Source organism: Roseococcus sp. SDR, from assembly GCF_019083995.1.
Taxonomy (GTDB): Bacteria; Pseudomonadota; Alphaproteobacteria; order Acetobacterales; family Acetobacteraceae; genus Roseococcus.
Genome location: NZ_JAHRCU010000008.1, coordinates 163,675 through 214,637 on the forward strand (window position 1 = coordinate 163,675; position 50,963 = coordinate 214,637).

Consider the following 50,963-nt stretch of genomic DNA (forward strand, 5'->3'; position numbering starts at 1 on the left):
CCAATCCGGAGCTGATCGCCGAGCGTGTGGCCACGCTGGCCGAACTCACCACCCAGGCCACGCGTCCGCGCATCGTGCTGACGACGGTGAACGCGCTGGTCCAGCGCGTGCCGCCCCGCAGCGCCTTCGCCGATTCCGCGCTGCTGCTGCGCAAGGGCGGCCGCGCCAGCATCGGGCAGATCACCGCCTTCCTCGAGACCAATGGCTACAACCGCACGGGCACCGTCATGGAGCCCGGCGAATATGCGGTGCGCGGCGGCATCCTGGACCTCTTCCCCTCGGGCGAGGCGGACCCGCTGCGCCTCGATCTGTTTGGTGACGAGATCGAGAGCATCCGGCGCCTCGACACGGGCACGCAGCGCAGCGGCGCGGCGGTTGATCGGCTGACGCTGCGCCCGGTGGGCGAGGTGTTTCTCGACCCCGCCTCGATCGAGCGCTTCCGCACCGCCTATCGCGAGCTCTTCGGCAATGCGGCGGCCGAGGACCCGCTCTATGTCTCGGTCAGCGCCGGGCGGCGGCACCCGGGCATGGAGCATTGGGCGGGGCTGTTTCACGCCGAGATGGAGACCCTGCTGGACTATCTGCCCGGCGCCTCGGTCAGCCTGGACGCGCAAGCCGAAGAAGCGCTGACGGCTCGGCTGGAGATGATCCAGGACCACTACGAAGCACGGCGCATCCCGGCCCGGCTGAATGAAGGCGAGGTGCCCTATCGCCCCGCGCCGCCCGCGCGCCTCTACCTCGACCGCAAGGGATGGGAGGCCATGCTGGCCCAGGGGCCGCAGCTGCATTTCTCGCCCTTCCACAAGCCGGACGGCGCGGAGGGCTTCGATGCCGGCGGGCGCGCGGGTCGCCTTTTCACCGAGATCCGCCAGGCGGGCGAAAACCTATTTTCCGCCTATGCCGCCCATGCGGAGACCGAGCGCGGCCGTGGCCGGCAGCCGATGCTCGCCGCCTGGACCCGCGGCTCGCGCGAGCGGCTCGTCACCCTGCTGCGCGAGAACCGCGTGGCGGCCGAGCCGGTGGACGACTACTACGCCTTCCAGCGCCTGGCGCCCGGCGTGGTCGGCGTCGGTATCCTGGGCCTGGAGCGTGGCTTCACCGCCGAAAAGATATCGATCACCGCCGAGCAGGACCTGCTGGGCGAGCGCATCGCCCGCCCGGCGCGGCGCAAGAAGCGCGCCGACCAGTTCATCGCGGATGCCACCCAGATCGAGGTGGGAGACCTGCTGGTCCATCAGGATCACGGCATCGGGCGCTATGACGGGCTCGCCACCATCGAGGTGAGCGGCGCGCCCCATGACTGCCTGCGGATGATCTATGACGGCAATGACAAGCTGTTTGTCCCGGTCGAGAATATCGAGATCCTGAGCCGCTTCGGCAGCGAGACGGCGGGTGTGGCGCTGGACAAGCTGGGCGGCGCCTCCTGGCAGGCGCGCAAATCCAAGGCCAAGCAGCGCATCGCCGACATGGCGGGTGCCCTGATCCGCATCGCGGCCGAGCGCCAGACGCGCGAGGCGCCGATGATGGCCCCACCCGAAGGCGCCTGGGACGAGTTCTGCGCCCGCTTCCCCTATGCCGAGACGGAGGACCAGGCGCGTGCCATCGCCGATGTGCTGGAGGATCTCGCCTCCGGCCGGCCCATGGACCGGCTGATCTGCGGCGATGTGGGCTTCGGCAAGACGGAGGTGGCGCTGCGCGCGGCCTTCACCGTCGCGATGTCCGGCTCCCAGGTCGCGGTCGTGGTGCCGACCACGCTGCTGGCGCGCCAGCACCACCGCATCTTCACCGCGCGTTTCGCGGGGCTGCCGATCAAGGTCGCGCAGCTCTCCCGCATGGTGACGGCGAAGGAGGCCGCGCAGGTGAAGGCGGCGCTGGCGGCGGGCGAGGTGGATATCGTCGTCGGCACCCATGCGCTGCTGGGCAAGGGCATCGGTTTCGACAATCTCGGCCTCGTCATCGTGGATGAGGAGCAGCATTTCGGCGTGAAGCACAAGGAACGCCTGAAGGAGCTGGAAGCGGGCGTGCATGTGCTGACGCTGACGGCCACCCCCATCCCGCGCACCTTGCAGCTGGCCCTGTCCGGCGTGCGGGAGATGAGCGTGATCGCGACCCCGCCGGTGGATCGCCTCGCCGTCCGCACCTTCATCATGCCCTGGGATTCCTTGGTTCTGCGCGAGGCGGTGCAGCGCGAGCGCTTCCGCGGTGGCCAGGTCTTCGTCGTCGTCCCCCGCATCGAGGACATGGCGAAGATGGCCGAGCGGCTCGCCGAAGTGGCGCCCGAGGCGCGCGTGGTGCAGGCGCATGGCCGGCTCGCGCCCACCGAGCTCGAGCAGGTGATGACCGAGTTCGGCGATGGCAAATACGACATCCTGCTCGCCACCAACATCGTGGAATCCGGCCTCGACATGCCGGCGGTGAACACGCTCATCATCCACCGGGCCGACATGTTCGGCCTCGGCCAGCTCTATCAGCTGCGCGGGCGCGTGGGCCGCGGCAAGCAGCGCGGCTATGCCTACCTCACCTGGCCGCCGCATCACCGGCTCAGCCCCACCTCGCAGAAGCGGCTCGAGGTCATGCAGACGCTGGACAATCTCGGCGCCGGCTTCACCCTGGCCAGCCACGACCTCGACATCCGCGGTGCCGGGAACCTGCTGGGCGAGGAGCAATCGGGCCAGATCCGCGAGGTCGGCATCGAACTCTACCAGGAGATGCTGGAGGAAGCCGTGGCCGATCTGCGCGCCGGCTCCAAGCGCGCGCGGGAGGCGGAGGGCCGCTTCACGCCGCAGATCAATCTCGGCCTGCCCGTTCTGATCCCCGAGAACTACGTGCAGGAACTGCCGGTGCGCCTGGGGCTCTACCGCCGCATCGGCGGGCTGGAGACCGAAGCCGAGGTGGAGGCCATGGCCGCCGAATTCGCCGACCGGTTCGGCCCCATCCCGCCCGAGGTGGAAAACCTGCTGCAGGTGGTGAGCCTCAAGCTCGCCTGCCGGGCGGCGGGGGTTGAGAAGGTGGATGCGGGGCCGAAGGGCGTCGTCATCGCCTTCCACAAGAACCGCTTCGCCAATCCGGCGGGTCTGGTCGCCTGGGTCTCGGGCCAGAAGGGCCTGGTTTCGCTGCGGCCCGACCATAAGCTCGCCCTGCTGCGCGAATTGCCCTTCGATGCTCGGGTGAAGGCGGCGCGGGGCCTCGTGACGAATCTGGTGCGTGTCGTGGAGCAGGCGAAGGCGGCCTGAGCCCAAGCGCGCTCAGGCTATGGGCAGGCGGATTCTGAAGGCCGTGCCGCCCGGCACATTCTCGGCCGTGAGGCTGCCACCCATGTCCTGGATGATGCCGTAGCTGATCGAGAGGCCGAGGCCCGTGCCCTGGCCGACGGGCTTGGTGGTGAAGAAGGGTTCGAAGATGCGCGGCAGGATCTCGGGAGCGATGCCGCCCGCCGCATCGCGCACCTCCATCAGGACATGCGTCCCGTCCCGGACTGCCCTGAGGCGGACGCGGCGCCCGGGCCCGTCGTCGGGCGACTGGGCGTCGTAGGCGTCGCAGGCATTGGCGACCAGGTTCATCAGCACCTGCTCCAGTGGGATGGCGCTGCCGAGGACCGGCGGCAGCCCGGCCTCCACCTCCTGCACCACCTCGACCGAGGAGAGCGTCAGCTTGCTGTTCAGCATCTCAAGCGCCGCGGTGATCACCTGAGGGATGTCGAGGGGGGCCGGCGGCAGGTTCTCCGCGCGGCCAAAGATCCGCATATGGTCGATCAGGTTCGCCATCCGCCCGGTCTGGCCGATGATCTTCTCGAGCCGCTCACGCATCGGCGCCAGCGCCGGGTCGGCGGCGTCGAGCTGCAGCAGCATGATGTCGGCCGCCATGCTGATGGTGGCGAGCGGCTGGTTCAGCTCATGCGCCATGCCGGTCGTCACCTCGCCCAGCTGGGCGAGCTTGGCGGAATGGGCCAGCTGCTCGGCCAGCTGCTTCTCCCGCGTGATGTCCGTCCAGATGCTCATCAGCTCCGGCACACCTGCGGCATTCACCTGGCTGCGCTGGATGCCGCGGATCCAGAGCCAACGCCCATCCTTGTGGCGGAAGCGGAATTCGGTGGCGGATTCAGGCTGGCCGATCGTCGCGTCCGGCAGGGCCATCACGCGGTCGCAATCCTCGGGGTGCGCATGGGCCCGGAACCAGCCGAGCTGGGTGGCCTCGCCCGGGGTGAAGCCGGTGAGCGCCTCCAGCTGAGCCGAGGCATAGCGGCGAAGCCAACGGCCATCGGCCTGCCGCTCGAAGCGGAACAGCACGCCGGGCAGCCGGGCCAGCATGGAGTCGCGCTCGGCCAGCGCTTCGGCGCGGGCGATCTCCGCCTCACGCTCCAGGGTCACGTCACGCTGGATTGAGACCCAATGGGTGAACCGGCCCTCGCTGTCGGCCACCGGGGAGATCCGCAGATCGGACCAGAAGGTGCTGCCATCCTTGCGGTAGTTCAGCACCGCCTGCCGCACGGGCTGCCACGTTTCCAGCGCGTTGCGGATGTTGCGCCGGGCCTTCGCGGAAGTGCCGGGGCCCTGGAGCAGGCGGGGCGTCCGTCCGGTCACCTCGGCCAGGGTGTAGCCGGTCTCGCGCTCGAAGGCAGGGTTCGCGTAGACGATGCGGGGTCCGGGTTCGTCGAAGGGTTCCGCCTCGGTGATGAGCACCACGTCGGAGCTCGCCTCGACGACGCGGCGCAGGAGGCGGGCCTGCTCCTCGTCGCGCAGCCGGCGAAGGATGGGGCGCAGCGCCGCGACCGCCTGCTCCAGGAGATGCGACACCTCCGCAAGGTCGGTCCGCCCCGCGCCGAGCCCGATCAGCAAGGCGAAGCCTTGCGACTCCAGATGGAAAGGGGAGACCATGAGCGCGGATAGGCCCCGCTGCGCGGCGGCCTCCAGCAACGGGTTGCCGGCCTGGTCCTCGGAGGTCACATCCTCCACCAGGATCTGCCGACCCTCGCTCATCGCGCGCAGGGTCGGGGAATTGGGGACGGAGACCACCTGGTTGCGCTGCGCACCAGGCCCGACCTCGAAGGTGGGCTCACTCCAGCCTCCGAGGAATCGGGCGCTCAGCTCCGAGCCTCCGTGGCGCTGCCAGAGCTGGCAGGTGAGGGCCTGGGTCGCCTCGCAAAGCGCCTGGGCGGCGGAGCGGACCGAACTTTCGAGATCCGCCGCCTCGGCCGCGACGGCCATCAGCCGCCGCAGCAATTGTGCATCACGCGCAAGGCGAGCTTCGCCCAGCGCGCGGCGACGCTCCTCCAACTGCTCCATGACAATCCGGGCGAGATCGAGCAGCGCCTCGCGGATCGCATCCCGGGCCGTGCCGCCAGGCGGCGGGCCGGGGCGCTGGTCGAGGACGCACAGGGCGCCCAGCACGATGCCCTGGGTGTTGATGAGGGGGACACCCGCCACGAAGCGCCACGCGGCCGATGGAGCGGTGACGATCGGCGCCCCGGTCTCCATCACTTCCCGCGCGAGGGTATCGAGGGCGATGGCGGCGCTCGGTGCCTCCTCGCCCAGGGCGGTGCGCGGGCCGCCGTCGCGGAAGAGCACGGCCCCGGCCGAGGCGTCACAGAGGCGCAGGGCGAGGCGGAGGGCGCGCTCATGCTCCGGCTCGCGGCCCGCTGCCAAGAGGCCATGCGCGGCAAGCTCCGCGGTCCAGGCCCGCTCGGTATCTCTCATTTCTTCAACTTTCCGAGGCCTTCGCCCCTTCCAATCGCGCCATCCATGGCCAGTTCCCGGCCGCGCGCAAGCGGGTACCCCGCCCTCAGCCGGCGGCCAGCGCCACTTCGATCAGCCGTTCAAGCACTTCCGGTTCCTGCGCGCCGGCGATGGCATGCTCGCCATCCACCAGGAAGCAGGGCACGCCGTTGATGCCAAGGCGGTGGGCGCGGAGATTCTCCAGATGCACCCATTCCGTCTCGCCCGCGCCGCCCAGCAGGCGGAGGGCGGCCGTCTGGTCGAAGCCTTCCTCGCCGGCCAGCATGGCGAGCGTCGCGTGCTGGCCGATGTCCAGCCCCTCGCAGAAATAGGCGGCGAAGAGGCGCTCCACGAGGCGATCCACCGGCGCATGCCGGCCGGCCCAGCGGAGCAGGCGATGCGCGTCAAGGCTGGCCGGGATGCGGCGCAGCAGGTCGAAGCGAAAGGCGATTCCCTCGGCGCGGCCGAGTTCGGTGATGGTGCCATGCAGGCGCCGGGCGCGGTCCTCGCCGCCGAACTTGCGGGCCAGCCAATCCTGACGGGGGATGCCGCCGGGTGCGATCTCCGGGTTCAGCAGGAAGGGGCGCCATTGCAGCTCCGGCTGCAGGTCATGCCGCTCGGCCAGCACCCGCATGAGGCGGCGGATGCCCAGGTAGCACCAGGGGCAGACGAGATCGAAGACGATCTCGACCGAAAGCCGCGGGCGTGGTGGCGCGAGGATGTTCACGCGTGCATGCTACAGTCTTCCGGCGCGTCTGGGCAAAGGGTGGATGATGGAAAGCAAGGAGCAACTGGCCCGGCTGGTGGGCTTCATCGCGGCCGGTGCGCTGGCGGCGGGCTGTTTCCTTGTGCTCAAGCCCTTCATCTCGACGCTGATGTGGGCTGTCATCCTCGTCTTCTGCACCTGGCCGGCCTACCGCTTCCTGACCGACCGGCTGCGGCTGGGAGCGGGGCTGGCGGCGGGCGTCATGGTGGCGGCCGAGTTCCTGCTGATCGGCCTGCCGCTGGTCTTTGCCACGCCGGTGCGGCGGGAAGACATCGAGGGCATCCGCAATTGGCTGGTGCGCGTCTTCAGCGAGGGCCTGCCCGACCTCTCGGGCGTCTTCCTGCTGATCCCCCTGGCCGGTCCCTACCTGAACGATTGGTGGCAGGCGCTGGCGGGCGATGCCTCCCACCTCGTCGCCACCATCCGACCCTATGCGGGCGACATCGCGCAATTCGCGCTGTCGCTGCTGCTGGGCCTGCTCTCGGGCGTGGCCGAAATGCTGATCGCGATCCTGCTCGCCTTCTTCATCTACAAGGACGGACCGGCGCTGGCGAAAGGGGCCTATGGGCTGCTGGAGCGGCTGGCCGGCGCCCGGGCCCCGCATCTGTGGGACCTGACGGGCAACGTCACCCGCGGCGTGGTCTATGGCATGCTGGGCACGGCGGTCGCCCAGGGCTTCATGACCTTCTTCGGCCTCTGGATCTCGGGCGTGCCGCAGCCCGTGCTGCTGGCGGTGATCGCGGGCGTCATCTCCATCCTGCCGGTGGGGGCGCCGCTGGTCTGGATCCCGGCCGCGATCTGGCTGCTGGCGACGGGCAGCATCGGCTGGGGCATCTTCCTGGCGCTCTATGGGGGCTTGGGCATCTCCTCGGTGGACAATGTGATCCGGCCCTGGTTCATCTCGCGCGGCGCGGACCTGCCGCTGCTGCTGACCATCCTGGGCGCGCTGGGTGGCGTGCTGGCCTTCGGCTTTCTGGGCCTCTTCCTGGGGCCGGTCCTGCTGGCGCTGGGCTATACCCTGGTCAAGGAATGGGCGCTGGGCGTGCCGGAGGAGACTTCCCCCGAGGCGCGTCCGCCCCTATAGCGGCGCTTTCCGGCCGGAGAGGCCTGGGGTTCGGGAGACATCAATGAAGGCTCTGTGGCGGGCCGCGATGCTGGTCGCGGCGCTGATGGTGGGTGTTGCCGAGGCGCGGACCGTGCGCTGGGCGGCGAGCGGCGATCCGAACACGATGGATCCGCACAGCCAGAATGTCGGCACCGTCACCATGGTGCTGCAGCAGATCTATGACGCGCTGATCAGCCGCAACCCACAGCTGGGGCTCGAGCCCGGCCTCGCCACCGCCTGGCGGCAGGAGGAGCCGACGCGCTGGCGCTTCACGCTGCGCCCCAATGTGCGCTTCCATGAGGGCGAGGCCTTCACCAGCGACGATGTGGTCTTCAGCATCACCCGCGCCCTGCAGCCGACCAGCAATTTCGGCATCTTCGTGGACACGATCGACCGCGCCGTGGCTGTCGACCCGCTGACGGTCGACATCATCACCAAGGCGCCCGACCCGATCCTGCCCAACAAGCTGGCCTCCGTCTTCATGATGTCGCGCAGCTGGAGCGAGCGGAACAATGCGGCCCGCCCGCAGAACACCCGCCAGCGCGAGGAGATGTTCACGGTCCGCAACACCAACGGCACCGGCGCCTTTCGCCTGCAGTCGCGTGAGCCGGATGTCCGCACTGTGCTGGCCCGCAACCCCGACTGGTGGGGCTGGCAGGTGCCGGCCAACAACGGCAACGTGACCGAGATCATCTTCCGCCCGATCGCGAGCGATGCGACCCGCGTGGCCGCCCTGCTCTCCAACGAGATCGACTTCGTCATCGATCCGCCGCTGCAGGATCTGGCGCGGCTGCGCAATGCCCAGGGGCTGCGCGTGCTGGAAGGGCCGGAGGTGCGGACCATCTTCCTCGCGATGGATGTGGCGCGCGACGAGCTGCTCTATTCCGACGTGCGCGGCCGCAACCCGCTGCGCGACATCCGCGTGCGCCGCGCGCTGTATCACGCGATCGACATCCAGGCGATCCATCGCACCATCATGCGCAACCAGTCCGTGGTGACCGGCACGCTCTTCCCCGAGCAGGTGCAGGGCTATTCGCGTGAAGAAGATGTGCGCCTGCCCTATGACCAGGCCCGCGCCCGCGCCCTGCTGACGGAGGCCGGCTATCCGAACGGCTTCGAGATCACGCTCGACTGCTCCAACAACCGCTACATCAATGACGAGCAGATCTGCCAGGCGATCGTCGCCATGTGGGCGCGCGTCGGCATCCGGGCGCGACTGAACGCCATGCCGCTCGGCCCCTTCTTCGCCAAGATCCAGCGCGATGACACCAGCCTCTACATGCTGGGCTGGGGCGTGCCGACCCTGGATGCGCTTTATTCCTTCCAGTCGCTGCTGGCGACGCGCAACGGCGCGCAGGGTGACGGCATCTGGAACTACGGCCGCTACTCCAACCCGCAGATGGATGCGCTGATCCAGCGCATGAAGACCGAGACGGGCGAGGCGCGGAATGCGACCATCCGCGAGGCGCTGCGCCTCTATCGCGAGGACGTGCCGCACATCCCGCTGCACCACCAGATGATCCCCTGGGCGGTGCGCGGCAACATCACCATCCCGCACATGGCCAACAACCAGCCTTACTTCCGCTGGGCCGTGGTGAACTGAGGCCGCATGTTCTCCTTCATCGTCTCCCGCATCCTCCAGGCGCTGCCGGTGATGTTCGTGGTCTCGCTCATCAGCTTCGCCATGTTCGCCTATGTGGGTGACCCGGTGGCGATCATGCTGGGCCAGGACTTCACCGAGGCGCAGCGCGAGGCGCTGGTGCGCGATCTGGGGCTGGACCAGCCCTTCTTCGTGCAGTTCGCGACCTTCCTCGGCAATGCCGTGCAGGGCGAGTTCGGGCTTTCCTACCGGCTCTCCCGCCCGGTGGCGGAGCTGATCGCGGAGCGCGCGCCGGCCACGCTGGAGCTGGCGCTGACGGCGGCCTTCATCGCGCTGATGATCGGCGTGCCGATGGGGGTCTATACCGGCCTCTACCGCAATTCCTGGCTTTCCCGCTTCTTCCTGACCTTCAGCCTGGTCGGCGTTTCGCTGCCGACCTTCCTGATCGGCATCCTGCTCATCCTCACCTTCTCGGTCTGGCTTGGCTGGCTGCCGAGCTTCGGGCGGGGAGACGTGACACGGCTGGGCTGGTGGTCCTCGGGCTTCTTCACCTGGTCGGGCATCAAGGCGCTGATCCTGCCCGCCATCACGCTGGGCCTGTTCCAGCTGACGCTCATCATGCGCCTCGTGCGTTCCGAGATGATGGAGGTGCTGCGGACCGACTACATCAAGTTCGCCCGCGCGCGGGGCCTCAGCAACCGCGCCATCAATTTCGGCCATGCGCTGAAGAACACGCTGGTGCCGGTCATCACCATCGCGGGGCTGCAGCTTGGCGGCATCATCGCCTTCGCCATCGTGACCGAGACGGTGTTCCAATGGCCGGGCATGGGGCTGCTCTTCATCCAGAGCGTGGGCGCCGCCGATATCCCGGTCATGGCGGCCTATCTGATGCTGATCGCGCTGGTTTTCGTGACGATCAACCTGATCGTGGACCTTCTCTATTATGCGGTGGACCCCAGGCTGCGTGTCGGCCGCGGGAAGGGGCACTAGGCCATGAAGGCGTTTTTCGACTCCGACCTCTGGTGGAGCTTCACGCGCTCGCCCGTCACGGTGATCTCGGCCATCGTGGCCTTCATCTGCATCGCGGGCGCGGTACTGGCGCCGGTGCTGGCGCCGCACAATCCGTTCGACCTCGCCTCGCTCCAGCTCATGGACGCCTTCAAGCCGCCGGCCTGGTCCAGCGAGGGCGACGCGACCTATCCGCTGGGTACGGATGACCAGGGGCGCGACATGCTCTCGGCCATCATGTATGGCGCGCGTGTCTCGCTGCTGGTGGGCTTTGCCGCGGTGATCTTCTCGACGCTGGTGGGCGTGACGGTCGGCCTGCTGGCCGGGTATCTGGGCGGCAAGGTGGATGCGCTGCTGATGCGCATCGCGGACATCCAGCTCACCTTCCCCTCCATCCTGGTGGCGCTGCTGATCGATGGCGTGGTGCGTGCCGTGCTGCCGCGCGAGACGCATAGCGAGGTGGCGCTGTTTGTCGTGATCTTCGCCATCGGCATTTCCAACTGGCCGCAATTCGCCCGCACCGTCCGCGGCTCCACCCTGGTGGAGCGCAACAAGGAATATGTGCAGGCGGCGCGCGTCATCGGGCTTTCGCCGCTGCGCATCATGCGCAGCCATGTGCTGCCCAATGTCATGTCGCCGGTGCTGGTGATCGCGACCCTCAACCTCGGCTTCGCCATCCTGGCGGAGGCGACGCTCTCCTTCCTTGGCGTCGGCGTGCCGCCGACCCAGCCCTCGCTCGGCACGCTGATCCGTATCGGCAATGACTTCCTGTTCTCGGGCGAGTGGTGGATCACGATTTTCCCGGGTGTCGCGCTGATCGTGATGGTGCTTTCCGTGAACCTGCTGGGCGACTGGCTGCGCGACGCGCTGAACCCGAGGCTGCGCTGATGTCTCTTCTTCAGGTCAAGAATCTCCGCGTCGAATTCCCGACGCGGCGCGGCACGCTGGTGGCGCTGGACGATGTCTCCTTCGACATCGCGCCTGGCGAGGTGCTGGGCGTGGTGGGGGAATCCGGCGCCGGCAAATCCATGACCGGGGCCGCCATCATCGGCCTGCTGGAACCGCCGGGCCGCATCGCCAAGGGCGAGATCCTTCTCGAAGGGCGGCGCATCGACAACCTGCCCTATGAGCAGATGCGCCGCATCCGCGGCCGCGAGATCGGCGCGATCTTCCAGGACCCGCTGACCACGCTGAACCCGCTCTACACCATCGGCCGCCAGCTGGTGGAGACGATGACGACGCACCTGCCGATCACCCCCGCCGAAGCGCGGGAGAAGGCGATCGGCTGGCTCGAACTCGTGGGCATTCCGGCCGCGCGGGAGCGCATCGACAGCTATCCGCATGAATTCTCGGGCGGCATGCGCCAGCGCGTGGTGATCGCTCTCGCCCTCTGCGCCGAGCCCAAGCTGATCGTGGCGGATGAGCCGACGACGGCGCTGGACGTCTCGATCCAGGCGCAGGTCATCGCCATGCTGAAGACGCTCGCGCGGGAGAAGGGGACGGCGATGATGCTCGTCACCCACGACATGGGCGTGATCGCCGAGACGGCCGACCGCGTGGCGGTGATGTATGCCGGCCGCATCGCCGAGATCGGGCCGGTGCGGGAGGTGGTGCGCCAGGCGCGGCACCCCTATTCACAGGGGCTGATGGGCTCCATCCCTCCGCTCGATCGCCGCGTGGAGCGGCTGCAGCAGATTGACGGCGCCATGCCACGGCTGACGGCCATCCCCAAGGGCTGCGCCTATAATCCGCGCTGTCCCAAGGTCTTCTCGCGCTGCGCTGTGGAGCGTCCGGAGCTGATGGATGCCGGCACCACGCGCGCGGCCTGCTGGCTTTACGCGGAGGGACAGTCGTGACTGCCACCCCGATGATCGCGGCGGACGACGTCGCGCGTTACTTCGATGTCTCGAAGCCGCTGATCCAGCGCATCGTGGCCCGCGAGGGCAAGCGCACGCTCAGGGCGGTGGACGGCATTTCCTTCGAGATTCCCAAGGGCACCACGCTTTCCCTTGTGGGTGAGAGCGGCTGCGGCAAGTCCACCGTGGCCCGGCTCATGGTCGGCCTCTATCCCACCACGCGCGGGCGGGTGATGTTCGACGGGCAGGACCTTTCGCAGGCGCGCGCCGATTCCAAGCAGCGCAGCCGCATGCAGATGATCTTCCAGGATCCCTATGCTTCGCTCAATCCGCGCTGGCGCGTGGTGGACATCGTGGCCGAGCCGATCCGCGCCTTCGGCCTGATCGAGGACAAGCAGGCGATCCTGACGCGCGTGGGCGAGTTGCTGACGCAGGTGGGCCTCTCGCCGCTCGACGGGCAGAAATATCCGCATGAGTTCTCGGGCGGGCAGCGGCAGCGCATCTCCATCGCGCGCGCGCTGAGTTCCAGCCCGGAATTCCTGGTCTGCGACGAGCCGACCTCGGCCCTCGACGTCTCCGTGCAGGCGCAGATCCTGAACCTGATGAAGGAGCTGCAGAGCCGCCTCGGCCTCACCTATCTCTTCATCAGCCACAACCTCGCCGTGGTGCGACAGGTGAGCGACCGCATCGGTGTGATGTATCTCGGCAAGCTGGTGGAGCTTTCGCCGGCCGAGAGCCTCTTCCAGAAGCCGCGCCACCCCTACACGCGCGCGCTGATGGAGGCGATCCCGGATCTGGAGATGACGGGGCGGCAGCGCATTCCGGTGGGCGGGGAGGTGCCGTCGCCGATTTCGCCGCCCTCCGGCTGCACCTTCCATCCGCGCTGCCCGCTCGCCAATGCGCGCTGCAAGGCGGAAGTGCCGGTGATGAAGCCGGCAGGCGATGCGATGGTGGCGTGTCACGCGGTCGAGGAAGGGCGCGCCACCGCCTGAGGCGATCTGCCCAAGCGCGCGCCATCGGGCTGGCTGGTGGCGCGTTTTTTCATGGCGTGAAAATTGCTGCGCCTCCGGGGACACGCTCCCTGGAGGTTCTGATGCGCTTGGCGTTCCTGCTTGCCGCCTTCACCCTTCTCGCCCTTCCGGCCGCGGCCTTTCCGGACCGGCCCGTCACTCTCATCGTTCCCTTCGCGCCCGGCGGTCCGACGGATACGACGGGGCGCCTGGTCGCCGACGGGCTCAGCCAGCGCCTGGGCCAGCGCTTCGTGGTGGAGAACGTCTCCGGGGCAGGCAGCAGCATCGGCTCGGCCCGGGTGGCGCGGGCGGCGCCGGATGGGCATGTGCTTCTGGTGAACCACCTGGCGCTGCCGGGCAGTGCCGCGCTGCAGGCGAACCTGCCCTATGACACCGCCACCGCTTTCGTGCCGGTCGGGCTGATCAATTACGGGCCGATGATCCTGATCGGCCGGCGGGACCTGCCGGCGCGCGACGTCGCCGCCGCCTTCGCCTGGATGCGGGCGGGCGGCGAGCGTGTCACGCTCGGCCATGCCGGCACCGGCTCGGCGCTGCATCTCTGCGGGCTGCTGATCCAGCATCGGCTGGGCACGCGCTTCACCGAGATCGGCTATCGCGGCAGCGCGCCCGCCTTCCAGGACATGCTGGGCGGACGGGTGGACGTGATCTGCGATATCTCCACCACCGGCCTGCCGCAGGTGATGGCCGGCGCCGCCCGCGCCTTCGCCGTGACCACCCGCGCGCGGCTGCCCGCGCTGCCCGATGTGCCGACGCTGGCCGAAGCCGGTTTCGAGGGCTTCGAGCTGGTGCTCTGGAACGCGCTCTTCGCGCCCGCCGGCACGCCGCGCCCGATCATCGATCGGCTGAACGCCGCCCTTCGCGAGGTGCTGGCCGACCCTGCCATCCGCGAGCGCTTCGCCGCCTTCGGCAGCGACATCTTCCCGCCCGCCGAACAGACGCCGGAGGCCGCGCAGGCGCGGCTCCAGGCCGAGATCGTCGCGATCCGCGACACGGTGCGGGCGATGGGGGTGCAGCCGGAACGCTAGCCCCGACCCAGGCAGGCCCCCGAATCCGGGCCCGCGAGTCCGGTCTTCAAGGCACGGACGCGCTGTGCGCTGCTGCCATGGGTGAAGCTCTCGGGCACGACATGGCCGCGCGCCTGCTGTTGCAGGCGATCATCGCCGACGGCGGCCGCGGCGGCGAGGCCTTCCTCGATGTCGCCGGCTTCGAGGATCCGTCGCGTCTCATGCGCCTGACGCGCCCAGAAGCCGGCCAGGCAATCCGCCTGCAACTCCGTGCGCACCGATGCCGCATTGTCCCGCCCGCCGCCGAGGCGCCCCAGCAGGTTCTGCACGTGATGGCCCACCTCATGCGCGATGACATAGGCCTGGGCGAAATCGCCCGGCGCGCCCATGCGCTGCGCGAGTTCCCGGAAAAAGGCGAGGTCGAGGTAAACGCGGCGGTCAGCCGGGCAGTAGAAGGGGCCCATGGCGGATTGCGCCGTGCCGCAGCCCGACTGCACCGCCCCCGAAAAGAGCACGAGGCGCGGCGGCTCATAGCGCTGGCCGTGGCGCGCGAACTCGGCCGTCCAGACATCCTCCGTGCTCGCCAGCACCCGGCTGACGAAGCGGGCCGCCGGGTCATCGCGCGGTGGGGCCTGCGCGGCCTGTTGCGTCGCGGGCGCCTGGCCGGTCTCGAGCGTGGAGAGCACAACGCCCGGGTCCACGCCCAGCAGGAGCGAGATCACCACCACCGCGATCAGGCCAAAGCCGCCGATCCGCGCGCCGCCGCCGCCCAAGGGACCACGCTGGCCGCGCCGGTCCTCGATGTTGCGGCTCTCGCGCTCGTCATCCATGCGCATGGCGCTGGCTCCCGCGCGCCGGCGTCAGACGCGCTCGAGGATGCTCACGTAGTTGGCGACGGCCGCGCCGCCCATATTGAACACGCCGCCGATCTCGGCGCGCGGCAGTTGCATGGCCCCCGCCTCGCCGGTGAGCTGCATGGCGGCCAGCGCGTGCATGGAGACGCCGGTCGCGCCGATCGGATGCCCCTTGGCCTTGAGCCCGCCCGAGCGGTTGACCGGCAGGCGGCCATCCTTGCGCGTCCAGCCTTCCAGGATGGCGCGGCTGCCCTGGCCTTCCGGCGTCAGGCCCATCGCCTCGTATTCGATGAGCTCGGCCACCGTGAAGCAGTCATGCGTCTCGGCGAAGGAGAGATCGGCGAGGGTGAGGCCGGCGGCCGCGAAGGCCCGTGCCCAGGCCTCGCGAGCGCCCTCGAAGCGGATGATGTCGCGCCGGGCGATGGGCAGGAAGTCGTTCACCTGCGCGGTGCCGCGGAAGCGCACGGCACGCCGCGCGGTGGCGGCCACATCGCCCTCGGCGATGATCAGCGCCGCCGCGCCGTCCGAGACCAGGCTGCAGTCGGTGCGCTTCAGGGGGCGGGCGACGAAGGGGTTCTTCTCGCTCTCGTTGCGGCAGAACTCATAGCCGAGATCCTTGCGCATCTGGGCATAGGGGTTGTCGACGCCGTTCGCATGGTTCTTGGCGGCGATGGCGGCCAGCGCGTCGGAGCTGTCGCCATGGCGCTGGAAATAGGCCTCGGCGATGCGGGCGAAGACGCCGGCGAAGCCGGCCTCGATCCCGGCCTCGGTCTTGAGGTGGGAGGCGGAGAGCAGGATCTCGCCCACGCGCGGGCCAGGGGTGGAGGTCATCTTCTCCACGCCGACGACCAGCGTGATGCGGCCACGTTTCGCGCCCAGGAAATCCAGCGCGCCATGGATGGCGGCGGTGCCGGTGGCACAGGCATTCTCGAAGCGGGTCGCGGGCTTGAAGCGCAGCTCCGGTACGGCCTGGAAGACGAGGGAAGAGGGGAAGTCCTGCGCCTGGAAGCCGCCATTGAAGGTGCCGAGGAAGACGGCATCCACCTCATGCGGCTCGAGACCGGCATCGGCGATGGCCTCGCGCGCGACGAGGCCGATCAGCGCCTCGGCGTCCGGCGCCTCCTCCAGCTTGCCGAAGCGGCTATGCGCCCAGCCGATGATGGCGGCGTCATGTTGCGATGCGGTCATGGCAGCTTTCCTCTCGTTTCGGAGAGGTTAGGGCAGGGGCGGGTGCGTTGCCAGTGCTTCGGAATCCGCTGCCAAGGTCCGGACATGTTGCAAATTTGCAACAGATGGCACTTACGTTAAGCGATACATTTTCGAAAAGGTATTGAACCGGGGTTTGCGCAACCCATCTCTGTCCGCGTCGGGCGCTGACTCAGCCCCGACAGCTTTGCCTTCCTCAACCTTGACTTGGCCGCTCCGCAAGGGGCGGCTTTTTTTTGCGCGCTACCTGGGGTGGCAAGAGGCCCGGACAAAGTCTTTCAAGACAAGGGCTTCAGTCCGGCACCAGGAGGCTCACCGCCGCCTGGCAGGCGATGCCTTCGCCCCGGCCGGGGAAGCCCAGGCGCTCCGTCGTCGTCGCCTTCACGCCGATGCGCCGTTCCTCCACGCCCATGATGTCGGCGAGGCGGGTGATCATCGCCGCCGCATGGGGGCCGATCTTGGGTTGCTCACAGATCAGGGTGACGTCCGCATTGACCAGCATGCCGCCCCGGCCGCGCACGCGTTCCATGGCGTGCACCAGGAATTGGGCGCTGTCGGCATCACGCCACTTCATCTGCGAGGGCGGGAAGTGGCGGCCGATATCGCCCTCGGCCAGCGCGCCGTAGATCGCATCGCAGAGCGCGTGGATGCCGACATCGGCGTCGGAATGGCCATCGAGGCCGAGTTCGTGCGGGATGGTCACGCCGCAGAGGATCAAGGGGCGGCCGGGCACCAGGCGGTGCACGTCGAAGCCGGTGCCGATGCGCGGAAGCAGCCGCGGCTGAAGGGTGGATTCCACGCGGGCCAGATCCTCCGGGAAGGTGATTTTGACATTGCTCTCATGGCCCGGAACCAGGGCCACGCTCTCGCCGATCCATTCCAGGAGCTGCGCGTCATCCGTCGCCTCCGCCGTCGCGGCCTCGTGGGCGGCGCGGATCGTGTCGAAGCGGAAGGCCTGGGGTGTCTGGGCGCGGAACAGGCCGGCGCGCGGCACCGTCTCGCCGATCACGCCGCCTTCGCCGCGCTTCAGCGTGTCGGAAACCGGCTGGGCGGGGATGGCGCCGGCGCGCGCCTCGAGCGCGGCCAGCAGCGTGGGGATGGTCCCGGCCGGGATGACGGGCCGGGCAGCGTCATGCACGAGAACGGCGCTGGGGGTGAGCGGGGCGAGGGCGGCGAGCCCGGCCTTCACGCTGGCCTGGCGCGTGGCGCCGCCGGTCACGGGCGGCAGATGCGGCAGCCCCTCCAGCATGGCGGCGATGCGCGCCTCTTCGCCCGCCGCGCAGACCGGCTGCAGGGCCTGGACGTGGCCGCCCGCCAGCAGGGCCTCCGCCGCCACCCGCAGCACCGGGCGGCCCAGGAGCAGGGCATATTGCTTGGGTTGGGGCGCGCCGAAGCGCTCGCCGCGCCCCGCGGCCAGGAGAAGGGCTGCGATCATCAGCTCCGTCAGATAGGCCATATCGGCGGGCACGGGAATTCGGGGCGAGAAATCTCGTCCGGCGATACGCGCGCCGTGGACGCGGGGCGCGGTTTTGCGTATGCCTGCCCAAATGATGAGCAACCGCCTCCGGCCCATCTCGCTTGCGCGCGATGTGACCATCGAAACGCCCGTGATCCTCGCACCCATGTCGGGCGTGACCGATCTGCCCTTCCGCCGCCTCGCGCGGGCCGAGGGCACCGGGCTTGTGGTCAGCGAGATGATCGCCTCCGCCGCGATGATCCGCGAGAACCGCCAGAGCCTGAAGATGTGCGACACGACCGATGAGCTGGGCGGGCCCTCCTCCGTCCAGCTCGCCGGCTGCGACCCCGCCGTCATGGCCGAGGCGGCGCGCCTCGTCGTGGACAAGGGGGCGGCCATCGTGGACATCAATTTCGGCTGCCCGGTGAAGAAGGTGGCGGTGGGCCAGAGCGCCGGTTCCGCCCTCATGCGGGACGAGCTACGGGCGGCCGCGATCCTGGAGGCGGTGGTGAAGGCCGTGCCCGTGCCCGTCACGCTCAAGATGCGGATGGGCTGGGACCACCAGAGCCTGAACGCGCCGAAGCTCGCGCGCATCGCCGAGGAATGCGGCATCCGCCTCGTCACCATCCATGGCCGCACCCGCCAGCAGCTCTACACCGGCGTGGCGGATTGGGATTTCATCGCCTCGGTGAAGGCGGCGGTCAGCATCCCCGTCATCGCCAATGGCGACATCGTCACCGTGGACAACGCGCTGGACGCGCTGACGCGCTCGGGCGCCGATGGCGTGATGATCGGGCGTGGCTGCTACGGCCGGCCCTGGTTCCCGCGCCAGGTGGCCGCTTTCCTGCGGGACGGCATTCGCCTGCCCGATCCGACGCTGGAGGATCAGCTGGCCATCCTGCTCAGGCACTACCGGGCCATCCTGGAGCATCACGGCGAGGGCGTGGGCGTGCGCATGGCGCGCAAGCATGTCGCCTGGTATTCGCGGGGCCTGCCGGGCAGCGCCGAGTTCCGCGCCCAGGTGAACCGCGTCGAGATGGGCGAGGCGGCGGAAGACCTCATCATGGGCTTCTACGGACCTCTCATCGAGCGTGGCCATGCGCCCGCCTCAGAGCCCTGGCGGGAGGCGGCATGACCGGGGTGATCAGCCGCGTGGCCGCGCTGGCCCGCCGCCCGCGCGGCTTCGCACTGCCCGACAGCGCGGCCATCCTGCAGGCCCTGCCCATGCCGGCCGTGGTGCTGGATGGCGAGGACCGCTTCCGGTTCGTGAACCCGGCGGCCGAGCTGTTCTTCCAGCAGTCGCAACAGACATTGATGGGCGTGCCTCTGGCCGAACTGCTGCCGGCCGATCATCGCCTCTTCGCCCTGCTGCATCAGGTCCGGCTGCAGGACAGCCCTGTGGCGGATCACGACCTCTCGCTGGAGAGCCCGCGCCTTCATCGGCATGGCGTCTCCGTTTACGGCGCGCCCATGCCGGACCTGCAGGGCGGCGTGGTGCTGACGCTGCAGGATGGCTCGACCGCGGCCATGCTGGACCGGCAGCTGCACTTCCTGGGCGCGGCGCGGGGTGCGACCGCCATGGCGGCGATGCTCGCGCATGAGGTGAAGAACCCGCTCTCCGGCATCCGTGGCGCCGCGCAGCTGCTGGAGCAGGGCGCCTCCGACGGCGACCGCGAGCTCTGCCTGCTGATCCAGGAGGAGAGCGACCGCATCCGCAACCTGGTGGACCGGATGGAGATGTTCTCCGACCGGCCGATCACGCGGCGTGCGGTGAACATCCACTCCGTGCTGGACCATGTGCGGCGCGTCGCGCAATCGGGCTTCGCCTGCCATCTGCGCATCGTCGAGGAATACGACCCCTCGCTGCCCGCCGTCTGGGGCGACCGGGACCAGCTGATCCAGATCCTCCTGAACCTCGTGAAGAACGCTTCTGAAGCGCTGAGCGATGGGACTGGTGCGGGCGGCAGCGGCGAGATCCTGCTCTCCACCGCCTATCACCACGGCGTGCGCATCGCGGTGCCCGGCAGCAGCGAGCGCGTGCACCTGCCCCTGCAGGTCATCGTCCGCGACAATGGGCCGGGCATTCCCGAGGCGCTGCGCTCCACGCTCTTCGAGCCCTTCGTGACCACGAAGCGCGGCGGGCAGGGGCTTGGCCTCGCGCTGGTCGCGAAGCTCGTTTCCAACCATGGCGGGCTGATCGAATGCGACAGCCGCCCCGGCCGCACCACCTTCCGCCTGTCCCTGCCGGCCCAGCCCCCGGGTCAGGCGGCGAATGAGAGTGACGAATGACCGATTCCCGCACCATCCTGATCGCCGATGACGACCGCGCGATCCGCACCGTCCTCTCCCAGGCGCTGACGCGCGCGGGCTACAATGTGCGCGCGACATCGTCGGCCTCCACGCTGTGGCGCTGGGTGGAGGATGGCGAGGGAGACCTCGTGGTCACCGATGTGGTGATGCCCGATGAGAACGGGCTTGACCTGTTGCCGCGCATGAAGCGCATCCGCCCGGATCTGCGCGTGGTGGTGATGTCGGCGCAATCCACCTTCACGACGGCGGTCAAGGCGGCGCAACGCGGCGCCTTCGAATACCTGCCCAAGCCCTTCGACCTGAAGGAGCTTCTGAACGTCGTCGAGCGCGCCCTGGCGCAACCGGCGACCGCCCTGCCGGAGGACGAGGAGGGCGAGGCGGGCGAGCGCCTGCCGCTGGTGGGCCGCAGCACCGCCATGCAGGAGATCTACCGCACGGTGGCCCGCCTCACGACCGCGGACCTCACCGTCATGGTCACGGGCGAGAGCGGCACGGGCAAGGAGCTGATCGCCCGCGCGCTGCACGATTACGGCAAGCGCCGGCAGGGGCCGTTCGTGGCCATCAACATGGCGGCGATCCCGCGCGAGCTGATCGAGAGCGAGCTCTTCGGCCATGAGCGCGGCGCCTTCACCGGGGCTCTCACGCGAGGCGTCGGCCGCTTCGAGCAGGCGGCCGGCGGCACGCTCTTCCTGGACGAGATCGGCGACATGCCGGCCGAGGCGCAGACCCGCCTGCTGCGCGTGCTGCAGGAGGGTGAGTTCACCACGGTGGGCGGGCGCCAGCCGGTGAAGGCCAATGTCCGCATCGTGGCGGCGACGCACCGGGACCTGCGCGCCTCGATCCGCGCCGGCCTGTTCCGCGAGGACCTGTTCTACCGCCTGAACGTGGTGCCCATCCGCCTGCCGCCGCTGCGCGAGCGAACGGAGGACATCCCGCTGTTGGCGCGGCATTTCCTGGAGCGCGCCCGCGCCTCCGGCCTGCCCATGAAGTCGCTGAGCAATGAGGCGCTGGAGCGGCTGAAGCGCCATTCCTGGCCGGGCAATGCGCGGGAGCTGGAAAACCTGATGCGGCGCCTGGCCGCCCTCTACCCGCAGGAGATCATCGGCGAGGAGGCGGTGGCCGCCGAACTCGCCGAGGCGGAAGCGCCGTCGGACGGCGCGCCGCGCTCCAGCGAGACGCTGGAGCAGGCGGTGGAACGGCACCTCAAGCTCTTCATGGCGGCCCACAAGGACGGTATCCCCATTCGGGATCTGCATGACCGCGTGATCTCGGAAGTGGAGCGCCCGCTGCTGCGCCTTGCGCTGAGTGCCACGCGCGGCAACCAGATCAAGGCGGCGGCGCTGCTCGGCCTGAACCGCAACACGCTGCGCAAGAAGCTGCGCGACCTCGAATTGCCGGTCGTGCGCGGCCTGTCATGAGCGGCCCCTGACCATGGTGAAGCCAGCCAGGGTCCCGCTGCTGCGACGCCTGGCCGACATGCTGCTCGGCCGGGGTGTGACGCTCGGCCTCGCGGTGGGCGCCCTTCTCATGGGCATCCTCACCTTCGTGGTGCTGTCGGATGGCAGCCCGCTCGGGCCGACGCGGCCCGGGCAGGTGGTCGCGCTCGTCCTCATCAACCTGGCCATCATCCTGCTGCTGCTGGCCTCGCTCGCCGGGCAGCTCGTGCGTGTCTGGGCGGAGCGGCGGCGTGGTTCGGCCGGATCGCGGCTGCACACGCGGCTCGTCTTGCTGTTTTCGGTGGTCGCCATCGTGCCGGCGATGCTGCTGGCAGGCTTCTCGGCGATCTTCTTCAACCTCGGCATCCAGGCCTGGTTCAGCGACCGCGTGCGGACGGCCCTCGAAGCCTCGCTGATGGCCAGCCGCGCCTATTTCGAAGAGCACCAGAACAACATCCGAGCCGACGCGCTCGCCATGGCGAATGACCTGAACCGTGCCGTCGTGCTGCTGCCCGATCAAAGCCTGGCCTTCGCCCGCGTCCTCGCCACCCAGGCCAGCGCGCGCGGCCTGACGGAGGCGGTGGTGTTCGAGCCGCTGCTGGGCCGCATCGTCGCGCATGCGGGTGTGACCTCCGCCTTCCTGCTCTCGCCTCCGCCCGACTGGGCGATCGAGATCGCGACCGGCGGCGAGGTGGCGGTGGTCGCCGTGGAGGAGGAGAACCGGGTGCGCGCCATCGTGGCGCTGACGCCCACCTCCGGCTTGCAGCTCATGATCGGCCGGCCGGTCGATTCCTCGGTGCTGGAGCACATGCAGCGCACCGAGCAGGCGGTGACGGCCTATCAGGCGATCGACCGCAATCGCGAGGGGCTACAGATCACCTTCGTGATGATCTTTGCCATCGGCGCGCTGCTCGTGCTGCTCGCCGCCGTGCTGGTTGGACTCGTCCTCGCCAATCAGTTGGCGGGGCCGATTTCGCGCCTGATCACCGCGGCCGAGCGGGTGCGCGGCGGCGATCTCTCGGTGCGCGTCGAGGAGGGCGACGGCGATGACGAGATCGGCAGCCTGAGCCGCGCCTTCAACCGCATGACCAACCAGCTCGCTGGCCAGCGCAGCGAGCTTCTGGAGGCCTATCGCCAGATCGCCGAGCGGCAGAACTTCACCGAGGCCGTGCTGGGCGGCGTCTCGGCCGGCATCGTGGGGCTCGACCAGGAATTGCGGGTGAACCTGCCCAACCGCAGCGCGAGCCAACTGCTCGGCATCGACCTCGATCGCGAGATCGGCCGCCTGATGGCGGATGTGGCGCCGGAATTCGCGGGGCTGCTGGCCCAGCCCGGCACCACCCGCACGGCCGAGATCCGCGTGGGCCCGCCCAATGAGCGCAAGACGCTGCTGGCCCGCCTCTCGCCCGAGATGGAAGGGCAGGGGCATGTGCTGACCTTCGATGACATCTCAGCCCTGCTGACGGCGCAGCGCCAGGCCGCCTGGGCGGATGTGGCGCGGCGCATCGCGCATGAGATCAAGAACCCGCTGACGCCCATCCAGCTCAGCGCCGAGCGCCTGAAGCGCCGCTACCTGAAGCAGATCACGCACGACCCCGAGACCTTCACCGCCTGCACCGACACCATCGTGCGCCAGGTGGGCGATATCGGCCGCATGGTGGATGAGTTCAGTGCCTTCGCCCGCATGCCCCAGCCGGTGATCCGCCCCGAGGAGATGGGCCGCCTGGTGCGGGAGGCGCTGGTGCTGCAGCAGCAATCCCGCCCCGAGATCGCCTGGGTGACCGACCTGCCGGAGGAGAAGCATCACGCGGCCTGCGACCGACGCCTGATCAACCAGGCGCTGACCAATCTGCTCAACAATGCGGCGGATGCCATCGCCATGCGGGTCCAGCGGGACGAAGAGGAGGGCCTTGCCTGCCCCAGGCCGGTCGGCCATATCCGGGTGAGCTTGTCTTCCGATGCGGGGCGTCTGATCATCGCGGTGGAAGATGACGGGATCGGCCTGCCGGCGGGGGACCAGCGAGACCGGCTGACCGAGCCCTATGTGACGCACAAGACAAAGGGAACCGGCCTTGGTCTCGCGATCGTGAAGAAGATCATGGAGGACCACCGCGGGAGCATCCGCCTGGGCGATTCGCGCGAGGGGCGTGGCGCGCGGGCCGAGCTGATCCTGCCGGAGCTGGAGGCCGAGGTGGCCGGTGCCGCCGAGGGGGAGACCAGGGAGCCGCGGCATGGCGCATGACATCCTGATCGTGGATGACGAGCCGGATATCCGCTCGCTGATCGACGGAATCCTCTCGGATGAGGGCTACGAGACCCGGCAGGCGCATAATTCGGACACGGCCATCGCGCATTTCCGCGCGCGCCGGCCATCGCTCGTGATCCTCGACATCTGGCTGGCCAATTCCCGCATGGACGGGCTCGAGATCCTGGACGCGCTGCACCGCGAGGAGCCGCATGTCCCCTGCGTGATGATCTCGGGCCATGGCAATATCGAGACCGCGGTGCAGGCGATCCAGAAGGGCGCCTTCGACTTCATCGAGAAGCCGTTCAAGAGCGACCGGCTGCTGCTGATCGTGGCGCGCGCCCTGGAAGCGGCAAAGCTGAAGCGCGAGATCAGCGACCTCCGGCTGCGCGCCGGTTCGGAAGCGGAGCTGATCGGCGGTTCCGCCGCCATGGCGCAGATCCGCTCGGCCATAGAGCGCGTGGCGCCGACCAACTCGCGCGTGCTGATCAGCGGCCCGCCGGGCACCGGCAAGGAGGTGGCGGCGCGCATGCTCCATGCGCGCTCCCGCCGCGCCGATGGGCCTTTCGTCGCGCTGAATTGCGCGACGCTCGATCCCTCCCGCATCGAGGAGGAGCTGTTCGGCGTGGAGCCGCGCGGCGACCAGCCGCGCCGCGCCGGGACGCTGGAGCGCGCGCATGGCGGCACGCTGCTGCTGGACGAGGTCTCCGACATGCCGCTGGAGACCCAGGGCAAGATCGTCCGCGCGCTGCAGGAGCAGGGCTTCGAGCGCATCGGCGGCGCCACGCGCGTGAAGGTGGATGTGCGCGTCATCGCCACCACCAACAAGGACCTCCAGGCCGAGATCGCGGCCGGGCGCTTCCGCGAGGACCTGTTCTATCGCCTTTCCGTCGTGCCGCTGCGCATGCCCGCGCTGCGCGAGCGGCGGGAGGATGTGCCAGCCCTCGCCCGCCACTTCATGACGCGCTCCATCGAAAGCTCGGGCCTCGCCCCCCGCGCACTGGCGGAGGACACGATCGCGGCGCTGCAGACGCATGACTGGCCCGGCAATGTGCGCCAGCTGCGCAACCTGATGGATTGGCTGCTGATCATGGCACCTGGCGATTCGGGCTCGCCCATCCGGGCGGAATCGCTGCCGCCCGAGATCGTCTCCACGGCGCCCTCCATGCTGCGGCTGGACCGATCCAGCGAGATCATGACGCTGCCGCTGCGTGACGCGCGGGAGGCCTTCGAGCGGCAATATCTGGAGGCGCAATTGCTGCGCTTCGGCGGCAATATCAGCCGGACTGCCAATTTCGTCGGCATGGAACGCAGCGCGCTGCACCGCAAGCTGAAATTCCTGGGCGTCCACGCGGAAGACAGGGCCTCGGGAACCGCCTAAGCTTCTTCGCATGTCGAAGATCGCTTATGTGAACGGGGCCTATCTCCCCCAGCGCCACGCCTCGGTGAATGTCGAGGATCGCGGCTACCAGTTCGGCGACGGGATCTATGAGGTGGTGCACCTCTACCGTGGCCGCTTCATCGACGAGGACCGCCACCTCGACCGGCTGGAGCGCTCGCTGAGGGAAATCCACCTTTCCATGCCCATGCCGCGCGCGGCGCTGCGCATGGTGCTGATGGAAGTGGCGCGGCGCAACCGCGTGACCGATGGGCTGCTCTACATGCAGGTGACGCGCGGCGTGGCGCGGCGCGACCATGCCTTCCCGAAGACGCCTGTGCCCGTCTCGCTCGTCGTCACGGTACGGCACATCCCGCCCTACCCGAAGGATGTGGACCGCTGGACCATCAGCGCCATCACCCACCCCGACCTGCGCTGGGCACGGCGCGACATCAAGAGCGTGAACCTTCTGCCCAATGTGCTGGCCCGGCAGGCGGCGCGTGAGGCCGGTTCGGCCGAGGCGATCCTCTACGAGGAGGCGACCGGCATGGTGACGGAAGGCGCCGCCACCTCCTTCTGGATCGTGGATGCTGAGGGCGTGCTGCGGACCCGTCACCTCGACCATGTGATCCTGCCTGGCTGCACGCGCGGCGCGCTGATCGCCGAGATGGAGGCGGCGGGCATCCCCTACAGCCTGGAGCCCTTCAGCCTTGATGAACTGGCCGGCGCCAAGGAAGCCTTCCTGACCTCGGCGACCTCCTTCGTGAAGCCCATCGTGAAGATTGATGGCCGCGCGGTGGGGGATGGGCAGGTGGGGCCCATCACGCGACGGCTGTTCGATCTGTTCTCCCGGCATGTGCATGCCGGACTGGGCAACGCCGCATGACCCCGCCCGATGGTCGTCGGGCGCAGCCCGGAGGGCTGAATCGGTCGGGCGATCACATCACGCCTGAGGCCATCCTTTTTGATTGGGACAACACCCTCATTGACGGCTGGGCCGCCATCGAGGCCGGGCTGAACGCGGCCTTCGCCGCCTTCGGCAAGCCCGCCTGGACGCGCGAGCAGGTGCTGGCCAATGTGCGCAAATCCCTGCGGGACAGCTTCCCCGAGCATTTCGGCGCCGAGTGGGAGCGCGCGCGGGACATCTTCTATGAGGCGGTGCATGCCACGCACCTGGAGGTGATCCGCCCGCTGCCGGCCACCATCGCCATGTTGGACGCGCTGGCGCATCTGCCGCTCGGCGTCGTTTCGAACAAGCAGGGGCCGCTCCTTCGCAAGGAGGCTGCCCATCTGGGCTGGGCGGAGCGCTTCCGCGTGCTGGTGGGGGCGGGGGATGCGGTAGCGGACAAGCCCTCGGGCGCGCCGTTGCACCTCGCCCTGCAGCGCATGGGGCTCAGCGCGGGGCCGCATATCTGGTACGTGGGCGACACGGCGATCGACATGCAGGCGGCGCGCGCGGCGGGCTGCCGCGCGGTGTTGCTGGGCGATGCCGCACATGATGGCGGAATCCTTGCCTGCGCCCCCGACCTGGCCTTCACCGATGGCGTGCAACTCGCGGCCCGCCTGGGCGCTCTGGACAAGTGATCCGCGACACCCGACATTGCCCGCATGGCAAGGCGACGGGCCTCCCCGGTGACGGGCGCCCGCGACCAAGAAGAAGAAGGAGGCCGTGATGGCCGAGAAGTCCCAGAACGTGCAGGACGTGTTCCTGAACCACGTTCGCAAGAGCAAGACCCCGGTGACGGTGTTCCTCGTCAATGGCGTCAAACTCCAGGGCATCATCACCTGGTTCGACAACTTCTCCGTCCTGTTGCGGCGGGACGGGCACACGCAGCTTGTCTACAAGCATGCCATCAGCACGGTGATGCCGGGCGCCCCCATCATGCTGTTTGATCCGCAGGCCGCAGGCGCCGCCGCCGCGCCGCCGGCCACCGGCACGCCCGTGCGCGAGACGACGCTGACCATGTCGCGGGAGCCAGCAGCTGCCCGCGAAGAGTGAAGATGTCGCGGCCGCGCCGACGCGCGCGGCCGTCATCCTGCCCTTTGAGCGCACGCAGCGCTCGAACGTCCTGGAATTCGCGCCCACGGGCGGGCTGCCGCGCGCCGCCGAGGCCCGGCTTGCGGAGGCCGTAGGACTCGCCGCTTCCATCGGTGTCATGATCGTCCATTCGGCGATCCATCCGCTGCGCCAGCGCCGTCCCTCCACCCTGCTCGGCGAGGGGCAGGTGGAGATGGTCCATCAGGCGCTGGAGGAGCAGGGCGCCACCCTCGTCATCGTAGATGCGGCACTCACACCCGTGCAGCAGCGCAACCTGGAGCGCGAATGGGGGGCCAAGGTCATCGACCGCACCGGCCTCATCCTCGAGATCTTCGGCGAGCGTGCCCGCACGCGCGAGGGTACGCTGCAGGTGGAACTCGCCCATCTGGAATACCAGCGCACGCGCCTCGTCCGTTCCTGGACGCACCTCGAGCGGCAGCGCGGTGGCTTCGGCTTCCTGGGCGGCCCCGGTGAAAGCCAGATCGAGATTGACCGCCGCCTGATCGGCGAGCGCATCATCCGTCTGAAGCGCGAGCTGGAGCAGGTGCGCCGCACGCGCGGCCTGCACCGCAAGGCGCGCGAGCGCGTGCCTTTCCCCGTGATCGCGCTGGTCGGCTACACCAATGCCGGCAAGTCCACGCTGTTCAACGCGCTGACCGGTGCGACGGTCTATGCGCAGGACCAGCTCTTCGCCACGCTCGATCCGACCATGCGGCAGATCACGCTGCCCTCCGGGCGGCATGCCATCCTCTCCGACACGGTGGGCTTCATCAGCGACCTGCCGACGCAGCTCATCGAGGCCTTCCGCGCGACGCTGGAAGAGGTCGCGGCGGCCGACATCATCCTGCATGTGCGGGACGTGGCGCACCCGGACAGCACGGCGCAGCGCAATGACGTGAACGCGGTGCTGGATGAGATGACCGAAGGCCCGGATGCGGCGCTGGATGCCGGCTGGCGCGGCCGCTGCATCGAGGTGCTGAACAAGGCGGATCTGCTGGGCGGGCCGGAGGCGATCGCCTCGCGCGCGGCGGGTGCGGTCGCGGTCTCGGCACTCACGGGCGATGGGTTGGATGTGTTGCGCGAGGCGCTGGATGCGCGCCTCGCCGAGACCATGGTGACCGAGCGCTTCGACGTGCCAAGCGAGGATGGCTCGCGCCTTGCCTGGCTGTACCGCCATGGCGAGGTGCTGGAGCGCGTGGATGGCGAGGACCGCATCCAGCTCACCGTGCGGATCTCGCCCGCCAATCGCGCGCGCTACGAGCTGCTCTCTTGAGGTTGTCCGCTACTCAGGCCAGCGAGATCGCTGGGCTGCTGCGTGAGGCGGCGCAGGCCGAGATCCTGCCCCGCTTCCGGCGGCTGGCGAGCGGCGACATCCGCGCGAAGTCGGGTCCGCTGGACCTGGTCACGGAGGCGGATGAGGCGGCGGAGCGCCGGCTGAGCGCCGCCCTTGCCGCGCGCTATCCGAAGGCGATGATCCTGGGCGAGGAGGCGACGGCGGCCGATCCCGGGCTTCTCACGCGCATGCTCGATGCGGAGCTGTGCTTCGTGCTGGACCCGGTGGATGGCACGGCGAATTTCGCAGGCGGCGTGCCGCTCTTCGGCGTGATGCTGGCCGCCGTGCAGCACGGCGAGACCATCGCGGGCTGGATTCATGACCCGATGGGCGATGACACGGCCATCGCTCTGCGCGGCGAGGGAGCCTGGATCGAGGCGCCCTCCGGGCATCGCGTGGATTGCCGTGTGGCCGCGCCGGCGCCGCTGGGGCGGATGGTGGGTGCCATTTCCTGGGGCTTCCTGCCGCCGGAGCGCAAGGCGCATCTGCTGCCGCGCCTCTCGCTGCTCGCCGGCACGCTGAATTTCCGCTGCGCCGCACACGAGTATCGCCTTGCCGCGACGGGCGGACTGCACGCGCTGTTCTACAACAAGCTGATGCCCTGGGATCACGCGGCGGGCGCGCTGCTGCATGCCGAGGCGGGTGGCTATTCGGCCCAGTTCGACGGCAGCATCTATTCGCCGCGCAAACACATCGGCGGGCTGATCTGCGCGCCGGACCGCGAGGGGTGGCAGGCCCTGCGCGAGGGCCTGCTGGGTTGACCAGCGCCTGATCGCCCTTGGTGCAAGCACCAAAGGCGTGAATCAGTCCCTCGACCGCGTTATCCGGCGCCCAGGCGCGCCGCCAGATCCACGAAATCCGCCGCCACGCAGTCCCACGGGTCCTCGGCTGTGAGGTCGATGGTCTGGCCCGCGCCGTGCTCGGTCGGGCGCGGGATGAAGGCGGTGGCGAGGCCGGCGGCGCGTGCCGCCCGCAGGTCCCCGTTATGGGCGGCGACAAGGCAGACCTCATCCGGGCGCATCGCCAGGAGTTCCGCCGTGCGCAGATAGGCCTCCGGCTGCGGCTTGTAGGCCTGCACCGGCTCGGCGCCCAGGATCGCATCCCAGGGGATGCGCGCGCGCTTCGCCATGTTCGCCAGCAGCGCGATGTTCCCGTTCGACAGCGGCGCCAGGAAATACTTGCGCTTCAGCCGGTGCAGGCCCAGCAGCACATCCGGCCAGGGGTCGAGCTTGTGCCAGGCGAGGTTCAGCGCATCGAGGTCACTGGCCTTGCAGCCGGCCACACCGTGATCCGCCAGCATCGCCTCCAGGTTTTCCCGGTGCAGCACATCGAGCCGCGTGAAGGGGCGCCGGCCGCTGCGGCATTCCTCCATCGCCGGCTGGTAGCGCCGGCGCCAGGCATCAGCGAGCAGGAAGGGGTCGAGATCGGTGCGGCCGATCGCGGAGAGATAGCCCGCGAGTTCGCGCGCGACCCCGCTGCGCCAATCCACCACCGTGCCGAAGACGTCGAAGACGAGGGCCTTCACCTGTTGCATCGCCTCAGTCCTTCCGCGCCCATTTCTTGTCGAACTCCCAGACCTCGGGAAAGCCCATCAGCTCGCACATGCGGCCGAAGCCGTAGCTTTCCTGCGCCGGCAGGCCGTTGGTGTCGCCGTTCTTCAGCAGGTGGGAATAGACGCGCTCCAGCGCGGCACTCACCGCGAGGAAGCCCGCCCCCGGATAGATCGCGATGCTGTAGCCGATCTCCTTCAGGCGCGCGGCCGGCAGGATGGGCGTGCGGCCGCCTTCCACGTTGTTGGCGAGCAACGGCTTGTTGATGGAGCGGCCGATCTCGACCATCTCGGCCTCGGTCTCGGGGCTTTCGATGAAGACGATGTCGGCGCCCGCATCGCCATACATGCGGCCGCGGCGGATGGCCTCTTCCAGGCCCAGGCTGGTGCGCGCATCGGTGCGCGCCACGATCAGGAAGTTCGGATCACGCCGGGCTTCGACCGCGACCTTGAGCTTCAGGACCATGTCCTCCGCCGGGATCACGCTGCGGCCGGGCGTATGGCCGCATTTCTTCGGCATCTCCTGGTCCTCGAGCTGGATGCCCGAGATGCCGGCGGTCTCATAGCCCATGACGGTGTGGCGCACGTTGAGCAGGCCGCCATAGCCGGTGTCGGCATCGGCGATGATCGGCGTCCTCGCCATCTGCGCGAAGCGGCCCATGCGGCCCACCATGTCGGTGTAGGTCGCGATGCCGGCATCGGCCACGCCCAGATGCGAGGCGACGGTGCCGAAGCCCGTGGCATAGAGGCAATCGAAGCCCATGCCATCCGCCACGCGCGTGCTGATCATGTCGAAGATGCCGGGGGCGACGATGAACTTCTTCGCGTCGAAGGCGGCCTTGAGGGAGGGGTTTGCCATGGAGACCTCTACTGGCGTTGGATATGGCCGGCGGCGGAGGCCGCGGCCCAGATGCGGTCCTCGCGCTGCATGGCGGCGAGGGTTTCGGCGGGTGGGCGCAGATCAGGCTCGATGCCGAGCGCCGTCAAGCGGGCCCGGAACGCCTGATCGGCGAAGGCGCCATCCACGGCCGTGCGGATGCGCGCCGAGATGGCATCGGGCAGACCTGCCGGCGCCAGCAGCGCCACCCAGCCCGCCAGGTCGAAATCGGCGATGCCCTGTTCCTGCACCGTCGGCACGTCGGGGAAGAAGGGCGTGCGGGTCGCCGTGCTGACGGCGATGATGCGCGTGCGGCCAGTGGCGAGATGCGGCGTGGCACTGGCCGTGCTGGTCCAGCCGAGCGGCAGGTGGCCGGCCACCACATCCGTCATCAGCTGCCCGCCGGAGCGATACTGCACATCGGGGATCTCCAGGCGGAGGCGGCGGGCCAACTCCTGCCCGATGAATTGCGAGAGCGCTTCGGTACTCCCGGTGGAGAGCCGGGCGGGATTGGCGGCGGCGAAGGCGCGCAGCCCAGCGATGTCGGTGAAGGGCAGCGTGTGGGAGGCGGCCAGCACCATGGTGTTGCGCGTCAGCATGGAGACGGGCGTGAAGTCGCGGATCGGGTCGAAGGGGATCTGCGCCAGCACGTGGCGGTTCATCACATGGGTGGAGACGACGGCGGTGAGCGTATGGCCATCGGGCTCGGCGCGGGCCACCAGCTCGCTGCCGATGACGCCGGCGGCACCGGCCCGATTCTCGACGATGATCGGGTGCGCCAGGCTGGGGCGCAGCGCCTCGGCCATGGCACGGGCCAGGATGTCGGTGCCGCCGCCCGCCGCATAGGGCACGATCAGACGGACCGGCTTCTGCGGCCAGGCGGGTTGCGCAAGGGAAGCGGCTGGCAGCAGCGCGGGCAGGGCCAGCAGATGGCGTCGGCGCATCATGGGATTTCCTCCGGTTGCCGGAGTTTCGCGCGTGATCGCTGTGGGCGGAAGCCCCGGGACTGTGCAACCCTGGGTTTATGAATCCGCGCGTGACCGTGATCGGCCTCGGCTATGTCGGCCTGCCCACCGCCGCCCTGCTGGCGAGCCGCGGCATGGCCGTGCAGGGGGTGGACAGCAACGCGGCCGTGCGCGCCACCCTGGCCGCCGGCCGCATCCACATCACCGAGGCCGATGTGGAGGCGCTGCTGGAACGCGCGCTCCGCGCCGGGCTTTTCACGCTGCATGCCGAGCCGCCGCCGGCGGACGTCTTCATCATCGCGGTGCCCACGCCGCTCGGACCCGGCAACACGCCGATGCTGGAGCATGTCCTGGACGCGACGCGCGCCCTGGCGCCGGCGCTGCGGCCCGGCAATCTGGTGCTGCTGGAGAGCACCAGCCCGATCGGCACCACGGCGCGCGTCGCGGCCCTGCTGGCCGAGCTGCGGCCCGAACTGACCGACCTTGCCATCGCCTATGGGCCGGAGCGCGTGTTGCCGGGCCGCGTGCTGACCGAACTCGTCGAGAATGACCGCGTGGCGGGCGGCCTCACGCCGGAGGCGACGCGCCGCGCCGTCGCCTTCTACCGCCTCTTCGTCCGCGGTGAGGTTGTGGGCACGGATGCCGCGACGGCCGAGATGGTGAAGCTCTCGGAGAACGCCTTTCGTGACGTGAACATCGCCTTCGCCAACGAGCTCTCGCTGATCGCGGTTCAGCATGGGCTGGATGCGTGGCGCGTCATCGAACTCGCCAACCGCCACCCGCGCGTGAACATCCTCAGGCCTGGCCCCGGCGTGGGCGGGCATTGCATCGCGGTGGACCCCTGGTTCCTGGCGCATGGCGCACCGGAGGCCGCGCGCCTGATCCCGGCCGCACGGGCGGTGGATGCCGCGAAGCGCGCCGCCGTGCTGGAGCAGGCCTCGGCGCTCTGCGCGGCGGATGGGCGGGTGATCTGCCTCGGCCTCGCCTTCAAGGCGGATGTGGGCGATCTGCGCGAAAGCCCGGCGCTCGAGATCGTCACCGAGTTGGCGCGCCGCCACCCGGGCCGGGTGGTGGTGGTGGAGCCGCATCTGCGCGCGGCACCCGCGGGCCTTGCCGCGCCGTTGCTCGGGCTGGAGGAAGCGCTGGCCGGCCCCGGCGCCTTGCTGGTATTGACCGACCACGCCGCCTTCCGCCGCATCACGCCCGCACAGCGGAACGGGCGGCGCATCCTGGACACGCGCGGCCTGTTCCGCGACGAGGAGAACTCCTGATGCCCGATGGTTCCCCCCTGGCTAATGTGACGCTGCCCGCCCTGACGCAGATCGAGGCAGTGGTGCAGACCTATCTCGATGGGCTCTACGAGGGTGATGGCACCAAGATCAGCGCCGCCTTCCACCCCGTCTCGCATCTCTACAACGTGGTGGATGGCCAGGTGGTGGACCTGCCGCGCGCGGACTGGCTCACCATGATTGCTGGCCGGCCCTCTCCTGCGTCGCGCAACCTGGCGCGCGAGGACCGTATCCTCGCCATCGATATGGCGGGCGAGGACGCGGCCTGCGTGAAGGTGAATTGCTGCATTCCGCCACGCTACTTCACGGACTACCTGCTGCTGCTGAAGACGGCCGAGGGCTGGAAGATCGTCAGCAAGAGCTTTCACACCGAGCTTCGCTCGGTGTGAGTCTTTTTGATGCCCTTAGGCGCCGGGCGGCCGCGTCCGCGGCCTTGGCTTCGGGATGCTGACGCATCCCGCCGGGCCTATTCGGCCCGGATACTCGGAGGGCACGCTTTAGTTTGATCTGTTGCACCTGCTGGGCTGTCGGCGTCAGCCCGCCGCCTTCAGGATGTAGTCCACGCCCGCACGCGCCGCGACGTCCTTCACGTGTTGCACCAGGCTCTCCGGCATGGGGATGCCCTCCGCCAGTCGCTTGGCGCGGGACATTTCCTCGGGCTCGCCCGGTACCAGCACGGGCTTGGCCGGGTCGGCCGGGCGCGTGGCGTGCAGCACGTCGATCACCGCGTCCAGGTCGCTCTCATAGCCCTCGATGTCGCGGAAGGCGCGCGGGTCCACCGCCAGCATGAAGTGGCCGATATTGTTCGGGTCGTCCGGCTTCTGCGTGCGGTTGCGGATCGGAGAGAAGCTGGCGCCGACCAGCGTGCCGCCCAGGATATGGGCCATGAGTGCCAGCCCGTACCCCTTGTGCCCGCCCAGCGATTCCGGCCCGCCCACGGGCGTGATGCCGCCCTCCTTGTGCTTGAACACATAGTCATTGGCGATGTGGCTGTCGGTGACGGGCTTCCCCTCACCATCCTGCACCCAGCCTTCGGGGATCGGCTTGTCGTTGAGGTGATAGACCTTGACCTTGTTGCCCGCGACCGTCGTCGTCGCCATGTCGAGCACCACGGGCTTGTGCTTGCCGGCGGGCGCCGCGAAGGCGATGGGGTTGGTGCCGAGCACCGGCTCTGCCGCGCGCGTCGGCACCATCAGGATGCCGCGGGTGGAGGAGGTGACGAGGCCGATCAGCCCCGCCTCGGCCGCCAGCCGCGCATAGCAGCCCGCCGCGCCGAAATGGTGGCTGTTCACCACGCCGACGGCGCCGATGCCGAAGGCCCGCGCCTTCTCGATGGCGAATTTCATCGCCATGAAGGCGGCCGGGTGGCCCAGCCCATCCGCGCCATCCACCATCGCCGTCGCCGCGAAATCGCGCACCACCCGCGGCTCGCCCGCGATGCGCAACTGGCCGCGCTTCAGCAGATCCTCATAGGCCATGAGCATCGAGATGCCGTGGCTGTCCACGCCGGAGAGGTCGGTCTCGACCATGATGTCGGCGGTGGTTTCCGCCAGATGGGGCGGGCTGCCCCAGGCGGTCAGGATGGCGAGGATCTGGGCGCGGATGGAGTCATGGGTTGCGTGCAGCATGGCTCAATCCACCGTGGCGCCGGTGGCGCGCACGATGGGCACCCATTTCTCGATCTCGGCGGCGATGAAGGCGCGGGTGCGCTCGGGCGTCATGTTCTCCGGGATGGTGTTGCCGAGTGCGAGGATGCGCTCGCGCACCGGGCCTGCGGCGAGCTGGGCGGCGATCTGCTGCTGCAGGAATTCCAGGATGACGGGCGGCGTGCCGATGGCACTCGACCACGGCGTCCAGGTCGTCGCCTGGAAGCCGGGCACGCCAGCCTCGGCCGCGGTCGGCACATCGGGCGTCATGGGAGAGCGCGTGGCGGTGCCGATGGCGAGGCCATTCACCGTGCCGGCGCGGATATGCTGCTCCAGGAAGGAGATGGTGTCCGTCTGGAACTGGATGCGCCCGGCCGAGAGATCGGCAAAGGACGCTGCCGAGCCGCGATAGGGGATGTGCTGCGCCGTGACGCCCATCTGGCTCAGCAGCAGCGCCGAGGCGATGTGCCCCGTGGTGCCATTGCCGGAGGAGCCGAAGGTGTAGTGGTTGGGCCGTGCCAGCAGGGCGGCGCGCATCTCGGCCAGATTGCGCCAGCCGGTGGAGGGATGCACCGCCACCACCATCGCACTCTCCGAGCTGATGGTGATGTGATCGAGCCCCGTGAGCGGATGCACCGGCAGGTTGCGATAGAGGCCGACATTCAGCGCATGTGAGCCGAGCGCGCCGACGAGGAGGGTGTAGCCATCGGGGGCTGCGCGCCCCACCGTCTCCATCGCCACCACGCCACCGCCCGAGGGGCGGTTCTCGACCACGAATTGCTGGCCCAGCGCATTGCTGAGCGCGGCGGAGACGAGGCGTGCGTTGATGTCGGCATTGCCGCCTGGGGCGAGGGCCACGACGACCCGGACCGGGCGATTTGGGTAATCCGTGCCCGGCGCGCGGGGCTGGGCCAGTGCGGGTGTCGCCAGCAGAAGCAGCAGGCTGAGTGCGCGGATCATGGAAGTTGTCCTCAGGCGATCGAATGGCGCAGCGTGCCGATGCCCGAGACGCTGAGCGCCAGGGCGTCGCCGCTTTTCAGATAGCGGGGCGGATTGCGGAAATGGCCGGAGCCGGCCGGCGTGCCGGTCGCGATGACGTCGCCGGTCTCGAGCCGCATGAAGCGGGAGATGTAGGCAATCAGCGAGGCGACGGAGAAGATCAGCTCCCGCGTGTTGCCATGCTGCACGTTCTCGCCGTTCAGCGTGCAATCCACATCCAGCGCCCAGGGCTCCCCCAGCTCATCGGCGGTGACGATCCAGGGGCCGATCGGGCAGAACTGCGCCAGGCCCTTGGCGAAGCTGGTCATGGCGAGCGGCTGGTCGAACTGGAATTCGCGCGCCGAGACGTCGTTCAGGATGGTGTAGCCGGCGACGTGGTCCAGCGCCACGCGCTCCTCCACCTCATAGGCTGGTGTGCCGATAATGACGGCGAGCTCCGCCTCCCAATCGGGCTTGGTGACGGCGCGTGGGATGACCACCGCCGTGCCCGGGCCACAGACCGAGGATGTGGGCTTGAGGAAGAGCTTGGGCGCTTCCAGCTTCGGTCCGCCCACCTCGCTCGCATGCGCGCCGTAATTCCGACCGACGCCGACGATCTTGCCGGGGCGCAGCGGCGCATCGAGCAGCGCTTCGTCCAGCTTGATCCGCAGCGCCGCATTCTCGGGGCGGGCGGCGAAGGCGATGGCGCGGGCGGCCTCGGTCATCGCGGCCTCGTCGGCCAGCAGGGCGGTCATCTCGCCGGGCAGGGCGCCGCCGCCCGCCGCGCGCAGCGCAGCCTCCAGCGGCACCAGCGCATCGGGCAGCACACCGGCGAGCCGACCATCCTTCAGTGTGGCGAGCCTCATGCCGCCAGCGCCGCGTAGTCGAGGCTCGCCATCACCTGGGCGCGCAGGATGAAGCGCGGCTCGTCCGGGCCGTAATCGGCGCGGGCATTGTGGGTGGTGCCGATATTGTCCCACATCAGCACGTCGCCCGGCGTCCAGGCATGGCTGTGCAGGTATTTCGCCTGGGATTGATGGCGGAAGAGATAGTCGAGCAGCGCGTCGCTCTCGGCCTTCTCCAGCCCCTCGATCTCCATCGCATAGCCCGGGTTGCAATAGAGCACCCGCCGGCCGGTGATGGGGTGCGTGCGGAAGATGGGCTGGCGGACAGGCGGCTTCTTCGCGCGCTGCTCGGGCGTCAGCGGGCCGCGGATGGAGCCGGGGCGGATGCGCATCATGTCCCAGAATTTCTGGAAGTCATGGATGGCCACGCGGCCTTCCAGGCGCTGCTTCACCTCGGCGGACAGGTCCTCATAGGCGGCGTGCATGTTGCGGAACTGCGTGTCGCCCAGCGGGCGGCCGTCGCGCAGCGGCACCTCCTTCGCGTGCAGCACATTGGCGAGCGCGATCTCCGTCGAATAGCTCATGTCGGTGTGCCAGCCCTGGCCGGCATCGTTGAGGCCGACGGGCTTGCCCGCCGCGTCGCGCTTGTTGGAGAGGATCATGATCTCGGGCAGGCCCGGCGCGTGGAACATGTTCGCCACGTTCACCTCCAGCTCACCGAAGCGGCGGGCGTAACCCGCAAGTTGGGGCGCATCGAGATCCTGACCTGGGAAGCAGAGCACGCCGTACTCGCCGAGCGCGCGCAGCACCGTGCGGAACTCCTCCGGCGCCAGCGGCCGGCTCAGATCCAGGTCGTGAATGCGCGCGCCGAGGCCCGTGTTGTTGGGCACGATCCGCATGGTGTTCCTCCGTTCTTGCCGAAACCTTCGGGCTGCATTGCGGGCGCGTCAATCATGCGCGAGCATCCCGGATCATGGACCCAAGACCTCGCATCCTTGTCATCGGCGCCGGCATCGTCGGGCTGTGTTCCGCCTGGTATCTGGCGCGGCAGGGCGCGGCGGTGACCCTGGTGGACCGCGAGGGGCCGGGCGAGGGGACTTCCTCCGGCAATGCAGGCGCGATCTCGGGCGGCTCAGTCGCGCCGCTCGCCATGCCGGGCGTGCTGAAGCAGGTGCCGGGCATGCTGCTCGACCCGAAGGGCGCGCTGCACATCCCCACGCGCTATTGGCCCGCCGCCTTCCCCTGGCTCTGGCGCTTCGTGCTGGAAGCGCGGCCCGAGCGCGTGCAGGAGATCGCGGAGGCGCTCGCCGTGCTGCTGCATGGCGCGGAGGAGCGGCATCTCGAGATCCTGGCTGCCGAGGGCGCGCTCGATCTCATCACGCATAATGGCCAGCTCTACCTGTACCGGGACGCGCAGCACCTGGCGAAGGATGACGCGGCCTGGGCGCTGCGCCGCCAGCACGGGCTTGAGATGCAGGTGCTGGACCGCGCTGGGATTCTCGCGCTGGAGCCGGAGGTGTCCGAGACCTATGGCGTGGCCGTCTTCCTGCCGCGCCAGGGGCATTCGGTGAACCCGCTGCGGCAGGCCCGCGTCATCGCGCGCGGCATCGAGCGCATGGGCGGGCGGATCCTGCGCGGCTCCGTCTCGGCGCTCACTACCGAGGGCCATCGCGTCACCGGCGCCAGGGTGGATGGCGCGCCGGTCAGCGCCGATCACGTCGTGCTGGCCGCCGGCGCCTGGTCGGCCAAGCTGCTGGCGCCGCTCGGCATCAAGGTGCCGCTGGAGAGCCAGCGCGGCTATCACATCATGCTGCCGAACCCGGGTGTCATGCCGCGCCGGCCCGTGGTGCCGGCCGATCGCAAGGCCTTCATCACGCCGATGGAGGAGGGGCTGCGCATCGCCGGCACGGTCGAGTTCGGCGGCACGGAGGCACCGCCCAACCCGGCCCGCGCGGCGATGCTGCTGGAGGATCTGGCGAAGGTCTATCCGCAGGCGGATACGCGCGATGCGAAGCCGCATTGGATGGGCCATCGCCCCTGCCTGCCGGACAGCCTGCCCGTGGTGGGGCCGGTTGCGGCCTGGCCCGGCCTCTGGTGCGCCTTCGGGCATGGGCATCTGGGGCTGACCGGCTCGGCGCCGACCGGCGCGCTGCTGGCCGCCGCGATGCTGGGGCCCAGGCCCAATGCCGACCTCACGCCCTTCGGCGTGGAGCGCTTCGCGTGAGCGCCACCGCCCGGCCCGGCTCGGGCGAGCTGGCCAGGCGCATCCTGGCGCTGGCCGCGCCGACGACGCTGCTCTCCGCGCTGCAGGTGGTGGCGCTGCTGATCGAGACCTGGATCGCGGCCCGTCTTGGCCGTTCCGCGCTGGCGGGCTGGGCGGTGGTGCTGCCGTTTGCGCTGCTGCTGGGCCAGATGTCGGCGGGTGCGATGGGCGGCGGCGTGGTCAGCGCCATCGCCCGCGCGCTGGGGGCGAAGAAGCCGGAGGAGGCCTCCGCACTCGCTGTCCATGCGCTGCTGATCGCGCTCGGCTTCGCGGCGATGTTCGTGATCCTGCTGGCGGGCTTTCCCTGGACGCTGCTGGGCTGGATCGGCGGGCCGGAGGCGGCGGCGGCGGGTGCCCCTTATGCGGCGGTGATGTTCGGCCTGGGCGCCGTGCCGGCCTGGATGGCCAATACGCTGGGCTCCATCCTGCGCGGGGCGGGCAAGCATGCGCTGGCGGCGCGGGTGCTGAACTTCGCCTGGCTGGGTTACCCGGCGCTGGGCTTCGTGCTGGCCGAGGTGCTGGGCTGGGGGCTGATCGGCCTCGGCCTTGCTTTCGCGCTCTGCTTCTGGGGGGCGGCGGGGGTGATGGCGAAGGTGGTCTTCTCCGGGGCCGCGGGCTTCACGCCGAACCTGCGCGTGACGCTGCAATGGGCGTTGTTCCGACGCATCCTCGCTGTGGGCGCCATCGCCTGCACGCTCGCGCTGATCGCGAATATGGCGACCATCCTGGTGACGGCGCGGCTTGCCTCCTATGGCGCGGCGGTGGTGGCGGCCTATGGCGTCTCGGCTCGCCTGGAATTCATGATGATCCCGCTCGCCTTCGGCGTGGGCTCGGCGCTCACGGCCCTGGTCGGCCGCGCGGTGGGGCAGGGGGATTGGGAGACGGCGCGGCGCACCGCCTGGGTGGGCGGGCTGATGGCGTTCGGCGTGTGCTCCACGGTCGGCATCTCGGTCGCGCTGCAGCCGCTCTTCTTCGCGAACCTCTTCGCCTCGGATGCCGAGGTGGCGGCGATCGCGGCCCGCGCGCTGACCTTCATCGGGCCCGCCTTCGGCGGCTTCGGCCTCGGCATGGCGATGTATTTCGCGGCGATGGGGGCGGGGCGGATGGGTTATCCGATCCTGGCCGGCGTCTCGCGCCTTGGCATCGCGGTGGGGGGCGGCTGGCTGCTGGGCGATGTGCTGGGCCTTGGCATGGACGGGCAGTTCCTGGCCGTGGCGCTCGGCGTCACCGCCTATGGCGTGCTGGCGGCGGTGGCGGTGCGGGCCAGCATCTGGGGCCCGCGCTCATAGGCGCGGCGCGAAGCTGACGCCGCCGCGCCGCAGCGCGCAGGCCAGGTGGATCAGCGCGGGCATGGCGCGATAGGCGCCCAGCGGCGGGGCCAGGCGATGCAGCAAGCCGAGCGCCATGCTGCGCCGCCCCTGCTGCACCGCGCCGATGGCGAGCAGCAACGCGGCCTCGCTGGGCTGGATGCTGAGACAGAGCGGGCAGCCCAGTTGCAGGCCGGGCAGGGCGCGCAGCAGCGGGTCGAGCCGGAGCGCCACGCCCTCCACGCCGGCGGCGGCCAGCACCAGCGCGGCCTCGCCCACCGGGCCGGCGGGGCCGGGGCCGGCCCAGGCGCGGGCGGCGTCCAGCAGCAGGCGCTCGGCCTCCGGCAGGTCGTCCGCGCTGTCATTCAGGTGGGGCCAGGTGGGAAGGCCGCGAGTCGCCATGGGCAGGTTCTCCGTGCTGCCCGCACTATGCTGCAAATGAGAATGATTCGCAAATACCAGCTGGCAATGCCCTGGGAGAATCCGGCCGCACCGCGGCCGGCGGCCACGCGATGCCCTCGCCACCCGCGCACCATGCCTGAGGGCCGCAAGCCAAGCGCGCGGAGCGCGCGCCGGCGCCTGAGGCACAAAATCAATGAAAATCCCGGCTCGGTTGCCGCAGCGCCTCCTTCCGCTTCACCCGCGGGTCGGGCGAGAGGTTTGGCCGCAGCACCTCATCCGCATGGGCGATGCCGCGCGCCCAGGTGTCGCCATCCAACTCATGCAGCCCGTGCAGCAGGGCCGAATGGTCCTCCAGCTTGCGCACCAGCAGGTGCAGGATGGGCACATGCGCCTCGGTGCGTTCGAGGCGCCCTTCGGCGATGACCAGGCGCGCCGCCACCACCTCGCGCCGGAAGCGCTGCGAGATATCGGGGAAGAGGACGAGGTTGGCCGTGCCGTGCTCATCCTCGATGGTGAAGAACATCACGCCCTTCGCACTCCCCGGCCGCTGCCGCACGAGGACGAGGCCCGCGACCCGCAGCCATTTCCCCTGCCGTGCCTGGGCATAGTCCCGCGTGCTGACGGCGCCGCGGCGCGTGAGTTCGCCGCGCAGCAGTGCCAGCGGATGCGGCCCGAGGGTCAGGCCCGTGCCGGCGTAATCCAGCACCACGCGCTCGCCCGCGGTCGCCAGAGGGAGTTGCGGCGCGGCCTCGGTGATGGGGGCGGCGAGGGCGGTCGCGTGCTCCACCGCCGCCGCCTCCCAGAGTGCCGCGCGGCGATCGAGGCCCAGGCCGCGCAGCGCATCGGCTTCCGCGAGCCGCTCCACCGCGCCGCGATCCAGCGCCGCACGGCGCACCATGTCGCGGAAATCGGCGAAGGGCCGCGCCTCCGTGATGCGCTCTGCCACCTTGTCGGAGAGGCCCGTCACGAGGCGCAGGCCTAAACGCAAAGCGCCATCCGCCCGATGACCAGAGGGCGCAGCCCGGAGGTCTGAATCGGTCGGGGCAGCATGCTCCAGCGTGCAGTCCCACGCGCTGACGGTCACATCCACCGGCCGCACCCGCACGCCATGCTCCCGCGCGTCGCGGATGATCTGCGCGGGCGCGTAGAAGCCCATGGGCTGGCTGTTCAGCAGCGCGGCCGCGAAGGCCGCCGGGTGGTGGCATTTCAGCCAGGCCGAGATGTAGACGAGCTGCGCGAAGCTCGCCGCATGGCTCTCCGGAAAGCCATAGGTGCCGAAGCCTTCGAGCTGGCGGAAGCAGCGCTCCGCGAAGCCCGGATCATAGCCGTTGCGCGCCATCCCTTCGAGGAACTCGGCGCGGAATTGCGGCAGCTGGCCGTTGCGCTTGAAGGTCGCCATGGCGCGGCGCAGCTGGTCGGCCCGCGTCGCGGAGAAACCGGCGCCCACGATCGCGATCTTCATCGCCTGCTCCTGGAAGAGCGGCACGCCGAGCGTCTTGCCCAGCACCTCCTCCAGGCCGTGCGGCACCTCGATGGCCTCCTCGCCATTCCGCCGCCGCAGATAGGGATGGACCATGTCGCCCTGGATCGGCCCCGGCCGCACGATCGCGACCTCGATCACCAGATCGTAGAACTCGCGGGGGCGGAGGCGCGGCAGCATGTTCATCTGCGCCCGGCTCTCCACCTGGAAGACGCCCAGGCTGTCCGCCCGGCTCAGCATCTCATAGGTGGCCGGGTCGTCCTGCGGGATCTCGGTCAGCGCCCGCTTGCCGATCAGCGCCAGAGCGCGGCGGATGCAGGAGAGCATGCCGAGGCCCAGCACATCCACCTTCAGCATGCGCAGCGCCTCGATGTCGTCCTTGTCCCATTCGATCGTGTGGCGGTCCGCCATCGCCGCGCGCGTGACGACGCAGAGCTCGGTCAGCGGCCCGCGCGTGATGACGAAGCCGCCGACATGGGTGGCCAGGTGGCGCGGGAAATCCTGGATCTCGTCGGCCAATTCGCAGGCGAGGCTGAGGCGCGGATCTTCCGCATCCAGCCCATGCTCGGCCGCGATCTCGGCCCAGCTGGCATCGCCGGCCCCCCAGACCGCCTTGGCCAGCGGCGCCGTCACCGCCTCATCCAGGCCCAGCGCCTTGCCCACCTCGCGGATCGCACTGCGCTCGCGGAAGCGGATCACGGTCGCGGCGATGGCGGCGCGGTGCCGGCCGTAGCGTTCATAGATGTGCTGGATCACCTCCTCGCGCCGCTCATGCTCGAAATCCACGTCGATGTCGGGCGGCTCGTCGCGCGCTTCGCTGATGAATCGCTCGAAGAGCAGGTCATGCTTGTCGGGCGGCACGGCGGTGATGCCGAGCGCGTAGCAGACCGCCGAATTGGCCGCCGAGCCGCGCCCCTGGCAGAGGATGCCGCGGCTGCGCGCATAGCGCACGATCTCATGCACCGTCAGGAAATAGGGCGCGTAGTTCAGCTTGCCGATCAGCGCGAGTTCATGCGCGATCTGCCGCGCGACCTTCTCCGGCGTGCCCTCGGGCCAGATGCGGTGCTGCGCTTCCGCCACGCGCGCCTCCAGCGTCTGCTGCGGCGTGCGGCCGGGGTCCAGGATCTCGTCCGGGTATTCATAGGCGAGTTCGCGGAGGGAAAACCGCGCGACCTCCGCCAGCTCCGCCACGCGATCCACCGCCGACTCATGCCCCTGGAAGAGGCGACGCAGCTCGGCCTCGGGCTTGAGGCAGGCTTCGGCATTGGGCTCGGCGTCGAGGCCGAGTTCATCCACGGTTCGGCCCAGGCGGATGGCGCTGAGCACATCCGCGAGGCGCCGGCGTTGCGGTGCGTGGTAGCGCACGCCGCCGGCCGCGATCAGCCGCGCGCCCATGGCCGCCAGCGCATCGAGCCGGGCGCGGTCGCCTCCGGTGGCCCGGTGATGCACGGCCACCATCAGCGGCATCGCCAGCGCGCGGCCGAATTCCGCCGCATCGCGCCTGAGCCGCGTGGCGAAACCGGCATCAGGCTGGCGGGGGGCGACGAGGGCCAGCGCCTGGCCGGGGCTGGCTGCCAGCAGCGCCTCGCGCGTCAGCGGGCATTCGCCTTTGGGTGCCTCCATCCGCGCGGCCGAGAGCATGCTGGTCAGCCGCCCATAGGCCGCGCGGTCGCTGGGCCAGGCCAGGTATTCGCTGCCGTCCAGCAGGGTGAGCCGCACGCCCAGCAGATAGCGCAGCCCCGCCTGCTCGGCTGCGACCATGGCCTGGACGCTGCCGGCGAAACCCTGGCGGTCCGCCACGCCGATCAGGGAATGGCCCAGGCGCTGCGCCGTCTCCACCAGTTCGCGCGCATGCGACGCCCCTTCCAGAAAGGAGAAGTTGGAGAAGGCGGCAGGCTCGCCGAAGGAATGTGCCATGCCCTCAGGCGCCGGGCGCCGGCTCCGCCGGCTTGGCTTCGGAACGCTGAAGCGTTCCGCCGCGCCTGTTCGGCGCGGATACGCTGAGGGCGGTGCCGGGCTGAGAGGAGCAGCGTTCCTTCCGAGAATCCGGCCGCGCATGCGGCCGGCGCCGCCCAACCGCCCTACGGGCCTGGCGCACCCGTGGTGCGGCGAAGCCAAGCGGCCGGAGGCCGCGCCCGGCGCCTGAGGGCCTAAACAAAACTTCCATGCAGATACCACCGGGCATCCGGCGCGCCGGGGGCGCCGCTGCGGCAGACCCACCAGCGCGCGCCGCACTGGGTCTCCACCCGATAATAGTCGCGCGGGCGGGCGGCGTGGCCGTTCCACCATTCGGGCTCCAGCCGCTCCGGCCCCATGGCACGCAGGATGCGATGGCTCTGGCGCCCCAGCCGCAGCAGGGAAGGGGGTGCATCGGGCAGCAAGGCCACCGCCTCCAGCGGCAAAGGCCGGCGCAGCAGCCGCACCGGGCGCGCCGCCGGCTGGAAGGCGACAGGCTTGGCGAAAGGGCTGACGCGACGCAGCGCCCGTTCGGGCCAATGCGAGGCATGCGGCGCCAGCCGCCACAGCTTCACCCGCTGCCCCAGCCGGTCGAGCAGCGCGGCCAGTTCCTCGGGCGCCGTATCCTCGCCCGGCAATCCGGCCTGGCGGGGGGCGAGCGCCTCCGTCACCTCGGCCGCCAGCACCAGGCGCTCGAAGCCCAGTTCCGGCCGCAGCTCCTCCACGCGCCGGGCCAGCAGGCGGTGCAGATGGGTGGGCTCGCGGCTCGCCTGGCCCAGGCCCTGGCGCAGCTCCTGCCAGGAGGCATCGCCCCGGAAGGCGGTGAGGCGCAGCACGCGCGCGCCTTCGCCGGCGGCCAGCAGCCCCGCGCAGAGCTGGGCGATCAGTCCGCTGATCGCGCGCTCCAGCCCCGGGGCAGTGACCAGGGGCGAGAGGCAATCCCGCGCCACGCGGTGGCGGGGCGGCGGGCGGATGGGGGTGAAGGGGGCGATGGCGCCGCGCAGCGCCGCGAGTTCCTGCGCGATGGCGGGGCCGAAGCGGCGGGCGAGCGGGCCGCGCGGCTGGGCTTCCAGCGCCGCCACCTCGCGCAGGCCCAGGCGGTGCAGGGCGGCGATCATGGCTTCGGGCAGGGCCAGCGCGCTGACCGGCAGGCGCGCCAGATCCGGCATGGGGTCCAGCACCTGGGAGGGCAGGCCCGCGCGCAGCAGGGCGGCCAGGGCGGCGGGGGCGGCGCCGATCAGCCCGCGCGCCGGGTGCCCGGCCTTTTCGAAGGCGGCCAGGATGCGGGCCAGCAAGGCGGGCTCGGCCTCGGGCAGGCCGGTGGTTTCGATCAGCAGCCCCTCGTCGCGCCAGAGGCCGACGAGGGGGGAGAATCGCAGCGCCCAGACGGCCGCCCGCGGCTGGGCGAGGCCTGGCCCGTGCAGCATCAGGAAGCGGCGGGTGCTGGCGGTCTGCTCCGCGGCGGGGATGAGGGCGGGGGGCGTGGGCGGCCCCGCCTCGAAGAGCGGCAGCCGCGGCGTCCGTGCAGCGCGCCGCCCCGTCATCGCCCCGATGCCTTTTCGGACAAATGGAGATTCCGAGGCTTTGTCTGGAAGTCCCTAAAATTCCTGGGGTCTGGGGCCTTTCGGCCCCAGCCGCCGGAGGCCTCTTTTCGTGCCTCTTTCATGCGCCAAAGGCCCGCTTGTTCGGCTGAGCTGCCCCCATCACCCGCAATTCACCTCTGAGCGCATCCCATTCCCCCGCCCAGGCCCCCGGCCGTCCGCCCCGCGCGCGCAGCAGCGCGATCTCCCAGGCCGGATCGCCGATCTGGTGGGCCGAGCCGCCCTCGCTCGGCCGGGCGGCCAGGCGCCAGCGGGTGAGTGCCGCGGTCGGGCCGGGCGCCTCATCCTCGCCGCGCAGCAGCAGGCCGATGCCGCCCCCCGTCTCGGCCGCAAGCTGCAGGCGCCGCGCGGCGGTGAGGTCGGGCGTCACGTTCATCACCAGGGCCGCGGCGATGGCCGGACAGCGCAGCCCTTCCTCGGCCGCCCAGAGCGCATCGGCCGGGCGGGGCGCGCGCACCAGGATCAGGCCGGCGGCGGAAAGGCCCAGGGTGGCGAGGCCGGGCGGATAGGCATCGGGCTCATCGGCGATCCAGAGGACGGAGCGGCCGGGCAGCGCCGCCTGGGCGCGGGCCAGCAGCAAGGCGGCAAAGCCCATGCCGGCCCCGGGCTCGGCCGCCAGCACCTCATGCAGCCCGGCGAGCGGCAGGCCGCCCCAGGGCAGGTAGGCGTCGAGCTCGGGGGCCAAGGGGAGGGTGGCGCGGCTGGTCTCGAGCCCCGGATCGAAGCCCGCGATGCGCGCCCGCAGCCCTGCCAGCAGGCCAGCGCGATCCATCGCGGCCGGGGCGGGCGGCTCGGGTTCGGTCGGGGAGGGGCGTGGGGAGAGCAGCATGGTTGTTCTTGAAATGTTCTAATCCCTGGCAGCGCCAAAGGTCAAGCTTCTGGTCGCTCGGCTGGGGGGCGTGTCTCCCGACTTGGCCTTCATCCTTCAGGAATTATTAATTTTTATACCGCAGGCCGAAGGGGATCAGACCGAGGGTGTAATATTGCCATGCCGGAAAACATGCACCGCTTTCTTGGATTGTTCCTGGGCGCCCTGCTTCTCGCGGGTTGCGCGGCCCTGCCCGCCCAGCAGGCCGAGGGAACGCCCGCCGCGCGCGTTGCGCGGGACAGCCTGGCCAGCCTGCAGGCGGGCGGCGTCTCGGTGGGTGCCGCGATCGCGGTGGATGACCAGCATGTCCTCACCAACGCCCATGTGCTGCGCCAGGCCGGCGGCCCGGTCACGCTCCGCCGCGCCGACGGCTCGGCCGAGGCAGCGGCCCGGCTGGTCGCGACCAGCCCGCGCATGGACCTCGCCGTGCTGCGCATGCCCGAAGGCTTCCTCCGCCCCGCGCCGCTGGCCCCCGAATTGCCGGTCGCCGGCGAGGCGGTCTGGGCGCTCGGCCCCGAGGGGCTGGGGCGCGCTTTGGCCGAGGGGCGGGTCGCGCGGCCCTATGTGCAGATGCGCGGCTTCGGCCCGGGCTTCACGGCGGGGCTGGGCGCGCTGATGGGATTTTCCGGTGGACCCGTGGTGGATGGCCGGGGCCAGGTGATGGGGCTGACCACCGCCCTGCCGCAACCCGGTGCGGCGCCCCTGCTGGCCGCCATGACCGGTGTGGATCTCGCCGGCCTCGCCGAGGGCGCGCGCCGGCAGGTCTTCATCCTCGACATCCGCGAGGCGATGGCCGAGGCGGAGCGCCTCGGCGTGCCGATCGCCGCCACCCCGGCGCAACCGGCGGTGGCCATGCGCCACCGCCCCTGGCGGGAGGCGGCCGGCTGGGCGGAGGGCCGGCTGGCCGGCGCCTCGCCCCGGCCGTAAGGCCGGTTCAGCCCCCCTGGATGTCCCAGGGCTTGCGGGCCGCCTCGATCTGCGCGTCCAGCCGCGTCAAGCCGATGTCGCGCAGCAGATGCGGGTCCAGCTCGGCGAGTTGGCGGCGGGTGTCATAGGCGCGCCAGAAGCGGGCCAGCCAGACCACCCAGCCGAAGCTGAGCTTCGGCGTCCCGAACCGCGCGGGAAGCCGCGAGGCGGAGGGAAGGGGGCTGATCTGGGCGGACATGGCTTCTGTTCCTTGTGCGAAAGTACCCCCCTGTTATCCCAGCCTGGGAACCATCATTCAAACGACTAATCTTGACGGTCAACATCAATTATTGTGATGTTGCCCAATGAACCTCCCCGCCGGCCTCGACCCCGAGCTGCTCCGCAGCTTCGTCCTCATCGCCGAGGGGGAGAGCGTGACCCGCACCGCCGAGAAGATCGGCCGCACCCAATCCGCCGTCTCCATGCAGATGCGCCGCCTGGAGGAGATCCTGGGCGAGGAATTGCTGCGCCGCGGCCATCGCGGCCTGGAGCCCACCTCGAAGGGCGCCTGGCTGCTGGAGCGCGCCCGCACGCTGCTTGCGCTGAACGAGGAGATCATCACCACCTTCCGCGCCCCGGCGCTGACCGGCCAGGTGCGCCTGGGCAGCCCGGATGACTACGCGCTGCAATGGCTGCCCGGCATCCTCGCCCGCTTCGGCCGCACCCATCCGGGCATCGAAGTGGATGTGCTCTGCATGAGCTCCGAGGAACTCGCCCGCCGCCTCCAGCATGGCCATCTCGACCTCGCGCTGCTGACCGAGGGCCATGGCCGCGATGGCGAGGAGGTCTGGCGCGGCCCGCTGCGCTGGGTGGGGCCGCAGGGCAGCACGCTGCACAAGCGCGACCCGCTGCCGCTCGCCGCCGCCCATCCGGGCTGCACCTGGCGCCGCGCGGCGCTGGAGGCGCTGGGCCGCGAGGGGCGGCGGGTGCGCGTCAGCTACAACAGCACCACCCAATCCGGCTGCTTCGCGGTGGCCCTGGCGGGCCTGGCGCTCACCATCTCGACGCCGACGCGCCTGCCGCCCGGCCTCGCCTGGATGGGGGAGGCGGAGGGGCTGCCCTCGCTGGGCGAGATGGGCATTTTGCTGGCGCTGGGCGAGGCGCCCCTCTCGCCGGGCGCCCGCGCCCTGGTGGAGGCGATCCGCGCCGGTTTCGCACAAGCTTCTTGAGGCGGCACGCAGGGCTGTGGTCTGCTCCCCGGCGTCACACCGGGGAAGCCAGAATGCGCCGCCGTTCCGCCATCGCCTCCTTGCTCGCGAGCCCAACCTTGGCCACGGGCGCCTGGGCGCAATCCTGGCCCGAGCGGCCGGTGCGCATCATCATCCCCTTTCCGCCCGGCGGCTCGAACGACACGGTGGCGCGCATCCTCCAGCCGCGCCTGCAGGAGATCCTCGGCCGGCCGGTGGTGGTGGACAATCGCGCCGGCGCCTCGGGCTCCGTCGCCTCCACCGAGACGGCGCGCGCCGCGCCCGACGGCCACACCTGGATGCTGGCCAATGACACCCTGGCCGGCAACGAGACGCTGATGAGCCTGCCCTACCGGGTGATGGAGGCCTTCACCTTCTGCTCGCTGCTGGGGACCTGCCCCTATGCGCTGACAGCGCACCCCTCCACGCCCTTCCGCACCCTGCCCCAGATGATCGAGGCGGCGAAGGCGCGGCCGGATGCGCTGAGTTACGCCACCACGGGTGTGGGTTCGCTCGCGCATGTGGCGACGGTGCTGCTGCAGCAGCGCGGCGACTTCAAGATCAGCCACGTGCCCTATCGCGGCGGCGGCCCGGCCCTGCAGGACGCACTGGCCGGCCATGTGCCGCTGTTCATGTCCAACATCGTGATCATCCTGAGCCATATCCGCGAGGGCCGGCTGATCCCGCTCGGCGTCTCTTCGGCGCAGACCAGCCGCTTCCTGCCGCAGGTGCCGACCTTCGCGGCCCAGGGCTTCCCGGGCTTCGAGGCGCTGACCTACTGGGTGATGGTGGGCCCCGCCGGCATCCCGCCGGCCATCAACAACCGGATGCAGGCGGCCCTGCGCCAGGTGCTGGGCGAGGCGCCGATCCAGGCGCGCATGGCCGAGCAGGGGGCCGAGATCGTCGCCGCCAGCCCGGCCGAGACCGAGGCCTTCATCCGCGGCGAAATCGCCAAGTGGGGCGAGGTGATCCGCGCCAACAACATCCGCACGGAAAGCTGACGAGACTTGCCAAGGCGCCGGGCTTTCCGGCATGTCCGTTCCGGTTACTCAGAAAAGCAACCGGGAGGTTACATGATCAATCGCCGCCTATTCCTCAGCCTGGCCGGGACGGGCCTCGCTGCCCCCGCGTTGCTCCATGCGCAAAGCCTGGGCGCGGGCTTCCCCGACCGGCCACTGCGCCTGATCGTCCCCTGGCCGCCCGGCGGCTCGACCGACACCATCGCCCGCATCTACCAGGCCCGCCTGGGCGAGGTGCTGGGCCGGCAGATCGTGATCGACAACCGCGGCGGCGCCTCAGGCGCCACGGGCGCGATCGAGGCCTCCCGCGCGCCGGCCGATGGCAGCACCTGGACCTTCGTCTACGACACGCAGAGCACCAACGAGACGGTGATGCGCCTGCCCTTCCGCACCATGGAGGCCTTTGTTCCGGTCTGCCATGTGGCCTCGGGCCCGCTGGCGATGGTGGCGCATCAGTCCACGCCCTATCGGACCTTTCAGGATGTGGTGGAGGCCGCGCGCCGTGCGCCGGATACGCTGAACTACGCGACCTCCGGCGTCGGTGGCCTCGCCCATGTCTCGACGACGCTGCTGCAGCAGCAGGGCAATTTCCGGATTGTCCACGTGCCTTATCGCGGCGGTGGGCCGGCCGTTCAGGACGCCGTGGCGGGCCATGTGCCGCTGTTCATGACCAATGTCGTGATCGTGAGCCAGCACATCCGCTCGGGCGTGCTGCGGCCGCTCGGCGTCACGACCGCGACCGAAAGCCGCCATGTCCCGGGGGCGCCGACCTTCGCATCCCAGGGCTTCGCCGGCTTCGAAGCGCCCACCTGGTGGGCGATGCTGGGCCGCGCGGGCACGCCGGCGCCGCTGGTGCGCCAGATGAACGAGGCCCTGGTGACGGTCCTGCGCGAACCGGCCGTGAAGAACCGGATCGAGGAGCAGGGCTGCGACATCGTGGCGAGCACGCCCGAGGAATGCGGCCGTTTCCTGCAGGCCGAGATCACCAAGTGGGGCCGCGTGATCACGGAGAACAACATCCGCGCGGATAGCTGAGCGCCCTCCGAATCGGCGAGGGCTGTGCAAGTCGCATGGGATGCATGGTCGCTATGCGTCGAATTGCGGGAGAGGCGCTTTACAGTTCTGCTTCGCTCCCGTAGATACCCCTCACCGCCGAGGAACACTTCGGTGGTGAGGGCTCGGCCCACGAAGAGCTTGACCGGTGCACTGAATGTGCTAAGGTCCATCCCCTTCGCGGTCGAATCCGCGTCCATCTGAAAAGATGGGATGAGTGCTCCATCCGGGTTTCCGGTTGGGACGCTCAAGTTGTTTCACAATTAAATCTGTTGTGCAGATGGTTATGATTGCTATCTGGGCGGGGATGCGTGGTTGGCGCTGCGTGTGGTGACATGCGTTGGTGTTGGCTGATGTATCTGGCGTCTTGGTGGT

At 70.0% G+C, this 50,963-nt stretch carries 43 protein-coding genes (1 of these 43 running past the window's edge); 26 read left to right on the top strand and 17 right to left on the bottom strand.

Translation table 11 applies throughout. The features are described 5' to 3' along the window. Positions 1–3,233: the 3' portion of a transcription-repair coupling factor gene (mfd, locus tag KTR66_RS11385; RefSeq protein ID WP_213612712.1), read on the top strand. 208 nt of this gene lie to the left of the window's left edge; only the last 3,233 of its 3,441 coding nucleotides appear in the window; its start codon lies beyond the left edge, outside the window; its stop codon occupies positions 3,231–3,233. A 12-nt stretch (positions 3,234–3,245) separates the two neighbouring features. Here the strand turns inward: mfd and KTR66_RS11390 are convergent, their stop codons facing one another. Both KTR66_RS11390 and KTR66_RS11395 read right to left on the bottom strand, forming a co-directional pair. Further along, complete coding sequence (locus KTR66_RS11390) at positions 3,246–5,693, bottom strand: PAS domain S-box protein (RefSeq protein ID WP_213612713.1); 2,448 nt, start codon at positions 5,691–5,693, stop codon at positions 3,246–3,248. Positions 5,694–5,778: 85 nt separating this feature from the next. Further along, positions 5,779–6,438: a DsbA family oxidoreductase gene (locus KTR66_RS11395; RefSeq protein WP_371819099.1), complete on the bottom strand. Its 660-nt coding sequence runs from the start codon at positions 6,436–6,438 to the stop codon at positions 5,779–5,781. 43 nt (positions 6,439–6,481) lie between these two features. On the opposite strand from KTR66_RS11395, the gene KTR66_RS11400 reads away from it, so the two are divergent. The 7 genes from KTR66_RS11400 (at position 6,482) to KTR66_RS11430 (ending at position 14,102) form a co-directional block, all read left to right on the top strand. After that, on the top strand, positions 6,482–7,561 hold the full coding sequence (locus tag KTR66_RS11400) for an AI-2E family transporter (protein WP_213612714.1): 1,080 nt from the start codon (positions 6,482–6,484) through the stop codon (positions 7,559–7,561). Positions 7,562–7,604: 43 nt separating this feature from the next. Next, entirely contained in the window at positions 7,605–9,185 is a 1,581-nt protein-coding gene (locus KTR66_RS11405; RefSeq protein ID WP_249732035.1) for an ABC transporter substrate-binding protein, read from the top strand. A 6-nt stretch (positions 9,186–9,191) separates the two neighbouring features. Beyond that, complete coding sequence (locus tag KTR66_RS11410) at positions 9,192–10,172, top strand: ABC transporter permease (protein ID WP_213612715.1); 981 nt, start codon at positions 9,192–9,194, stop codon at positions 10,170–10,172. Between the two features lie 3 nt (positions 10,173–10,175). Further along, the gene (locus tag KTR66_RS11415; RefSeq protein WP_213612716.1) at positions 10,176–11,078 is read left to right on the top strand and encodes an ABC transporter permease; all 903 of its coding nucleotides are present in this window, start codon (positions 10,176–10,178) and stop codon (positions 11,076–11,078) included. Beyond that, on the top strand, positions 11,078–12,046 hold the full coding sequence (locus KTR66_RS11420) for an ABC transporter ATP-binding protein (protein WP_213612717.1): 969 nt from the start codon (positions 11,078–11,080) through the stop codon (positions 12,044–12,046). Before KTR66_RS11415 ends, KTR66_RS11420 begins: the two co-directional genes overlap by 1 nt. After that, a complete protein-coding gene (locus KTR66_RS11425) occupies positions 12,043–13,038 on the top strand; it encodes an ABC transporter ATP-binding protein (protein WP_371819100.1) in 996 nt (331 codons plus the stop codon). Before KTR66_RS11420 ends, KTR66_RS11425 begins: the two co-directional genes overlap by 4 nt. A gap of 101 nt (positions 13,039–13,139) precedes the next feature. Continuing rightward, on the top strand, positions 13,140–14,102 hold the full coding sequence (locus KTR66_RS11430; RefSeq protein ID WP_213612718.1) for a tripartite tricarboxylate transporter substrate-binding protein: 963 nt from the start codon (positions 13,140–13,142) through the stop codon (positions 14,100–14,102). Here the strand turns inward: KTR66_RS11430 and KTR66_RS11435 are convergent. The 3 genes from KTR66_RS11435 to KTR66_RS11445 all read right to left on the bottom strand — a co-directional run bounded on the left by KTR66_RS11435 (position 14,099) and on the right by KTR66_RS11445 (position 17,579). Beyond that, positions 14,099–14,917, bottom strand: coding sequence for a neutral zinc metallopeptidase (locus tag KTR66_RS11435; RefSeq protein WP_213612719.1), 819 nt, complete (start codon positions 14,915–14,917; stop codon positions 14,099–14,101). The two genes, KTR66_RS11430 and KTR66_RS11435, sit on opposite strands and share 4 nt — an antisense overlap. A gap of 24 nt (positions 14,918–14,941) precedes the next feature. Further along, positions 14,942–16,123, bottom strand: coding sequence for an acetyl-CoA acetyltransferase (locus KTR66_RS11440; RefSeq protein WP_213612720.1), 1,182 nt, complete (start codon positions 16,121–16,123; stop codon positions 14,942–14,944). A gap of 310 nt (positions 16,124–16,433) precedes the next feature. After that, positions 16,434–17,579 carry a bifunctional 2-C-methyl-D-erythritol 4-phosphate cytidylyltransferase/2-C-methyl-D-erythritol 2,4-cyclodiphosphate synthase gene (locus tag KTR66_RS11445; RefSeq protein ID WP_249732050.1) on the bottom strand — a complete coding sequence of 382 codons (1,146 nt, stop codon included), beginning with the start codon at positions 17,577–17,579 and terminating at the stop codon, positions 16,434–16,436. 109 nt (positions 17,580–17,688) lie between these two features. On the opposite strand from KTR66_RS11445, the gene dusB reads away from it, so the two are divergent. The 10 genes from dusB to KTR66_RS11495 all read left to right on the top strand — a co-directional run bounded on the left by dusB (position 17,689) and on the right by KTR66_RS11495 (position 29,098). Continuing rightward, a complete protein-coding gene (gene dusB / locus KTR66_RS11450) occupies positions 17,689–18,732 on the top strand; it encodes a tRNA dihydrouridine synthase DusB (RefSeq protein WP_371819101.1) in 1,044 nt (347 codons plus the stop codon). Next, complete coding sequence (locus KTR66_RS11455; protein WP_213612722.1) at positions 18,729–19,886, top strand: nitrogen regulation protein NR(II); 1,158 nt, start codon at positions 18,729–18,731, stop codon at positions 19,884–19,886. Before dusB ends, KTR66_RS11455 begins: the two co-directional genes overlap by 4 nt. Continuing rightward, a complete protein-coding gene (ntrC, locus tag KTR66_RS11460; RefSeq protein WP_213612723.1) occupies positions 19,883–21,325 on the top strand; it encodes a nitrogen regulation protein NR(I) in 1,443 nt (480 codons plus the stop codon). The genes KTR66_RS11455 and ntrC overlap by 4 nt, the downstream gene beginning before the upstream one ends. Before the next feature lie 13 nt (positions 21,326–21,338). Next, entirely contained in the window at positions 21,339–23,585 is a 2,247-nt protein-coding gene (locus KTR66_RS11465) for a PAS domain-containing sensor histidine kinase (protein WP_213612724.1), read from the top strand. Beyond that, entirely contained in the window at positions 23,575–24,969 is a 1,395-nt protein-coding gene (locus KTR66_RS11470; protein ID WP_213612725.1) for a sigma-54 dependent transcriptional regulator, read from the top strand. Before KTR66_RS11465 ends, KTR66_RS11470 begins: the two co-directional genes overlap by 11 nt. A 10-nt stretch (positions 24,970–24,979) precedes the next feature. Continuing rightward, entirely contained in the window at positions 24,980–25,852 is an 873-nt protein-coding gene (locus KTR66_RS11475) for a D-amino-acid transaminase (protein WP_213612726.1), read from the top strand. Next, positions 25,849–26,550, top strand: coding sequence for an HAD family hydrolase (locus KTR66_RS11480; RefSeq protein ID WP_213612727.1), 702 nt, complete (start codon positions 25,849–25,851; stop codon positions 26,548–26,550). Before KTR66_RS11475 ends, KTR66_RS11480 begins: the two co-directional genes overlap by 4 nt. 88 nt (positions 26,551–26,638) lie before the next feature. Beyond that, complete coding sequence (hfq, locus tag KTR66_RS11485; protein ID WP_249732036.1) at positions 26,639–26,965, top strand: RNA chaperone Hfq; 327 nt, start codon at positions 26,639–26,641, stop codon at positions 26,963–26,965. Next, positions 26,949–28,277, top strand: coding sequence for a GTPase HflX (hflX, locus tag KTR66_RS11490; protein WP_213612765.1), 1,329 nt, complete (start codon positions 26,949–26,951; stop codon positions 28,275–28,277). Before hfq ends, hflX begins: the two co-directional genes overlap by 17 nt. After that, the gene (locus tag KTR66_RS11495) at positions 28,274–29,098 is read left to right on the top strand and encodes an inositol monophosphatase (RefSeq protein ID WP_213612729.1); all 825 of its coding nucleotides are present in this window, start codon (positions 28,274–28,276) and stop codon (positions 29,096–29,098) included. Before hflX ends, KTR66_RS11495 begins: the two co-directional genes overlap by 4 nt. Positions 29,099–29,157: 59 nt before the next feature. Here the strand turns inward: KTR66_RS11495 and KTR66_RS11500 are convergent, their stop codons facing one another. Genes KTR66_RS11500 through KTR66_RS11510 form a run of 3 tightly spaced genes read right to left on the bottom strand, consistent with a single transcriptional unit; the run spans position 29,158 to position 31,710 of the window. Next, complete coding sequence (locus tag KTR66_RS11500) at positions 29,158–29,871, bottom strand: haloacid dehalogenase type II (RefSeq protein ID WP_213612730.1); 714 nt, start codon at positions 29,869–29,871, stop codon at positions 29,158–29,160. A gap of 4 nt (positions 29,872–29,875) precedes the next feature. Continuing rightward, complete coding sequence (locus KTR66_RS11505) at positions 29,876–30,745, bottom strand: oxaloacetate decarboxylase (protein WP_213612731.1); 870 nt, start codon at positions 30,743–30,745, stop codon at positions 29,876–29,878. 8 nt (positions 30,746–30,753) lie between these two features. After that, complete coding sequence (locus tag KTR66_RS11510) at positions 30,754–31,710, bottom strand: tripartite tricarboxylate transporter substrate binding protein (protein WP_213612732.1); 957 nt, start codon at positions 31,708–31,710, stop codon at positions 30,754–30,756. 89 nt (positions 31,711–31,799) lie between these two features. On the opposite strand from KTR66_RS11510, the gene wecC reads away from it, so the two are divergent. Both wecC and KTR66_RS11520 read left to right on the top strand, forming a co-directional pair. Continuing rightward, positions 31,800–32,999 carry a UDP-N-acetyl-D-mannosamine dehydrogenase gene (wecC, locus tag KTR66_RS11515; RefSeq protein WP_371819102.1) on the top strand — a complete coding sequence of 400 codons (1,200 nt, stop codon included), beginning with the start codon at positions 31,800–31,802 and terminating at the stop codon, positions 32,997–32,999. Then, complete coding sequence (locus tag KTR66_RS11520) at positions 32,999–33,406, top strand: nuclear transport factor 2 family protein (RefSeq protein ID WP_213612734.1); 408 nt, start codon at positions 32,999–33,001, stop codon at positions 33,404–33,406. Before wecC ends, KTR66_RS11520 begins: the two co-directional genes overlap by 1 nt. Before the next feature lie 144 nt (positions 33,407–33,550). On the opposite strand, the gene KTR66_RS11525 is transcribed toward KTR66_RS11520, so the two are convergent. The 4 genes from KTR66_RS11525 to KTR66_RS11540 are packed head-to-tail and all read right to left on the bottom strand — an operon-like array spanning position 33,551 to position 37,385. Then, a complete protein-coding gene (locus KTR66_RS11525; RefSeq protein ID WP_213612735.1) occupies positions 33,551–34,645 on the bottom strand; it encodes an Ldh family oxidoreductase in 1,095 nt (364 codons plus the stop codon). Between the two features lie 3 nt (positions 34,646–34,648). After that, positions 34,649–35,623 carry a tripartite tricarboxylate transporter substrate binding protein gene (locus KTR66_RS11530; RefSeq protein WP_213612736.1) on the bottom strand — a complete coding sequence of 325 codons (975 nt, stop codon included), beginning with the start codon at positions 35,621–35,623 and terminating at the stop codon, positions 34,649–34,651. An 11-nt stretch (positions 35,624–35,634) separates the two neighbouring features. Beyond that, positions 35,635–36,507: a fumarylacetoacetate hydrolase family protein gene (locus KTR66_RS11535; protein WP_213612737.1), complete on the bottom strand. Its 873-nt coding sequence runs from the start codon at positions 36,505–36,507 to the stop codon at positions 35,635–35,637. Next, the gene (locus KTR66_RS11540) at positions 36,504–37,385 is read right to left on the bottom strand and encodes a TauD/TfdA family dioxygenase (RefSeq protein ID WP_213612738.1); all 882 of its coding nucleotides are present in this window, start codon (positions 37,383–37,385) and stop codon (positions 36,504–36,506) included. Before KTR66_RS11540 ends, KTR66_RS11535 begins: the two co-directional genes overlap by 4 nt. Before the next feature lie 74 nt (positions 37,386–37,459). On the opposite strand from KTR66_RS11540, the gene KTR66_RS11545 reads away from it, so the two are divergent. Next, positions 37,460–38,710, top strand: coding sequence for an FAD-binding oxidoreductase (locus tag KTR66_RS11545; RefSeq protein WP_213612739.1), 1,251 nt, complete (start codon positions 37,460–37,462; stop codon positions 38,708–38,710). Beyond that, entirely contained in the window at positions 38,707–40,038 is a 1,332-nt protein-coding gene (locus KTR66_RS11550; RefSeq protein ID WP_213612740.1) for an MATE family efflux transporter, read from the top strand. The genes KTR66_RS11545 and KTR66_RS11550 overlap by 4 nt, the downstream gene beginning before the upstream one ends. On the opposite strand, the gene KTR66_RS11555 is transcribed toward KTR66_RS11550, so the two are convergent. The 4 genes from KTR66_RS11555 to KTR66_RS11570 all read right to left on the bottom strand — a co-directional run bounded on the left by KTR66_RS11555 (position 40,033) and on the right by KTR66_RS11570 (position 46,324). Then, positions 40,033–40,458, bottom strand: a complete 426-nt coding sequence (locus KTR66_RS11555) for a hypothetical protein (RefSeq protein WP_213612741.1) — start codon at positions 40,456–40,458, stop codon at positions 40,033–40,035. The two genes, KTR66_RS11550 and KTR66_RS11555, sit on opposite strands and share 6 nt — an antisense overlap. 190 nt (positions 40,459–40,648) lie before the next feature. Continuing rightward, on the bottom strand, positions 40,649–43,855 hold the full coding sequence (locus KTR66_RS11560) for an error-prone DNA polymerase (RefSeq protein ID WP_213612742.1): 3,207 nt from the start codon (positions 43,853–43,855) through the stop codon (positions 40,649–40,651). Between the two features lie 233 nt (positions 43,856–44,088). After that, positions 44,089–45,438: a hypothetical protein gene (locus KTR66_RS25180; RefSeq protein ID WP_213612743.1), complete on the bottom strand. Its 1,350-nt coding sequence runs from the start codon at positions 45,436–45,438 to the stop codon at positions 44,089–44,091. Positions 45,439–45,556: 118 nt separating this feature from the next. Continuing rightward, positions 45,557–46,324 (bottom strand): ImuA family protein, encoded by a 768-nt coding sequence (locus tag KTR66_RS11570; protein WP_213612744.1) that lies wholly within the window; start codon positions 46,322–46,324, stop codon positions 45,557–45,559. Positions 46,325–46,495: 171 nt separating this feature from the next. Between KTR66_RS11570 and KTR66_RS11575 the strand changes: the two genes are divergently transcribed. After that, entirely contained in the window at positions 46,496–47,290 is a 795-nt protein-coding gene (locus KTR66_RS11575; protein WP_213612745.1) for a serine protease, read from the top strand. A 7-nt stretch (positions 47,291–47,297) separates the two neighbouring features. Here KTR66_RS11575 and KTR66_RS11580 read toward each other — a convergent pair whose 3' ends face one another. Next, positions 47,298–47,528, bottom strand: a complete 231-nt coding sequence (locus KTR66_RS11580; protein ID WP_213612746.1) for a DUF1127 domain-containing protein — start codon at positions 47,526–47,528, stop codon at positions 47,298–47,300. 106 nt (positions 47,529–47,634) lie between these two features. Here KTR66_RS11580 and KTR66_RS11585 point away from each other — a divergent pair, with 106 nt between their 5' ends. The 3 genes from KTR66_RS11585 (at position 47,635) to KTR66_RS11595 (ending at position 50,570) form a co-directional block, all read left to right on the top strand. Next, entirely contained in the window at positions 47,635–48,498 is an 864-nt protein-coding gene (locus tag KTR66_RS11585) for a LysR substrate-binding domain-containing protein (RefSeq protein ID WP_213612747.1), read from the top strand. A 53-nt stretch (positions 48,499–48,551) separates the two neighbouring features. Beyond that, positions 48,552–49,517, top strand: a complete 966-nt coding sequence (locus tag KTR66_RS11590) for a tripartite tricarboxylate transporter substrate binding protein (protein WP_213612748.1) — start codon at positions 48,552–48,554, stop codon at positions 49,515–49,517. A gap of 72 nt (positions 49,518–49,589) precedes the next feature. After that, complete coding sequence (locus KTR66_RS11595; protein ID WP_213612749.1) at positions 49,590–50,570, top strand: tripartite tricarboxylate transporter substrate binding protein; 981 nt, start codon at positions 49,590–49,592, stop codon at positions 50,568–50,570. Positions 50,571–50,963: the final 393 nt, after the last annotated feature.

Coding starts and splice junctions, on each gene's coding strand:
- KTR66_RS11390 (WP_213612713.1), bottom strand. CDS start 5,693: ATGAGAGATACCGAGCGGGCCTGGACCGCGGAGCTTGCCGCGCATGGC.
- KTR66_RS11400 (WP_213612714.1), top strand. CDS start 6,482: ATGATGGAAAGCAAGGAGCAACTGGCCCGGCTGGTGGGCTTCATCGCG.
- KTR66_RS11405 (WP_249732035.1), top strand. CDS start 7,605: ATGAAGGCTCTGTGGCGGGCCGCGATGCTGGTCGCGGCGCTGATGGTG.
- KTR66_RS11410 (WP_213612715.1), top strand. CDS start 9,192: ATGTTCTCCTTCATCGTCTCCCGCATCCTCCAGGCGCTGCCGGTGATG.
- KTR66_RS11415 (WP_213612716.1), top strand. CDS start 10,176: ATGAAGGCGTTTTTCGACTCCGACCTCTGGTGGAGCTTCACGCGCTCG.
- KTR66_RS11420 (WP_213612717.1), top strand. CDS start 11,078: ATGTCTCTTCTTCAGGTCAAGAATCTCCGCGTCGAATTCCCGACGCGG.
- KTR66_RS11430 (WP_213612718.1), top strand. CDS start 13,140: ATGCGCTTGGCGTTCCTGCTTGCCGCCTTCACCCTTCTCGCCCTTCCG.
- KTR66_RS11435 (WP_213612719.1), bottom strand. CDS start 14,917: ATGCGCATGGATGACGAGCGCGAGAGCCGCAACATCGAGGACCGGCGC.
- KTR66_RS11440 (WP_213612720.1), bottom strand. CDS start 16,123: ATGACCGCATCGCAACATGACGCCGCCATCATCGGCTGGGCGCATAGC.
- dusB (WP_371819101.1), top strand. CDS start 17,689: ATGATGAGCAACCGCCTCCGGCCCATCTCGCTTGCGCGCGATGTGACC.
- KTR66_RS11455 (WP_213612722.1), top strand. CDS start 18,729: ATGACCGGGGTGATCAGCCGCGTGGCCGCGCTGGCCCGCCGCCCGCGC.
- ntrC (WP_213612723.1), top strand. CDS start 19,883: ATGACCGATTCCCGCACCATCCTGATCGCCGATGACGACCGCGCGATC.
- KTR66_RS11465 (WP_213612724.1), top strand. CDS start 21,339: ATGGTGAAGCCAGCCAGGGTCCCGCTGCTGCGACGCCTGGCCGACATG.
- KTR66_RS11470 (WP_213612725.1), top strand. CDS start 23,575: ATGGCGCATGACATCCTGATCGTGGATGACGAGCCGGATATCCGCTCG.
- KTR66_RS11475 (WP_213612726.1), top strand. CDS start 24,980: ATGTCGAAGATCGCTTATGTGAACGGGGCCTATCTCCCCCAGCGCCAC.
- KTR66_RS11480 (WP_213612727.1), top strand. CDS start 25,849: ATGACCCCGCCCGATGGTCGTCGGGCGCAGCCCGGAGGGCTGAATCGG.
- hfq (WP_249732036.1), top strand. CDS start 26,639: ATGGCCGAGAAGTCCCAGAACGTGCAGGACGTGTTCCTGAACCACGTT.
- KTR66_RS11500 (WP_213612730.1), bottom strand. CDS start 29,871: ATGCAACAGGTGAAGGCCCTCGTCTTCGACGTCTTCGGCACGGTGGTG.
- KTR66_RS11505 (WP_213612731.1), bottom strand. CDS start 30,745: ATGGCAAACCCCTCCCTCAAGGCCGCCTTCGACGCGAAGAAGTTCATC.
- KTR66_RS11510 (WP_213612732.1), bottom strand. CDS start 31,710: ATGATGCGCCGACGCCATCTGCTGGCCCTGCCCGCGCTGCTGCCAGCC.
- KTR66_RS11520 (WP_213612734.1), top strand. CDS start 32,999: ATGCCCGATGGTTCCCCCCTGGCTAATGTGACGCTGCCCGCCCTGACG.
- KTR66_RS11525 (WP_213612735.1), bottom strand. CDS start 34,645: ATGCTGCACGCAACCCATGACTCCATCCGCGCCCAGATCCTCGCCATC.
- KTR66_RS11530 (WP_213612736.1), bottom strand. CDS start 35,623: ATGATCCGCGCACTCAGCCTGCTGCTTCTGCTGGCGACACCCGCACTG.
- KTR66_RS11535 (WP_213612737.1), bottom strand. CDS start 36,507: ATGAGGCTCGCCACACTGAAGGATGGTCGGCTCGCCGGTGTGCTGCCC.
- KTR66_RS11540 (WP_213612738.1), bottom strand. CDS start 37,385: ATGCGGATCGTGCCCAACAACACGGGCCTCGGCGCGCGCATTCACGAC.
- KTR66_RS11545 (WP_213612739.1), top strand. CDS start 37,460: ATGGACCCAAGACCTCGCATCCTTGTCATCGGCGCCGGCATCGTCGGG.
- KTR66_RS11555 (WP_213612741.1), bottom strand. CDS start 40,458: ATGGCGACTCGCGGCCTTCCCACCTGGCCCCACCTGAATGACAGCGCG.
- KTR66_RS11560 (WP_213612742.1), bottom strand. CDS start 43,855: ATGGCACATTCCTTCGGCGAGCCTGCCGCCTTCTCCAACTTCTCCTTT.
- KTR66_RS25180 (WP_213612743.1), bottom strand. CDS start 45,438: ATGACGGGGCGGCGCGCTGCACGGACGCCGCGGCTGCCGCTCTTCGAG.
- KTR66_RS11570 (WP_213612744.1), bottom strand. CDS start 46,324: ATGCTGCTCTCCCCACGCCCCTCCCCGACCGAACCCGAGCCGCCCGCC.
- KTR66_RS11575 (WP_213612745.1), top strand. CDS start 46,496: ATGCACCGCTTTCTTGGATTGTTCCTGGGCGCCCTGCTTCTCGCGGGT.
- KTR66_RS11580 (WP_213612746.1), bottom strand. CDS start 47,528: ATGTCCGCCCAGATCAGCCCCCTTCCCTCCGCCTCGCGGCTTCCCGCG.
- KTR66_RS11585 (WP_213612747.1), top strand. CDS start 47,635: ATGAACCTCCCCGCCGGCCTCGACCCCGAGCTGCTCCGCAGCTTCGTC.
- KTR66_RS11590 (WP_213612748.1), top strand. CDS start 48,552: ATGCGCCGCCGTTCCGCCATCGCCTCCTTGCTCGCGAGCCCAACCTTG.
- KTR66_RS11595 (WP_213612749.1), top strand. CDS start 49,590: ATGATCAATCGCCGCCTATTCCTCAGCCTGGCCGGGACGGGCCTCGCT.